At 64.7% G+C, this 57,259-nt stretch carries 48 protein-coding genes; 18 read left to right on the forward strand and 30 right to left on the reverse strand.

Features of this window, described 5'->3' with window-relative positions; translation table 11 throughout:
* Positions 1–135 precede the first annotated feature (135 nt).
* Positions 136–1,047, reverse strand: coding sequence for a LysR substrate-binding domain-containing protein (locus ACIP02_RS13165; protein WP_400617113.1), 912 nt, complete (start codon positions 1,045–1,047; stop codon positions 136–138).
* Between the two features lie 97 nt (positions 1,048–1,144).
* Between ACIP02_RS13165 and ACIP02_RS13170 the strand changes: the two genes are divergently transcribed.
* The 5 genes from ACIP02_RS13170 to ACIP02_RS13190 all read left to right on the forward strand — a co-directional run bounded on the left by ACIP02_RS13170 (position 1,145) and on the right by ACIP02_RS13190 (position 7,644).
* Positions 1,145–2,236: a tartrate dehydrogenase gene (locus tag ACIP02_RS13170; protein ID WP_069943397.1), complete on the forward strand. Its 1,092-nt coding sequence runs from the start codon at positions 1,145–1,147 to the stop codon at positions 2,234–2,236.
* Between the two features lie 195 nt (positions 2,237–2,431).
* Entirely contained in the window at positions 2,432–4,030 is a 1,599-nt protein-coding gene (locus ACIP02_RS13175) for a BCCT family transporter (protein ID WP_400617115.1), read from the forward strand.
* A 137-nt stretch (positions 4,031–4,167) separates the two neighbouring features.
* Entirely contained in the window at positions 4,168–5,289 is a 1,122-nt protein-coding gene (locus ACIP02_RS13180) for an aromatic ring-hydroxylating dioxygenase subunit alpha (RefSeq protein WP_400617117.1), read from the forward strand.
* Positions 5,290–5,367: 78 nt separating this feature from the next.
* A complete protein-coding gene (locus ACIP02_RS13185) occupies positions 5,368–6,339 on the forward strand; it encodes a PDR/VanB family oxidoreductase (protein ID WP_400617119.1) in 972 nt (323 codons plus the stop codon).
* Between the two features lie 225 nt (positions 6,340–6,564).
* On the forward strand, positions 6,565–7,644 hold the full coding sequence (locus ACIP02_RS13190; RefSeq protein ID WP_400617121.1) for a PAS domain S-box protein: 1,080 nt from the start codon (positions 6,565–6,567) through the stop codon (positions 7,642–7,644).
* 151 nt (positions 7,645–7,795) lie between these two features.
* Here ACIP02_RS13190 and ACIP02_RS13195 read toward each other — a convergent pair whose 3' ends face one another.
* The 16 genes from ACIP02_RS13195 to ACIP02_RS13270 all read right to left on the reverse strand — a co-directional run bounded on the left by ACIP02_RS13195 (position 7,796) and on the right by ACIP02_RS13270 (position 28,318).
* Positions 7,796–8,638: a LuxR C-terminal-related transcriptional regulator gene (locus ACIP02_RS13195; protein WP_400617124.1), complete on the reverse strand. Its 843-nt coding sequence runs from the start codon at positions 8,636–8,638 to the stop codon at positions 7,796–7,798.
* A 53-nt stretch (positions 8,639–8,691) separates the two neighbouring features.
* The gene (locus tag ACIP02_RS13200) at positions 8,692–10,104 is read right to left on the reverse strand and encodes an aminotransferase (protein ID WP_400617126.1); all 1,413 of its coding nucleotides are present in this window, start codon (positions 10,102–10,104) and stop codon (positions 8,692–8,694) included.
* 33 nt (positions 10,105–10,137) lie between these two features.
* Complete coding sequence (locus ACIP02_RS13205) at positions 10,138–11,241, reverse strand: polyamine ABC transporter substrate-binding protein (protein ID WP_400617128.1); 1,104 nt, start codon at positions 11,239–11,241, stop codon at positions 10,138–10,140.
* A gap of 285 nt (positions 11,242–11,526) precedes the next feature.
* Positions 11,527–12,228 carry an NAD(P)H-dependent oxidoreductase gene (locus tag ACIP02_RS13210; protein WP_400617130.1) on the reverse strand — a complete coding sequence of 234 codons (702 nt, stop codon included), beginning with the start codon at positions 12,226–12,228 and terminating at the stop codon, positions 11,527–11,529.
* A gap of 43 nt (positions 12,229–12,271) precedes the next feature.
* On the reverse strand, positions 12,272–13,684 hold the full coding sequence (locus ACIP02_RS13215; protein WP_400617133.1) for an aldehyde dehydrogenase family protein: 1,413 nt from the start codon (positions 13,682–13,684) through the stop codon (positions 12,272–12,274).
* On the reverse strand, positions 13,677–14,867 hold the full coding sequence (locus ACIP02_RS13220; RefSeq protein WP_400617135.1) for a pyridoxal phosphate-dependent aminotransferase: 1,191 nt from the start codon (positions 14,865–14,867) through the stop codon (positions 13,677–13,679). Before ACIP02_RS13220 ends, ACIP02_RS13215 begins: the two co-directional genes overlap by 8 nt.
* Before the next feature lie 24 nt (positions 14,868–14,891).
* Positions 14,892–16,121, reverse strand: coding sequence for an alanine racemase (gene alr, locus ACIP02_RS13225; protein WP_400617137.1), 1,230 nt, complete (start codon positions 16,119–16,121; stop codon positions 14,892–14,894).
* 34 nt (positions 16,122–16,155) lie between these two features.
* Positions 16,156–17,763, reverse strand: coding sequence for a 5-guanidino-2-oxopentanoate decarboxylase (locus tag ACIP02_RS13230; RefSeq protein ID WP_400617139.1), 1,608 nt, complete (start codon positions 17,761–17,763; stop codon positions 16,156–16,158).
* On the reverse strand, positions 17,756–19,873 hold the full coding sequence (locus ACIP02_RS13235; protein WP_400617142.1) for an acetate--CoA ligase family protein: 2,118 nt from the start codon (positions 19,871–19,873) through the stop codon (positions 17,756–17,758). Before ACIP02_RS13235 ends, ACIP02_RS13230 begins: the two co-directional genes overlap by 8 nt.
* 17 nt (positions 19,874–19,890) lie before the next feature.
* Entirely contained in the window at positions 19,891–21,051 is a 1,161-nt protein-coding gene (locus tag ACIP02_RS13240) for an acyl-CoA dehydrogenase family protein (protein WP_400617144.1), read from the reverse strand.
* 33 nt (positions 21,052–21,084) lie between these two features.
* Positions 21,085–21,879, reverse strand: a complete 795-nt coding sequence (locus ACIP02_RS13245; protein ID WP_400617146.1) for an enoyl-CoA hydratase/isomerase family protein — start codon at positions 21,877–21,879, stop codon at positions 21,085–21,087.
* A gap of 357 nt (positions 21,880–22,236) precedes the next feature.
* Entirely contained in the window at positions 22,237–23,643 is a 1,407-nt protein-coding gene (locus tag ACIP02_RS13250; RefSeq protein WP_400617149.1) for an amino acid permease, read from the reverse strand.
* A gap of 217 nt (positions 23,644–23,860) precedes the next feature.
* The gene (locus tag ACIP02_RS13255) at positions 23,861–26,113 is read right to left on the reverse strand and encodes an ATP-binding protein (protein WP_400617152.1); all 2,253 of its coding nucleotides are present in this window, start codon (positions 26,111–26,113) and stop codon (positions 23,861–23,863) included.
* Positions 26,110–26,886 (reverse strand): substrate-binding periplasmic protein, encoded by a 777-nt coding sequence (locus ACIP02_RS13260; RefSeq protein WP_400617155.1) that lies wholly within the window; start codon positions 26,884–26,886, stop codon positions 26,110–26,112. The genes ACIP02_RS13255 and ACIP02_RS13260 overlap by 4 nt, the downstream gene beginning before the upstream one ends.
* On the reverse strand, positions 26,883–27,599 hold the full coding sequence (locus ACIP02_RS13265) for a response regulator (RefSeq protein ID WP_012271826.1): 717 nt from the start codon (positions 27,597–27,599) through the stop codon (positions 26,883–26,885). The genes ACIP02_RS13260 and ACIP02_RS13265 overlap by 4 nt, the downstream gene beginning before the upstream one ends.
* 74 nt (positions 27,600–27,673) lie before the next feature.
* Positions 27,674–28,318, reverse strand: a complete 645-nt coding sequence (locus ACIP02_RS13270; protein WP_400617159.1) for a TetR family transcriptional regulator C-terminal domain-containing protein — start codon at positions 28,316–28,318, stop codon at positions 27,674–27,676.
* Positions 28,319–28,447: 129 nt separating this feature from the next.
* On the opposite strand from ACIP02_RS13270, the gene ACIP02_RS13275 reads away from it, so the two are divergent.
* Entirely contained in the window at positions 28,448–29,194 is a 747-nt protein-coding gene (locus ACIP02_RS13275; protein ID WP_400617162.1) for an enoyl-CoA hydratase-related protein, read from the forward strand.
* Positions 29,195–29,361: 167 nt separating this feature from the next.
* Here the strand turns inward: ACIP02_RS13275 and ACIP02_RS13280 are convergent, their stop codons facing one another.
* From ACIP02_RS13280 to ACIP02_RS13310, 7 genes are all read right to left on the reverse strand, one after another.
* Positions 29,362–30,417, reverse strand: a complete 1,056-nt coding sequence (locus ACIP02_RS13280; RefSeq protein WP_400617164.1) for a lipocalin-like domain-containing protein — start codon at positions 30,415–30,417, stop codon at positions 29,362–29,364.
* Positions 30,407–32,869 carry an FtsX-like permease family protein gene (locus ACIP02_RS13285; RefSeq protein ID WP_400617167.1) on the reverse strand — a complete coding sequence of 821 codons (2,463 nt, stop codon included), beginning with the start codon at positions 32,867–32,869 and terminating at the stop codon, positions 30,407–30,409. Before ACIP02_RS13285 ends, ACIP02_RS13280 begins: the two co-directional genes overlap by 11 nt.
* Positions 32,869–33,534 (reverse strand): ABC transporter ATP-binding protein, encoded by a 666-nt coding sequence (locus ACIP02_RS13290; RefSeq protein WP_400617170.1) that lies wholly within the window; start codon positions 33,532–33,534, stop codon positions 32,869–32,871. The genes ACIP02_RS13285 and ACIP02_RS13290 overlap by 1 nt, the downstream gene beginning before the upstream one ends.
* 330 nt (positions 33,535–33,864) lie before the next feature.
* Entirely contained in the window at positions 33,865–34,395 is a 531-nt protein-coding gene (locus ACIP02_RS13295; RefSeq protein ID WP_400617172.1) for a membrane integrity-associated transporter subunit PqiC, read from the reverse strand.
* Between the two features lie 11 nt (positions 34,396–34,406).
* On the reverse strand, positions 34,407–36,047 hold the full coding sequence (locus ACIP02_RS13300; protein WP_400617175.1) for an intermembrane transport protein PqiB: 1,641 nt from the start codon (positions 36,045–36,047) through the stop codon (positions 34,407–34,409).
* Complete coding sequence (locus ACIP02_RS13305; RefSeq protein ID WP_400617177.1) at positions 36,047–36,676, reverse strand: paraquat-inducible protein A; 630 nt, start codon at positions 36,674–36,676, stop codon at positions 36,047–36,049. Before ACIP02_RS13305 ends, ACIP02_RS13300 begins: the two co-directional genes overlap by 1 nt.
* On the reverse strand, positions 36,673–37,269 hold the full coding sequence (locus ACIP02_RS13310; RefSeq protein ID WP_400617180.1) for a paraquat-inducible protein A: 597 nt from the start codon (positions 37,267–37,269) through the stop codon (positions 36,673–36,675). Before ACIP02_RS13310 ends, ACIP02_RS13305 begins: the two co-directional genes overlap by 4 nt.
* 149 nt (positions 37,270–37,418) lie before the next feature.
* Here ACIP02_RS13310 and ACIP02_RS13315 point away from each other — a divergent pair, with 149 nt between their 5' ends.
* The 3 genes from ACIP02_RS13315 (at position 37,419) to ACIP02_RS13325 (ending at position 40,191) form a co-directional block, all read left to right on the forward strand.
* The gene (locus ACIP02_RS13315; RefSeq protein ID WP_400617183.1) at positions 37,419–37,892 is read left to right on the forward strand and encodes a hypothetical protein; all 474 of its coding nucleotides are present in this window, start codon (positions 37,419–37,421) and stop codon (positions 37,890–37,892) included.
* Positions 37,893–38,160: 268 nt separating this feature from the next.
* Positions 38,161–39,228 (forward strand): Rieske 2Fe-2S domain-containing protein, encoded by a 1,068-nt coding sequence (locus ACIP02_RS13320; RefSeq protein WP_400617186.1) that lies wholly within the window; start codon positions 38,161–38,163, stop codon positions 39,226–39,228.
* Positions 39,229–39,240: 12 nt separating this feature from the next.
* Entirely contained in the window at positions 39,241–40,191 is a 951-nt protein-coding gene (locus tag ACIP02_RS13325) for a PDR/VanB family oxidoreductase (protein ID WP_400617189.1), read from the forward strand.
* 6 nt (positions 40,192–40,197) lie between these two features.
* Here the strand turns inward: ACIP02_RS13325 and ACIP02_RS13330 are convergent, their stop codons facing one another.
* The 3 genes from ACIP02_RS13330 to ACIP02_RS13340 all read right to left on the reverse strand — a co-directional run bounded on the left by ACIP02_RS13330 (position 40,198) and on the right by ACIP02_RS13340 (position 43,950).
* The gene (locus ACIP02_RS13330) at positions 40,198–40,911 is read right to left on the reverse strand and encodes a GntR family transcriptional regulator (RefSeq protein ID WP_400617192.1); all 714 of its coding nucleotides are present in this window, start codon (positions 40,909–40,911) and stop codon (positions 40,198–40,200) included.
* Between the two features lie 341 nt (positions 40,912–41,252).
* Positions 41,253–42,506, reverse strand: coding sequence for an OprD family porin (locus ACIP02_RS13335; RefSeq protein ID WP_400617195.1), 1,254 nt, complete (start codon positions 42,504–42,506; stop codon positions 41,253–41,255).
* Between the two features lie 103 nt (positions 42,507–42,609).
* Positions 42,610–43,950, reverse strand: coding sequence for an MFS transporter (locus tag ACIP02_RS13340; protein ID WP_400617198.1), 1,341 nt, complete (start codon positions 43,948–43,950; stop codon positions 42,610–42,612).
* A gap of 562 nt (positions 43,951–44,512) precedes the next feature.
* Here ACIP02_RS13340 and mrdA point away from each other — a divergent pair.
* Both mrdA and ACIP02_RS13350 read left to right on the forward strand, forming a co-directional pair.
* Complete coding sequence (gene mrdA / locus ACIP02_RS13345; protein ID WP_400617201.1) at positions 44,513–46,411, forward strand: penicillin-binding protein 2; 1,899 nt, start codon at positions 44,513–44,515, stop codon at positions 46,409–46,411.
* Positions 46,412–46,620: 209 nt separating this feature from the next.
* Positions 46,621–46,938, forward strand: a complete 318-nt coding sequence (locus tag ACIP02_RS13350; protein ID WP_400617204.1) for a DUF2388 domain-containing protein — start codon at positions 46,621–46,623, stop codon at positions 46,936–46,938.
* 104 nt (positions 46,939–47,042) lie between these two features.
* On the opposite strand, the gene glcC is transcribed toward ACIP02_RS13350, so the two are convergent.
* Entirely contained in the window at positions 47,043–47,807 is a 765-nt protein-coding gene (glcC, locus tag ACIP02_RS13355; RefSeq protein WP_400617206.1) for a transcriptional regulator GlcC, read from the reverse strand.
* 196 nt (positions 47,808–48,003) lie between these two features.
* Between glcC and glcD the strand changes: the two genes are divergently transcribed.
* The 6 genes from glcD (at position 48,004) to ACIP02_RS13385 (ending at position 54,246) form a co-directional block, all read left to right on the forward strand.
* A complete protein-coding gene (glcD, locus tag ACIP02_RS13360) occupies positions 48,004–49,503 on the forward strand; it encodes a glycolate oxidase subunit GlcD (protein ID WP_400617209.1) in 1,500 nt (499 codons plus the stop codon).
* Entirely contained in the window at positions 49,503–50,555 is a 1,053-nt protein-coding gene (glcE, locus tag ACIP02_RS13365; protein ID WP_400617212.1) for a glycolate oxidase subunit GlcE, read from the forward strand. Before glcD ends, glcE begins: the two co-directional genes overlap by 1 nt.
* A gap of 9 nt (positions 50,556–50,564) precedes the next feature.
* A complete protein-coding gene (glcF, locus tag ACIP02_RS13370; RefSeq protein WP_400617215.1) occupies positions 50,565–51,800 on the forward strand; it encodes a glycolate oxidase subunit GlcF in 1,236 nt (411 codons plus the stop codon).
* The gene (locus ACIP02_RS13375; protein WP_400617217.1) at positions 51,793–52,191 is read left to right on the forward strand and encodes a heme-binding protein; all 399 of its coding nucleotides are present in this window, start codon (positions 51,793–51,795) and stop codon (positions 52,189–52,191) included. Before glcF ends, ACIP02_RS13375 begins: the two co-directional genes overlap by 8 nt.
* A 165-nt stretch (positions 52,192–52,356) precedes the next feature.
* Positions 52,357–52,695 (forward strand): hypothetical protein, encoded by a 339-nt coding sequence (locus ACIP02_RS13380; protein WP_400617219.1) that lies wholly within the window; start codon positions 52,357–52,359, stop codon positions 52,693–52,695.
* 117 nt (positions 52,696–52,812) lie between these two features.
* A complete protein-coding gene (locus tag ACIP02_RS13385) occupies positions 52,813–54,246 on the forward strand; it encodes a PLP-dependent aminotransferase family protein (RefSeq protein ID WP_400617221.1) in 1,434 nt (477 codons plus the stop codon).
* Here the strand turns inward: ACIP02_RS13385 and ACIP02_RS13390 are convergent.
* Complete coding sequence (locus tag ACIP02_RS13390; RefSeq protein ID WP_400617223.1) at positions 54,239–55,435, reverse strand: cyanate transporter; 1,197 nt, start codon at positions 55,433–55,435, stop codon at positions 54,239–54,241. The two genes, ACIP02_RS13385 and ACIP02_RS13390, sit on opposite strands and share 8 nt — an antisense overlap.
* A 201-nt stretch (positions 55,436–55,636) precedes the next feature.
* On the opposite strand from ACIP02_RS13390, the gene ACIP02_RS13395 reads away from it, so the two are divergent.
* A complete protein-coding gene (locus tag ACIP02_RS13395; protein ID WP_400617225.1) occupies positions 55,637–56,074 on the forward strand; it encodes a carboxymuconolactone decarboxylase family protein in 438 nt (145 codons plus the stop codon).
* 126 nt (positions 56,075–56,200) lie between these two features.
* On the opposite strand, the gene ACIP02_RS13400 is transcribed toward ACIP02_RS13395, so the two are convergent.
* The gene (locus ACIP02_RS13400; RefSeq protein WP_400617227.1) at positions 56,201–57,211 is read right to left on the reverse strand and encodes an AraC family transcriptional regulator ligand-binding domain-containing protein; all 1,011 of its coding nucleotides are present in this window, start codon (positions 57,209–57,211) and stop codon (positions 56,201–56,203) included.
* Between the last annotated feature and the right edge of the window lie 48 nt (positions 57,212–57,259).

Consider the following 57,259-nt stretch of genomic DNA (forward strand, 5'->3'; position numbering starts at 1 on the left):
TGTAGGAGCGGCCTTGTGTCGCGATGGGCTGCGAAGCAGCCCCGGCAATTTGTGCGATAACGCTGAAACCCGGGGGCTGCTTCGCAGCCCATCGCGACACAAGGCCGCTCCTACACAAAGCACGCATCAGGTCCTCTACCCCGGCAGGCTGTAGCGCTCGGCAAAATACTGCCGGAAAAAATCCACCGCCACCCGCACCTTGGCCGAGCTGGCCAGCGGCGAGGTGTACACCGCCCAGATATCCGCCGGTTGGTGATAGTCCTCCAGCACCTGCACCAGCCGCCCGTCCTGCAGGCTGTCGTGCACGTCCCACCATGAACGCAGCAATATTCCGCGCCCGTCCAGGCACCACTGGTGCGCCACTTCACCATGGTTGGTCGACAAGCCGCCAGTCACGCGCACCCCCTCTTCACCGTCCGGCCCCATCAACTGCCACACACCAAACGGGTGGTCGCGTTCCTTGATCACCAGGCAATCGTGGCTGGCCAGGTCGCCCAGCACTTTGGGCGTGCCGCGCCGGGCCAGATACGTCGGCGCGGCGCACAATACACGGCGGTTGCGCGCCAGCGGCTTGGCGATCAGGTTGGGAGCAATGGCATTACCCACGCGGATATCCAGGTCGACACCTTCGGCAATCAGGTCCACCAGGCGGTCGTGCACGTCCAGGCGAATGTCCAGCCGCGGGTAGCGCTCGGCGAGCTCCGACAGGGCCGGCGCCACGAAGCGTCGGCCCAGGCCCAGGCTGCTGGCAATGCGCAACTGCCCGGCCGGCTCACGGTGCTGGGCGCTGATGTCATCGCCCATGCGCTGCACCGCATCAAAAATCTGCAGCGCCCACTGGTACACCCGCTCGCCCTCCTCGCTCACCGTCACCCGCCGGGTGGTGCGGTGCAGCAGGCGTACCTCAAGGGTTTGCTCCAGCATGCGAATGCGCTTGCTGATGTAGGCCGCCGACATGCCCAGCTCGTCGGCCACGGCCGCAAAGCTGGCGCGTTTGGCCACCTGCAGGAAGATGTTGAGGTCTTCAAGGTTGGGCAGATTGTTCACGTAACGTGTTCCAAGAATCCATGATCGGCCGGATTATCTCCGGAGCAAGCCCTTATAGCATGGCCAGCACCTGTTCCCTAGACAACGAGTGCACCCCATGAGCAAGACGTTCAGAATCGCGGCAATCCCAGGCGATGGCATCGGCAACGAAGTACTGCCAGAAGGCATTCGCGTGGTCGAGGCTGCGGCACGCAAGCACGGCCTGGACATCAGCTTCGAGTTCTTCGAGTGGGCCAGCTGCGATTACTACCTGGCCCACGGCAAGATGATGCCGGACGACTGGTTCGAACAGCTCAAAGGCTTCGACGCCCTGTACTTCGGTGCCGTCGGCTGGCCAGACAAGGTACCGGACCACATCTCGCTGTGGGGCTCGCTGCTCAAGTTCCGCCGCGACTTCGACCAGTACGTGAACATCCGCCCGGTGCGCCTGTTCCCAGGTGTACCGTGCCCGCTGGCCGGCCGTGAGCCAGGCGACATCGACTTCGTGGTCATCCGCGAAAACACCGAAGGCGAATACTCGTCGTTGGGTGGACGCATGTTCGAAGGCACCGAGAACGAGTTCGTACTGCAGGAATCGGTGTTCACCCGCCGCGGCGTCGACCGCATCCTCAAGTACGCCTTCGACGTGGCCCAGACCCGCGAACGCAAGCACGTTACCTCGGCGACCAAGTCCAACGGCATGGCCGTGAGCATGCCGTACTGGGACGAACGCACCGCGGCCATGGCGGCCAATTACCCGGAAATCAGCTGGGACAAGCAGCACATCGATATCCTCTGCGCGCGCTTCGTGCTGCAACCGGACCGTTTCGACGTGGTGGTGGCCTCCAACCTGTTCGGCGACATCCTCTCCGACCTCGGCCCGGCCTGCGCCGGCACCATCGGCATCGCGCCGTCGGCCAACCTCAACCCCGAGCGCAAGTTCCCGTCGCTGTTCGAACCGGTACACGGTTCGGCGCCAGACATCTACGGCAAGAACATCGCCAACCCGATCGCGATGATCTGGTCGGGTGCGCTGATGCTCGACTTCCTCGGCAACGACGGCGCCGACCCACGCTACCGCGCCGCCCACGACGACATCCTCAAGGCCATCGAGCAGGTCATCGCCGCCGGTGACGTAACCCGCGACATGGGTGGCCAGCAGTCCACCCAGCAAGTGGGCCAGGCCATCACCGCGCTGGTCGAAGCCTGATGCTCAAGGGGCCGATTGTCAGGACTGTCTGACAATCGGCCCCTTGCCTCTTGCGAGCGGCGTGGATTGTATGCAAAATCTGTTAACCATTAGATATTTGTTAATTAACAGTTAACAACCAAGGAAGGAGTGGTACTGCAACACCCCGGATGCCTGCCGGGTATAACAAGTACGCCAACGTCCCAGGAGACGATGATGTCGCACAAGAATAAAAAGATTGATGTGTTCCTGATTACCGTGAGCCTGATTGCCGTGCTGCTCACCGTGATCGGCCTTGCAGCCTTCCCCGCCCAGGCTGAAAGCGCTGCAAACCAGCTGTTCGAACTGTCCACCCGCACCTTTGGCACCAGCGTGCAGATCCTGGTGTTCGGCAGCACCCTGGCCGTGCTGTACTTGGCATTCAGCAAGTACGGCAATATCCGCCTGGGCAGTGGCAAGCCTGAATACGCCACCGCCACCTGGGTGTTCATGTTCATCTGCGCCGGCATGGGTTCGTCGACCCTGTACTGGGGCGTGATGGAATGGGCCTACTACTACCAGACCCCAGGCCTGAACATTGCCGCCGCTACCCCCAAGGCGCTGGAGTACAGCATTGGCTACTCGTTCTTCCACTGGGGTATCAGCGCCTGGTCGATCTACGCCCTGGCTTCGCTGGCCATGGCGTATCACTTTCATGTGCGCAAGAAGAGCGGCCTGAACCTGGCCTCGATCGTCGAAGCGGTGACCGGCTTCAAGGCTACCGGCCCGGTAGGCCGCAGCGTCGACCTGATCTTCCTGCTGACCATGATGGGTGCATTGACTGTTTCGCTGGCCCTTACGGCTTCGACCCTGACCCGTGGCCTGCATGACCTGACCGGCACCCCGGACACCTTCACCGTGCAACTGATGGTGATCGGTGGCGTGGCCGTGATGTTCTCGCTCAGTTCGTACATCGGTATCGATGGCGGCCTGCAGCGCCTGAGCAAAATGGTGTGCATCGGCGCGCTGGTATTTGCCGCCGTGGTCCTGCTGGTCGGGCCTACCCAGTTCACCATCAACAACACCGCCAACTCGATTGGCCTGATGATGCAGAACTACGTGCACATGAGCCTGTTCACCGACCCGGCCGGGGACGGTGCCTTCACCCGCAACTGGACGGTGTTCTACTGGCTGTGGTGGGTGTCGTACGCACCGGGCGTGGCCATGTTCGTGACCCGCGTGTCGCGTGGTCGGCAGATCAAGGAAGTGGTCCTTGCGCTGCTGCTGGGCGGTAGCTTCGGTTGCTGGTTCTTCTTCGGCGCACTGGAAAGCTACAGCATGCACCAGTTCATCACTGGCGCAGTGGATGTACCGAAGATGCTCGCCGAACAAGGCGGTGAATCGGCGGTGACCCACCTGCTGCTGGCGTTGCCATGGGGCCAGCTGTTCCTGGGCGTGTACCTGTTCATCATGGCCATCTTCTGTGCCTCGCACATGGATGCCGCAGCCTACGCGGTAGCTGCCACCAGCACCCGCAACCTGCGCGAAGGCGACGATCCGACGCCCACCCACCGCCTGTTCTGGTGCGTGGTGCTGACCCTGGTACCGCTGGCCATGCTGTTCGCCAAAGCGTCGCTGTCGACCATGAAGACGGCCGTGGTACTGACTGCGATCCCGTTCATGGTGATTCTGCTGGTGAAGATCTACGGCTTCTTCAAGTGGATGTTCGCCGACTACGGCCAGGTTTCTGCCCATGTCATCGAGGAAGAAGCGGCACGCTTGGCTGGCGAGGAGCCCGCCGAGCGCGCACCCCGCAGCGCCGCTGCGGTGCACTGATCAACCTGCACTGACCGACACTGTAGAAGGGGCTGCCCGGCAGCCCCGTTGGATGGCTGCAAATTTTTTTGCCTGATCTGTTAACCAACAGATACGCGTTAACCAACAACTATAAACCGAGCTTGTGAGACCCTGTCATGAATGACTTCAAACGCCTGCCCGCCGATTTCTGTGCGAACGCCGAAGAGGCCTTCACCCTACCCGCCAACTTTTACACCCAGGCTTCGGTGTTCGAGCATGAGAAGGAAGCCATCTTCGCCCGTAGCTGGATCTGCGTAGGCCACCGCAGCGAAGTGGCAGATAACAACGCCTACATCACCCGCGAAGTGATTGGCGAAAGCATCATCGTCGTGCGTGGCCGTGACAGCGTGCTGCGCGCGTTCTACAACGTCTGCCCGCACCGTGGCCACCAGCTGCTCAGCGGCAGCGGCAAGGCCAAGAACGTGATCACCTGCCCGTACCACGCCTGGACCTTCAAGCTCGACGGCGAACTGGCCCACGCCCGCAACTGCGACAACGTGGTCAACTTCGACAAGGAAAACTCCACCCTGGTGCAGCTGCGCGTAGAGGAATACGCCGGCTTCATCTTCATCAACATGGACATGGACGCCGGCTCTGTCGAAGACCAGCTGCCAGGCATGCAAGCGCGCATGCGTGAAGCCTGCGCGGTCATCGACGACCTGCACCTGGCGGCGCGCTTCGTCAGCGACACCCCGGCCAACTGGAAGTCGATCGTCGACAACTACCTCGAGTGTTACCACTGCGCCCCTGCCCACCCGGGCTTCTCCGACTCGGTCGACGTTGGCCAGTACAGCCACAGCATGCATGGCAACTGGACCCTGCAATACGGCCTGGCCAAGCCGTCGGAGCAGTCGTTCAAGTTCGATGAAAGCGTGAAGGACCCGTCGTTCGCCGGTTTCTGGGCCTGGCCATGCACCATGTTCAACGTACCACCAGGGGCTAACTTCATGACCGTGATCTACGAGTTCCCGGTCGATGCCGAAACCACCCTGCAGCACTACGACATCTACTTTCTCAACAAGGACATTACCGAAGAACAGCAGAAGCTGATCGACTGGTACCGCGAAGTGTTCCGCCCAGAAGACCTGCGCCTGGTCGAGAGCGTGCAGAAGGGCCTGAAGTCGCGCGGCTACCGTGGCCAGGGCCGGATCATGGCCGACCGCGAGCGCAGCGGCATGAGCGAACACGGCATTGCCCACTTCCATAACCTGATCGCCGTGGCCCACCTCGACGATTGATGGCAACCGCTCCACGTTTATTGGCACGTAAAGGTGCGCGGCAGGGCCTGCCGCGCACCCAGGCAGTCGAGGTGAACCATGGCCAACCCATATGAAATGTTCAGCGTCCGCGTCACCGACGTGGAACAAGCCACGCCGCTGATCAAGCGCTTTACCCTGGCCCGCGAAGACGGCGCGGCGATGCCCGCCTTCACCGGTGGTAGCCACGTCATCGTGCAGATGCAGGGCGCCGACGGCAGCCAGTTCAGCAACGCCTACTCGCTGATGAGCGACCCGCGTGACACCCGCAGCTACCAGATTGGCGTGCGCCTCGAAGAGCAGTCCAAGGGCGGCTCGGCGTTCATGCACCAGCAGGTGGAAGTCGGCACCCGCCTGACCATCTCCTCGCCCAACAATCTGTTCGCCCTGGACCCTGCGGCCGGCCGCCACGTGCTGATTGCCGGCGGTATCGGCATTACCCCGTTCCTGGCGCAACTGCATGAGCTGGAAGACGGCAGCGCCGACTATGAACTGCACTACGCCTTCCGCGCGCCGGAGCACGGTGCGTTCCAGGACCAGTTGGCCAGCGGCCCGCACGCTGAAAATACCCGTTTCTACATCGACAGCCTCGACCGCAAGCTCGACCTCGCCGCGCTGTGCGCGGGGCTGGATGAGCAAGCGCACCTGTACGTGTGCGGCCCCAAGCCGCTGATCGACGCCGTGATCACCTGCGCCGCCCAAGCCGGCATTGCCGAACACCGCGTGCACTGGGAACAGTTTGCCGCCACCCCAGTCACCGGCAGTGCCTTTACCGTGGTACTGGCGCAGTCGGGTATTGAACTGCAGGTGGAAGAAGGCATGACCATCCTGCAGGCCATCGAGAAGTCCAAGGCCGCGAAGGTCGAGTGCCTGTGCCGCGAAGGCGTGTGCGGTACCTGCGAGACGGCCATCCTTGAAGGTGAAGCCGAGCATTACGACCAGTACCTGAGTGATGACGAAAAGGCGGCGCAGCAGAGCATCATGCTGTGCGTTTCGCGTGCTCGGACTGCTCGCCTGGTGCTCGACCTCTGACTGACGCGGCCCCCTGTAGGAGCGGCCTTGTGTCGCGATGGGCCGCGCAGCGGCCCCTGCTGTGCCAAAGCAAAGATTCTGGGGCCGCTGCGCGCCCCTTCCGACCGGTCCGGCGCCCCGGCAAGGCCGCTCCTACAGGGATTTGCATATAGCTCAGGGTCGTCAACCAAAAGTTGACAGCTTGGGTATACTGGCAGGCTCTTGCCCAGATCAGGACACCTGCCGATGTTGGAAAACAACTTCGCCTTCCGCCTCAAGGAACTGCTCGAGCACCACAAGCTGACGCTGCAAGCCGTGGGCACGGCGCTGGGTATTTCGCGCACCGCGGTGCACAAGTGGACCCGCGGCGGCGAGATCGACTACGACAACCTGCGCAAGCTGGCCGACTTTCTCAAGGTCAACTGGATCTGGCTGCGCTACGGCGACGAGGCCCTGCAGAACATCCAGCAACCGCAGGTGGTCGAGCTGCCGATGACCGACCTGCGCCGGCGCCTGACCGCCGAAATCATGGAAAGCGAAACGCGCATGAAGCTGGCCCAGGAAGGCGCGCGCATCGTCACCTGGGAGTGGAACCTGATCAGCGACGAAGTCACCTACTCGCCCAACGTCGAGCAGGTGTATGGCTGGCCGGTGCACCACAACGAAGACTTCTGGAAACACCTGCCGAACGAAGACGTGCAGCACATGCAGGCGATGTACGCCGAGGCGGTGGCCAACGGCAGTGGTTGCGAGTGCGACTTCAGCATTACCCGCCCCGACGGTGAAGTACGCTGGATTTCTTCGCGCGCCACGGTGGTGCGCGACAGCGCCGGGCGCTCGGTGAAGATGGTCGGTATCAGCATGGACAACACCGAACGCCAGGTGGCCCAACAGGCGTTGAGCCAAAGCGAAGAACGCTTCCGGGCGATCTTCGAACTGGCCTGGGGCGCCCTCGCCTACATCGCCCCCGACGGCACCTGGCAAAGGGTCAACAACAGCCTGTGCGAACTGCTGGGTTATCGGCCCGATGAGCTGTACGGCATGACCTTCCAGCAGATCACCCACGCTGACGACCTGGCGCAGAACCTGCAATTACTGCAGCGCATGCTGGCTGGCGAAACCGAGCGTTACGAGGTGGAAAAACGCGTGCGCCACAAGAGCGGCGAGTACATCTGGGTACGCGCGCGCACCTCGCTGCAGCGTCGTGACAATGGCGAGCCGGAGCACCTGATCAGCGTGTTCGAAGACATCAGTGCCGAGCGCCAGGAGCATGAGCGGCTGCAGGCGCATATCGCCGCCCTGGAGGCCCGCCTGGCGACTTCGTAGCCTGCCGGCTGCGCACGCCCCTGTAGGAGCGGCCTTGTGTCGCGATGGGCCGCGCAGCGGCCCCAGGATTTTTGCCATGTCACAGATTGCCGGGGCCGCTGCGCGCCCCATCCGACCGGTCCGGCGCCCCGGCAAGGCCGCTCCTACAGGTTCACCGCAAGCCTGAATCCAGGTGATCGCCGCGCAACCAATCGATAAACCGCGCAAACAACTCCGACTGCGAGTTGATCGCCAGCTTCAAATACAGATTCTTCCGGTGCATGCGCACCGTCTCCGGCGAAATACCCAGCTCCAGCGCAGTGGACTTCACCGAATGCCCACGCAGAATCATGTGCGCCACCTCCCGCTCACGGTCGGTCAGCACCTGGCAGCCGAAGCTGTCGAACGCCGCCTGCAAGCTGCCCCTCTCAGCCGAAACAATTCCCGGCTCCAGGTTATGCCGGGCATAGCGCCCCAGCAGCTCGCGCACCATCGGCTCCAGCGCACGCAGCAGGTCCACCTGCCCGGCGCTCAGGGGCGTGCCGCTACAACCCTGGAACAGGCTCAGTGACAGCTTGCGGCCAGCGCTGAGGTCGACGATGTAGTAGCTGTCTTCACTGCAACCGGTGCCCAGGTAATAGGCCTTGTAATACTCACTGTCGAAGAAGTCGTCGGGGGCGATTTCCTGCAGGTGGTAGAAACCCTCGGCCAGGCCGCTTTGCACCGCCAGGCAAAACGGGTCAAGCAGGTAGCCGGCGCTGAAGTAGCGCTCCAACACCGCAGCGCGGTGCAATTCGGGGATGCCTTGCTGGTACAACAGCTGCGGCGCCTGCCCTTGGCACTCCAGGCTGATCATCATCGATTCAACCTGCACCAGCTGGCCAATGGCGGCAGCCACATGCACCAGCGCCTCGGGTGTTTCGCTATGCCCCAGCGCGCGCTGCAGCGCCGCGTGCCATTGCTGCAGCGCGCCCACGGTCAGGGTAAGCGGGGTGTCGGGAGAGGCCTGGGTCATGCCCGGCAGTCTAGCCTGCCAGGCACGCCCGCGCACAGCCCTTTGCGCCAGGCTCATCGGCCCTGATACAGGCCAAGCGCGGTCAGTTCCCGCGCGGTTTCGATGATGCACTGGCGCAGGGTATCGACGATCTCGTCCACCTGCGCATGGGTGATGATCAGCGGCGGCGACATCACGTTCAGGTGCATGATCGGCCGCACCAGCAGCCCTTTGGCCTGGGCCTTGCTGTGGATACGCTCGCCGATGTTCACCTCATCGGCAAACAGCGCCTTGCTGGCCTTGTCGGCAACGAACTCGACGCAGGCCATCAGCTTCATGCAACGCACATCGCCCACCAGCGGCAGCTCGCGCAGACTGTGCAAGCGTTGCTCCAGGTAGCCGCCAACGTCCTTGACGTGGTCGAGCAAGCGTTCGCGTTCGATGATCTCGATGTTCTTAAGCGCCGCCGTGCAGCACACCGGGTGCCCGCTGTAGGTAAAACCGTGGGTGAAGCAGCGGCCCTTGCCCGGCTCGGCAATCACCTGCCAGATACGTTCGGAGAAAATACATGCCCCCAACGGCAGGTAGGCCGAAGTCAGGCCCTTGGCGGTGGTGATGATGTCCGGGGTAACGCCAAACAGCTCCTCGCTGGCGAAGAAGGTGCCCAAACGCCCGAACGAGGTCACTACTTCGTCGGCGACGAACAGAATGTCGTAGGTCTGGCACAGCTGCCACATGCGCAGGAAGTAGCCCTTGGGCGGAATGATCACCCCGCCCGAGCCCATGATCGGCTCGGCAAAAAACGCCGCCACGTTGTCGGCGCCCAATGAGAGGATCTTGTCTTCGAACTCGGCCACCAGGAAGTCAAGGAACTCGGCCTCGTCCATGTCGTCCGGCGCGCGGTACGGGTTGGGGTTGGAGATATGGTGGATGAGGTCGTGGTGATAATCGAACTCCGGCACCCGGTCGGCGGCCTTGTTGCCGATCAACATGGTCAGGGTGGTGGAACCGTGGTAGGCATTGTAGCGGGCGATGATGTGCTTCTTGTGCGGCTTGCCGCGGCAGTTCTGGTAGTACTGGATCAGCCGGTAGGCGGTATCGACTGCGGTCGAGCCCCCGGTGGTGAGGAACACATGGTCGAGGTCGCCCGGCGCCAGTTGCGCCAGCTTCTGGCACAGCGCGATGGCAACGTCGTTGGCCATGTCCGAGAACGGGTTGGAATAGGCCAGCTGGCGTACCTGGTCGGCGATGGCCTGGGCCATTTCCTCACGACCCAGGCCAATGTTGGTGCACCACATGCCGCCAACTGCATCGAGGAAGCGGTTACCGTGGGTATCGCGGATGTAGGCGCCCTCGCCGGCAACGATGTTCAGCGCACCTTGCTCGCGGTGCTCGTCGAATACGTGGTAGCCGTGCATGTAGTGGGCCTTGTCGGCTTCCACCAGCGGGTCGTGGGCAATCGCGAATGCTTTGCTTGGGGTGGCCATGGGCAGCTCCTTGGGGAAATCGTTGGGCAGTGTTCAGAAACCGGTTTTGACCGTGCTCCAGACCCGGGTGATCGCACGCATGTCCTTCGGGCTCTGGGTTTTCTGCGCGAACAGGCGTTCGCGTGTGGAGGCGTCGGGGTAGATGGCCGGGTCCTGGCGGATCTCGTCACGCACCAGCGCAGTGGCGGCAGCGTTGCTGTTGGCGTAGTGGATGTAATCGGTGACCTTGGCCATGGTCTGCGGTTGCAGCAGGAATTCGATGAAACGGTGGGCGTTGGCCGCGTGCGGCGCATCTTTGGGGATGTACAGGTTGTCGAACCAGATCAGCGAACCTTCCTGGGGGATGAAGAACGACAGCTTGATGTCCTTCTTCGCTTCCACCGCACGGGCCTGGGCAGTGGCGTAGTCACCGGACCAGGTCAGCGCCAGGCAGACATCGCCGTTGGGCAGGCTGGTCAGGTAGTTGACCGAATCGAACTTGCGAATGTACGGGCGGATGCCCAGCAGCAGTTGTACGGCGGCCTTGAGGTCGGCTGGCGAGGCGCTGCGCGGGTCCTTGCCCAGGTACTGCAGGGCCAGCGGGATGACTTCGGTGGGTGCGTCCATCAGCGTGACGCCGCAGTCGGCGAAGCGCGAGACGATTTTCGGGTCGAACAGCATGGCCAGCGAACCGATTGGCGCATCGGGCATGCGCGCGGTGATCTTGTCGACGTTGTAGGTTACCCCCGAGCTGCCCCAGGTGTAGGGCGCCGAGTATTTCAGGCCGGGGTCGTAGCCTTGCAGGTTGTTCACCACCTGCTGGTCGAGGTTGTGCCAGCTGGGCAGTTGCTGCTTGTCCAGCGGCTGAAACACCCCGGCGCTGATCAGCGGTGGCACCAGGGACGCATTGAGCATGACCAGGTCGTAACCGGAGCGGCCGGTGAGCAGTTTGGTCTGCACCGTTTCGTAGCCGTCGAAGGTGTCGTAGATGACCTTGATGCCGGTGGCCTTCTCGAAGTCGGCCAGGGTGGTTTCACCGATGTAGTCGGTCCAGTTGTACAACCGCAACGTGTTACTGCTGTCCACCTCTGCTGCCTGGGCCAGGCTGACGCCTGACACCAGCAGCAGACCACCGATCACCTTCAGTACCTTGCGCATGGCAACTCCATCGTGTGAATGCTCCGGATCGAGCCGATGGGGTCACTATCGAGGGATTTGCCGAAGGCGGACATACCCCGAATGTGTGGGTGGTCGTTTTCAGTGCATGCTCTCAAGGCCGATACGGTCCCTGTGTAGGAGCGGCTTTAGCCGCGAACACCGGCACAGCCGGTGCCATCCACCGCGCTGGATTGTTCGCGGCGGTTCGACGCCTCGATAAACCCGCTCCTACAGGGACCGCGTACAGCCCGAGGCTGGCGGAGAGCCTGCAGGACCGCGCTCGGCTCAGGGGAGCGGGTAAAGCGCCTCATCGAACTGCGCCAGCTGCGGGAACACCAGCGGCTGGTCATCGGAGAGCTGCTCCAGGCGCTGCCGATACTGCTGCAGGAAACCCTGCCGCGCTTCATCACTGATATACGGCACATGCCAGGCCACAAACGGCGCCAGCACGTCAAAGCCAACATAGGCCAGCGTGCCACGCAAAATCGGCCGCAGCATGTCCTCCAGCGGCCCGTGAATGGCCCCCTCGCCAAACATGTGCTCGCGCCCGCCCAGGGTCACGGTCACCAGCGCCTTCTTGCCGGCCAACCCGCCCTGGTCGTAGAAGCGCTTGCCGCCATAACACACCCCCGACACCAGCACCCGGTCGATCCAGCCCTTGAGCATCGCCGGCGCCGAGAACCAGAAGATCGGGAAGTTCAGCACCAGCAAATCTGCCCACAACAGCTTGTCCAGCTCCTGCTGGATATCCGCGGCAATGGCACCACGCTTGACCCCCTGGCGCTGCTCCAGGGCATACACCAGGTAATCGGGGTTTTCGCGCTGGGTAAAATCATCGGCACTGGCCACCGGGTTCCAGCCCATGGCGTACAGGTCGCTGACCTGCACCTGGTGGCCCTGGGCGCGGAAGGTTTCCACCGCCTGGTCACGCAGGGCAGCGGTGAACGATTGCGGCTCGGGGTGAGCGTGGACGATCAGTACATTCACAAACATTCTCCTCACACAAAACAGGTTGTCTTGTCGCTGTCACTCAGCACTGCACAGCCTTGATCTCGACGAACTCCGCCAGGCCCTCTTCGCCCCACTCACGGCCGTTGCCCGACTGCTTGTAGCCGCCGAACGGCGCCTGGTAATTGAAGCCGCCACCGTTGATGAAGCACTGCCCGGCACGTATCTGCCGCGCCAGGGCCAGGCCCTGCTCGCGGCTGCCGGCCCACACTGCGCTGGACAGGCCAAATGGCGAGTCATTGGCCAGCGCCAGGGCCTGCGCTTGGTCGGTATAAGGAATCAGGCACAGCACCGGGCCGAAAATTTCCTCCTGGGCAATGCGCATGCGGTTGTCGACATCGGCAAACAACGTCGGCGCCACGTAGAAGCCACGCTCGAAACCACCGCTGTCACCCCCGCACAACAAGCGCGCGCCCTCCTCCTGGCCCAGGCGAATGTAGTCGAGCACCGTGCGCCGCTGCCCGGCGGAACACATCGGCCCGAGGAAGCTGCCTGGGTCGCGCGGGTCGCCCATGACCAGCGCACGGGTTTCGGCCTCGGCCATTTCCAGCGCCTCGGCATAACGGCTGGCCGGCAGCAGCATGCGGGTCAGCGCCGTGCAGGTTTGCCCCGAGTTGATCATTACGTCCTGCACGCCGTGGCGCACCGCTGCGTGCAGGTCGGCGTCGGCGGTAATCAGCAGCGGCGACTTGCCGCCCAGCTCCAGGCACACACGCTTCACCGTTGGCGCTGCCGCCTGCGACACCCGTACCCCGGCGCCGGTCGAGCCGGTGAACGAGACCATGTCCACCTGTGGGTGCCGGGCCAACGCCTCGCCGACCTTGGCCCCCGGGCCGCTGACCAGGTTGAACACCCCTGCCGGCAGCCCGATGGCTTCGATCATCTCGGCCAGCAAGAACGCGTGCAACGGTGTTTCCTGGCTGGGCTTGACCACCACCGTGCAACCGGCGGCCAACGCTGGCGCCAGCTTGCCGATCAGCTGGTGCAGCGGGTAGTTCCACGGGTTGATGAACGCGCACACGCCAATGGCCTCGCGGTACACCAGCGAGTTGCCGACTTCGCGTACCTCATCCATCAGCCCGGCCAGTTCGGCATATTGCGCCAGCCCGGCAATCGGGCCCTCGACCTGCACCGCCTGGCACCACTGCACCGGCATGCCCAGTTCGTCGGTGATCAGCGAGGCCATGTCGGCCACGCGGTGTTTCAGCTGCGTGGCCAGTGCCCGAATGTACCCCGCACGCACGCTGGACGACGTACGCGACCAACCATCAAAGGCCCGACGCGCCGCCAGCACCGCCCGGTCGACATCGGTTTCATCACCCAATGGCACGCGGCCGACGACCAGCTCGCTGGCCGGGTCGATCACCTCGGCCATGCCCTGCCCACTCGGCACCTGCCAGGCGCCGTCGATGTACAGCCGCGCATACTCACGCATTGGCCTGCTCCTGCATCAATTCAGCGGCACAGCGGGCGATGCGCTGGCAGGCGTCGGCCAAGGCCTCAGTGCCCAGCACCAGGCCCAGGCGAATGTGCCCGGCGGCACTGGGGCCGAACGCCTCACCGGCCAGTACCGACACGCCCTGGCTGTCCAGCAGGCGGTCGGCGAAGGCCTGGGCGCTAAGGCCGGTCTCGCGGATATCGACCATCACGAACATGCCGCCATCAGGCTTCAACGCCTTCAACCCCGGGCAACCCGCCAACTGTTCGCACACCCGGTCGCGGCGCTGGCGATAGGCCTCGCGCATGGCCTCCAGCTCGGGCAGTTGCTGCTCCAGCGCAACCACGGCAGCGTCCTGGATAAAGTCCGGCAAGCCGTACAGCATGCACAGGGCGAGGTTTTCCAGGTGCGCGGCCAGCTCGGCCGAGCCAACCACCCAGCCCACCCGCCAACCGGTCATGGCATGCGATTTCGACAGGCTGTTCAGCGTGGCGGTACGCTCGGCCATGCCCGGCAGGCTGGCGGGGCTGACATGCTCACCGTCGTACAGCAGCTCGCTGTACACCTCGTCAGAGATCAGCCACAGGTCATGCGCGACGCACAGCTCGGCCAGCGCCTCCCAGGTGGCGCGCGGCAGGCTTGCCCCCGAGGGGTTGTGCGGGCTGTTCAGGGCCAGCGCGCGGGTGCGCGGGGTAATACGGTCGGCAACGTCACGCGGGCATACCCGGAAACCGTTCTCGGGCTTGACCGGCACCGGCACCACCTTGGCGCCACAGGCACCGAACACGGCCTCGTAGGTTACGTACATCGGTTCGGCAACGATCACTTCATCGCCCGGGTCAAGCACGCACTGGGCCACGCAGAACAGCGCGCACTGCGCACCTGCCAGTACCGTCACCTGCTCGGCGTTCACCGTTTGGCCGCTGCGTAGTCGGTGGCGGTTGGCGATGGCCTGGCGCAGCGCCTGCTTGCCGCGCACATCGGCGTAATGGGTGTGGCCGGCGCGCAGGCTGTCGATGGCCGCCTCGACGATTGGCGTGGGGGTATCGAAGTCCGGGTCACCCACCGACAACAACAGGATGTCCTTGCCTTCGGCCTGCAGCGCCAGGGCGCGGTAGTGGATGTCCCAGGCAGCAGCCCCGTCGCCGGCGATGCGTTGGGTGAGCTTGGCGTAGCGCATGGCTATCTCCCTTCAATGGCGGTTTCAGTCGACGAGCATCTTCGGGTTGGCGCTGCCCCACACGGTGTACAGGTCGGCGAGCAGCGCGTCGTTGATTTCTTCCATCTCGGCCTGGGTTATTTCAGCCCCGGCCTGCTTGCCGAACAGCACCACTTCGTTGCCACCCTTCACGTCCGGAAAATCGGTGACATCCACCATCAGCGTGTTCATCGAGACCTTGCCCACCACCGGCACGCGGTGGCCGTTGATCAGCACATGGCCCTTGTTGGTAAAGACCCGGCGGTAGCCGTCGGAGTAGCCGACGGTGATGTTGGCCAGCCGCGAGTCCCGGGCCAGGGTGAAGGTGCGGTCGTAGCCAACGGTGTTGCCGGCCGGGTAACTGTGTACCGCTGCCACGTGCGACTTGAACTGCATGGCACGTTTGTATTCGGTGCGCGCCGGCACGGTGTCACCGAACAGCGCGCCACCGGTACGTACCATGTCCAGGCGCGCTTCCTGCACCTCCAGGGTAGCGAACGAGTTGGCCGCGTGCAGGGTGAGCTTGCTGCGGTCGAGCCTGGCGTGCTTGATCAGCCAGTCGGTCTGTTCGTTGAACGCCGCCAGGCCCTTGCGCACATCGTCCTTGTCCTCCACGGCGAAGTGAGTCATCAACGCGACCAGCTTGAGGTGTTTCTGGTCGGTGATCTGCAGCGCTTCGCCACGGCCGGACCAGGTGGTCATCTCCACCCCGTTACGGCTCATGCCGCTGGAGTTGAGCGCCATGTGAATGCGCAGGGTCTTGCCATGGCGTGCGGCAATGGCATCGACCTGGCGGGCGAATTCGGCGCTGCCGACCAGCTCTTCCATGTCGTACTGCAAGCCGTCCTCCAGCTCGCTGAGGCTGGCCAGGCGAACCCGCACCAGTTGCCCGGTAAAGCCGCTGGCGCGGACCACACGGGCCTCTTCGTTACTGGCCACCGCCACGCAGGGCACGCCCTGGGCGATGATCGACGGCATCACCAGGCCGATGCCATGGCCATAGGCGTCAGCCTTGAGCACGGCGCACAGCCTGGACTTGCCGCCCAGCTCGGCTTGCAAGGTGCGGATGTTGTGTTGCAGGGCGCTGGCACTGACTTCGACCCAGGCGTTGCTGTTCTGCACGGTCAGGGCGTTGGTGCCGTTGTCCATCGACAGCGGTGGTGCAGCGTACAGCGGGGCCTGGCCGGTGATCAGCAGGGCCAGGGATGCAGCCAGCAGGGTGCGGCGAAATGGCATGGTGGTTTCTCTTGTTATTTTGGTTATGCGCGACTTAGCAGACGCAAGTGTGTTTGAGTTCGATGAAGGTCACGCCGGGTGTGGCGAAACCGCTGGCCAGGTCGGCCTGCAGCCCGTCCAGGTCACGCGGCTGGCGCACCGCGCAGCCAAAGGCGCGGGCCAGGCCGATGAAGTCCGGGTTGCGCGGCAGCACGCCGACCGGCTCGATATCCAGGCCGAGCATGTCGTCGCGGATCTGGCCGAGGGCGTCGTTGTTCCACAACAGTACCACCAGCGGCCGGTCCAGTTCCTCGACTGCCGTGGCCAGTTCCTGGGCGGTGTAGAGGAAGCCGCCGTCGCCGACCAGCACCAGGCCGGGGCGATGGTCAGTGGCGAGCATGCCACCGATGCCGGCCGGCAGGCCGTAGCCGAGTGTGCCGTAGCCGGTCGGGTGCAGCCAGCTGCGCGGCGCCTGGCTGGCAAAGGCGTAGTTGCCGGTGTAGGCCAGTTGGGTCATGTCGCTGCTGATGAAGGCGTCGCTGGGCAGTACCGCGGCAATGCGGTCCAGAATCGCCTGGTGCGTGGCCTGCAACGATGCATGGCCGTTGCGGATGGCCTGGCGCAGGTTGGCCACCGCCTCACTGGCCTGGGCCGGGTCGCGCTTGAGTTCCGGCAAGTGTTCGAGCAGACCGGCCAGGGTTTGCCGGGCGTCACCGTGCAGGGCCATGGCACAGGGGTAGAAGTCGTTGAACTTGCGCGGGTCGATATCCACGCGCAGCAGTTCGCCATTGAGCGGCAAACGCTCACGCCAGTAGTCGGTATCGGCCATTTCGGTGCCCACCGCCAGCACCACGTCAGCCTGGCTGATCAACTGCCAGCCGGGCTCCACGCACAGGCTGGACCCGGCATTCAGGGGGGCGTCCGGCGGCAAAAGGCCTTTGCCGGCCACGCTGGTGAACAGCGGCGCAGCCAACCGGGTGCTCAGTTGCTGCAATTGTTCGGCCGCGTGCAATGCACCGCCACCGGCAATGATCATCGGCCGCTTAGCAGCGGCCAGCTTCAGGGCCGCCTGGTCAAGGATTTCGCGGCACGGCTGGCCACGACCGGGGCGGCGTACCACGTCATGGCTCCAGTCACGGCTGACCGGCGCAGCCAGCACGTCCAGCGGCACCGAGATATGCACCGGGCGCGGCCGTTCGCTGTCGAACACCGCCCAGGCCCGGGCGATCAGCTCGGGCAGGTCTTCGCCACGCAACGCCACGGCAGAGAACGCGGTGATCGGCGCGGTCATGGCGCGCTGGTCCTGGGTTTCATGCAGGCAGCCCCAGCCCTTGCCCAGGCTGGCGGTGTGGTTGACGCTGGAAATCACCAGCATCGGCACCGAGTCGGCGTAGGCCTGGCCGATGGCGGTGGCGGCGTTGGTCACGCCCGGGCCGGTAATGACGAAGCACACGCCCGGCTTGCCACTTACCCGGGCATAGCCGTCGGCCATGAAGCCGGCGCCTTGCTCGTGGCGGGTCAGCACATGGCGTATGCCGCTGCCCGGCAGGCCACGGTACAGCTCCAGGGTGTGCACCCCGGGGATGCCGAACACTGTTTCCACGCCGTAGTTGGCCAGCAGGCGCACCAGCGCCTGGCCGGCGGTCAGGGTCAGGTCATTCATGTCGTTCTCCTTGCGCCTGGCCGAGGCGGATCAGCGCGTCGACCGCGGTGGTGCCGTGGGCACCGACCATCAATGGGTTCACATCCAGCTCCAGAAGCTGCCCAGCGTTTTCGCAGGCATAGTCGGCCACCGCACGGATGGCCGCGACCAAGGCGTCGAGGTCGGCAGCCGGGCGGCCCCGGAAGCCTTGCAGCAGGCTGGCACTGCGCAGGTTCAGCAGCGCCGCTCGAATGGCGCGGTCGGTGGTGGGCAGCAGCAGGCTGACGCTGTCTTTCAACAGCTCGACCAGCACACCGCCGGCGCCGATCACCAGGGCCAGGGCGAAGTCGTTCTCGCGCTTGATGCCGACGATCAGTTCGGCCAATGGCGGCTCGGCCATCGGCTCCAGCAGTACCTGGTCGAACGGCACCTGCGGGGCATAGGCGGCGATGCGTTGGCGCATCTGTACCAGCGCGGCTTCAAGGGCGGCGGCATCGCGCAGGTTCAGCGCCACCGCGCCAGCTTCGGTCTTGTGTGGCAGCTGCGCACTGACGGCCTTGAGCACCAGCGGGTAGCCCACCTGGGCGGCGTCCGTAACGGCGCGCTCGGGCGTGCTCAGCACGCCGGCCGGCACCGGCAGGCCGAAAGCACGCAAGGCTTGCTTGGATTGCCACTCGTCCAGCAGGCGGGTTTCACCGGCCAGGGCCTGCGGGCACAGCGGTACCCGTGCAGCCTCGCCCTGTTCCAGTAGCTGCGAGCGATTGCGCTGGTAGGCGACAATGCGGCCCCAGGCTGCCATGCCGTCTTCCACGCCCTGCAGGGCAGCGATGCCGCGCGCATGCAGGCGCTCGCGCGCGCTGGCAGGCAACAACTCGGGGAAGGCCGAGGTGACGAAGCCGATTTTGCCGTGGCGCTCGAGCGCATCGCAGTACAGCGCCAGCAGCAGGTCACACTCCTTGCGCTCGCCAGTGAACTCCGCCGGGTAGTCCAGCACCAGCATGGCCGCGTCGGCAGCACCGCCAAGGGTGCTGTCGAGCATGCGTTGCAGGGCTGCTTCATCCCCCCAGATGGCGGTGGTGAAGTCCAGTGGGTTGACCAGGTTGGCATAGGCCGGCAGCACTTTGGCCAGCGTTGCCACCTGCGTTTGGGCAAGCTTCGGCAAGCTCAACTGGTTACGCTCGGCATAGTCGGCAATCAGGCCGGCATCGCCACCCGAACAGGCCAGCGCGATCAGCTCGCCGTCTGCCGGCAAGCGCCCACAGGCGGCAGCTTTGAGGGTTTCGACGAAGCTCACCGGGCCGCTGACGCGGATCACCCCCAGCCGCTGGAACAAGCTGTCGTACAGGGCATCGGAGCCGGACAGCGAACTGGTGTGGCTGAGCGCCAGTTCGGCACCGATCTGCGACACACCGGTCTTCAGCGCAATGATCGGTGTACCCTGCTGCAAGGCTTTGCTGGCAGCACGGGCGAAGCCCGGCACGTTCTTCAGGCCTTCCAGGTGCAGGCCGATGGCGGTCACCCGTGGGTCGTCGAGCAGCACGTCCATCAGTTCGGCCACGCCCAGTTGCGCCTGGTTGCCGACCGAAGCCATATAGGCCACCGGCAGCGAGCGGTCGCACATCGACAGGTTGTAGGCGAAGTTGCCGCTCTGGGTGAGGATCGCCACGCCCTGTTCCACCTGCTGGCCGCCGTGCGCCACCGGCCACAGCGCGGCGCCGTGCAGGTAGTCGAGCAGGCCGTAGCAGTTGGGGCCGAGCAAGGCCATGGTGCCGGCGGCATCGAGCAGGCGCTGCTGCAGCTGGCGGCCTTCCTCGCCGCTTTCGGCAAAGCCCGAGGCGTAGCAGATGGCGCCACCGGCGCCGCGTGCGGCAAACTCGGCAACGCACTGCAAGGTCAGCTCACGGTTGGTGGCAATGAACACCGCGTCCGGGGCGTAGGGCAAGTCGGCCACCCGTGCCACGCAGGGGATACCCTCGAGGCTTTGGTGCTGCGGGTTGACCAGCCACAGCTCGCCGCCAAAGCCACCTTCGGCGCAGCGCTTGAGCGCCCGCACCATGCTGCGCCCGCCCACGAAGGCCAGGTGCCGGGGCGCCAACAGGCGCTTGAGGTTGTCACGTATCGATTGCGACATGGGGGTTCTCCTGGCAGTCAGCGCAGCAGCGGGCGCAGCAGTTCGCGGGCGATGATGTGTCGCTGGATCTCCGAAGTACCTTCCCAGATGCGTTCGATACGTGCGTTACGCCAGATGCGCTCGACCGGCCCTTCATCCATCAGGCCCATGCCGCCGAAGATCTGCACGGCTTCATCGGCCACCTTGCCCAGCGTCTCGCTGGCGAACAGCTTGGCCATACCGGCCTCGCCGTCGGTCATGCTGCCTTGGTCCATCTTCCAGGCGGTGTGCAGGGTGAGCATTTCTGCGGCACGAATCTGCGTGGCCATGTCGGCCAGCTTGAACGACACGCCCTGGTAGCTGCCGATGGCCTGGCCGAACTGTTTACGGTCGGCGGCCCACTGCAGCGACAGGTCAAGCGCACGCTGGGCCTGGCCCACGCAGTTGGCCGCAACCATCACGCGGCCGGCCGTGAGCCAGGCATTCGCCACTTCCCAGCCCTTGCCGACTTCGCCCAGGACCTTGCTGGCCGGCACCCGGCAATCGTCGAAGAACAGTTCGTAGGTGTGGTAGCCACGGTTGCTCACGCACTTGGGGCCACGGCGAATGGTCATGCCCGGGGTGCCCCGGTCGACCAGCAACGCGGTGACCGCATTGCGCTTGCGGCCGTTGTGCTCGTAGGTGTCGGTCACGGCGAAGACAATGGCGAAGTCGGCATGGCCGGCGTGGCTGATGAAATGCTTGCTGCCGTTGATGACAAAGTCATCGCCCTGGCGCACGGCACGGGTCTTGATGGCATTGGCATCCGAGCCGGCACCGGGTTCGGTGAGAGCAAAGCAGTCGGTTTTCTCGCCCTGCACGCACGGCAGCAGGTAATCGTTGACCTGCTCGTCCTTGCAGGCCATGAGGATTTTCGACGGCCGCGCGACGAACACATGCAGCGCCCAGGACACCTTGGACAGCTCGCGCTCGATCAGCGCCTGGGACAGGTAGTCCAGGCCACCGCCGCCGACTTCCTCAGGCATGTTAAAGGCATAGAACCCGGCAGCTATAGCCTTGCCGCGGATCTGCGCGGCCAGCTCTGGCGACACCGCGTCGGCGCGGTCCACCGCTTCCTCGTGGGGCAGCAGCTCCTTGGCGACAAAGCTGCGTACCGCTTCCACCAACATTTCTTGTTCTTGGGTCAGTTGGAAATTCATCTGCGAAGGTCCTGATGAGGGTCGGGTATTGGCTTACTGGCCGGTGAAACGGGGTGCGCGGCGTTCCATCGAAGCTTGCAAGGCTTCGGCGCCATCCTGGCTACGGCCGCACAGCAGGCCGGCCAGGCGTTCAGCCTCCAGCTGTTCGGCCAGGGTGCGCCGGGCGCCGTCGCGGATCAGTTGCTTGGTCTGCGCGTAGGCAAAGGTCGGGCCGTTGGCCAGGCGCCCGGCCAGTTCGGCGGCAACGGCGGGCAGTTGCTCGTCGGCGCAGACTTCGCTGACCAGCCCGGCGGCCAGGGCACGTTCGGCGCCCCACAGTTCGTCGAGGAACAGCAGGCGCTTGGCCTGCTCGCTGCCGATCAGCCGAGGCAGGTGCCAGCTGGCGCCGGCATCGGGGCTGTAGCCCATGCTGGTGTAGCCGGCCTTGAAGCGTGCCGACGCGGCCGCGATGCGCAGGTCGCAGCAGAGGCTGAGGTCCATGCCACCGCCCACGGCGGTGCCGTTGATGGCGGCAATGGTCGGCTTGTCGAGGCTGTGCAGTCGCAACATCAGGGCGTGGGCGGTTTCGGTCCAGCCGTAGCTTTCCAGGGTGCCCTGGGCTTCGGCTGCGGCCCACTCGGCCAGGTCGGCGCCGGCGCAGAAACTGCGGCCGCTGCCAGTCAACACCACCACGCGCACGGCCGGGTCACCGTTGCAGGTTTCCAGCAGCGCGTGCAGTTGCTTGAGGGTGGGGATATCCAGCGCATTGCGCTGCTCGGGGCGGTTGAGGGTGATCCAGGCAACGCCGGCTTCGACCTTGCTCAACAGTGACGACGACGGGGTGGTCATGGGGGGCCTCGGGTTGTTGTGGTGGTTATGGGGAGGGCTTGATGAGGGAGATACTAAACGAGTGTTCAACAAGGCGGCAATTGGGGGGAAATGGGCCTGTAACAGCGTTTAAAATCTATTTAACTTATTGTTTTTAAAGGTTTTATTTTATTTATTAAGCGCTAGGTGGGAGGTGGTTGTTACAACTTTGTACAACTGTGGGATTGCCGGGGGCGCGTTGCGCCCCTTTCGCGACACAAGGCCGCTCCTACAGGGGGAACGCATTCAGATTCAGCCGGACACGGTCTCCTGTAGGAGCGGCCTTGCGTCGCGATGGGCCGCAAAGCGGCCCCGGCAATCCAACGCCCTACACCTGGATTACACCCCAGGCGCACTCGGCGCAAACGCCCCCTGCCGACGCCGGTTGACCAGGTAATACGCCGCATAGCACAGCGCAATAAAACCAAAGCCCCAGTACAACGACGGCCGCTGGGTCTCATCCAGCGCCAGGAACACGAACAGCGAACTGCACAGGGTGATGCACAGCAGCGGCACCAGCGGGTACAGCGGCGCGCGGTACTTCAAGTCCTGCAGCTGCCCGCCGTCACGCAGGTAGGCCTTGCGAAAGCGATACTGCGCCAGCGCAATGACGATCCAGGTCACCGTGCCAGACATGCCGCTGATCGCCATCAACACCATGAACAGCGTGTCCGCGGCGACAAAGCTGGTCATCAGCGAGATCAGCGCAAAGCACAAGGTAATGCTCAGCGCGCGCAGCGGTACGCCACGTTTGCTCAGCGGCGACAGGCTTTTCGGCGCCATGCCACTCTTGGACATGGCCCAGAGAATGCGCGTGGAGGCATACAACCCGGAGTTGCCCACCGAGAGGATGGCGGTAAGGATGACGAAGTTCATCAGGTCGGCGGCGTACGGGATGCCGACCATGTCGAACACTTGCACGAACGGGCTTTCCATCAACCCGGCCTGCTCGTACGGCACGATGGCCGACAGCACGGCAATCGCCAGCACGTAGAAGATCAGTACACGGAACACCACGTTGCGCACGGCCCGCGGAATGCTCTTTTCCGGGTGCTCGGTCTCGCCGGCCGCCACGCCCATGATCTCGCAGCCCTGGAAGGCATAGACCACGGTCATCATCACCGCGAACACTGCCGACAGCCCGTGCGGGAACAACGATTCGCCCACCAGGTTGTTCAGCATCGGTGCCGGTGCGCCGCTGCTTAGCGGAATGGCGCCGAAAATCACCAGCAGGCCGATGACGATAAAGCCAAGGATGGTCGCCACCTTGATCCCCGAGAACCAGTACTCGGCCTCGCCAAAGGCGCGGGTGGCCAGGGCATTGAGGCCGAACAGCACCACCACGAACAGCGCCGACCAGTACCAGATCGGCACCTCCGGGAACCAGCGGGTCATCAGCATGCCGGCAGCAGTGAACTCCAGGCCCACGGTGGTAGCCCAGCTCATCCAGTACACCCAGCCGATCATGAAGCCGGTGGCCGGGCCGATGAACTTGGTGGCATGGGCCTGGAACGAGCCGGACACCGGCATCTGCACCGACAGCTCGCCCAGGCAGACCATTACCAGGTACATCAACAGGCCAGCCACGAGGTATGCCAGGATCGCACCCACCGGCCCACCCTGGTTGATGGTCACGCCCGAGCCCATGAACAAGCCGGTGCCGATCACCCCACCCAACGACAGCATGAAGATGTGCCGGCTTTTCAGGGCACGGGTAAGCTGGATTTTCTCGTGGTTGTCAGTCATGGCACACCTCGCCCTTGCGGCCGGTGCAGGGCCACGCGGCGAGCCCGCGCGGTGTGATGTAGAAGAGGGGCTGAGTGCTACGGCATGTCATTATTGTTGTCTCCAATAAGCCTCATGGACCGCGTACGACGCGGTTGCCATGGATTATTGGAAACGGATGTAAGGTGCCGTTGTACGAACGGATCGAAGATGTAAAAAGTCGTAAGTTTTTTGTACGTCAGCTCTGGATCAACTGTTCCAGGATGGTACGGGCCTGCGCCAGCTGGCTGGCCAGCGGCTCGTCGAGCGCTTGCAATGCCTGTGCGTCGTGTTGCCGGGCCGCGTCTTCGAGGCGACGTAACACTGCAGCGAGCCCGGAAAAGCCCAGCGAATCACAACTGCCGGCCAGGCGATGGGCCAGGTGCTGTACTTCGGTAAAGTCCTGGGCCGGCAGTGCCTCGGCCAGCGCCGTGGCGTGCTGCTTCAGCGACTGGCGCAGCACCGTCAGCAGGCCCTGCAGCTTCTGCTCACCCAGCAGCGAGCGGTGGGTGTCCAGCAGTGGCCAGTCCATGTGTGCGTCAGTGCCAGCCACTTCACGGGGGGCGACTTCAGCCAACGCCTCGCGCAGGTTGGCCAACCGCAAGGGTTTGGCGAGCACCCCCTGCATGCCGGCGTCCAGATAACCCGGCACTTGCCCCGGCTGCACGCCGGCCGTCAGCGCCAGCATGCGGCTGTGGCGGTTCGGCCCCGGCGTGGCGCGCAACTGCTGGCACAACTCCACCCCGCTCATGCCCGGCAGGTGCACGTCGAGCAGGATCAGGTCGAAGCGCTGCAGGGCACAGGCTTGCAGGGCCTGCCCGGCATCTTCGGCAAAGCTGACCCGGTGGCCCTCGCGCAGCAGCAGGCCCCCTGCCACCTCGCGGTTCAGCGCCACGTCTTCGACCACCAGGATATCCAGGCTGGGCAACGGCAGCGGGGCGACTGAACTGGCTGGTGCGGGTTGCCCACACGCCATGTCGAGTTCGAACCAGAAACAGCTGCCCTGCCCTTGCACGCTCTGCAGGCCGATGCTGCCCCCCAGCTTTTCCACCAGGTGCTTGCAGATCGCCAGGCCCAGGCCAGTGCCGCCATAGCGCCGCGCTACCGCCTCGCTGGCCTGGACGAAACGGTCGAAGATCCGCGCCTGCACATCGGGTTCGATGCCAATGCCGTTGTCACTGACCGACAGCCGCAAACGCTGTGCGGTTTCGCCGCTGGCCAGCACCTGCACTTTGAGCTGCACCTGGCCGTGCTCGGTAAACTTGATGGCATTGGCCAGCAGGTTGCTCAGCACCTGGCGCAGGTACTGCTCGGCACCCTGTTGGTAATCGGCCAATGTTTCATCGATCACCAGTTGCAAGGTGTCGCCGTTATCCATAGCCATGGGTTCAAGCAGCGTCAGCACCTCCTGGCACAACTGGCGCAGCGAAAACCCGACCCGTTCGGCGCGGCTCTCGCCCTCTTCAAGGCGGGCGAAATACAGCACTTCGTTGAGGATCGCCAGTAGCCCCTCGCCAGCCTTGTACAAGGCTTCGACACGCTGGCGGTCGGCCGCCTGCAGCCGGGCGCCACGCAGCAACTCGGCCATGCCGAGGATACCATTGAGCGGCGTGCGCAGCTCATGGCTCATGGTTGCCAGAAAGCGCGACTTGGCCAGGTTGGCAGCCTCGGCGTCGTCCTTGGCCCGGGCCAGGCTGGCGGTACGCCGCTCGACCATGGCCTGCAGTTCATCACGTTTGTCCTGCAACGCCAGGCGGTCGCGCTCGCGCCGTTCGATATCACTGAGGATGGCCCGGCGCATGTCGTCCAGCGCGTTGGCCACCGTGTCGATTTCATCTGCGCGCGCCGACGGGCGACGGCCCAGGCGCAAAGGCTCCTGCCATTGGCCGGCGCCAATACGGCGGGCGAACTCGGCCATCACCTGCAGGTGGCGGGTGACCAGGCGGTAGAACAGCCCCGACAATGCCACCGCCAGGCCACACAGGAACACCCCCATCCACAGCAGGCTGGCCAAGCCGGTGGCGTACAGCCGACGGTGCACCGCACCCAGGTCGATGCTGACCTCCAGCTCGCCCAGGTGCCTGGCCGGCCCTGACGGAGGCTGGTAATCAAGCGGAAAACGCTCGATGCGCAACGGCCCCTTGGGCTCGGCCACGCCGCGCAACAGCTGGAAATCATCGCTGACCAGGCGCACCCGCGCCACGTCGGAAAAGTCCACCAAGCCACGCAGTTGCACGTCCAGCTGTGCCTCGTCCAGGTCCCACAGGCTGCGCTCCAGGCTGGCCAGGTAGCCGGCGCGGATCAACGCCATGCGCGCCTCGATATCACGCATCTCGCGGCGGTATTCAAAGTACAGTTGCACCGAACTGGCCAGCACGGTGAAACACAGGCTGAACAGCAGAATGAACAGCAACAGCCGGCGTAACAGGCCATCGGTGCGCAGGCGGATCATCGGGCATCCGCCGGCAGGTTGATCATGTCACGGTAGGTGACTTCGCTCTGCTCCAGCCAGCGCTGAATCTCGCCGGCCTGGTTCATGCGCTGCAGCTGTGCGTCGATTTCAGCCATGTGCCGGCTCAAGGGCGATTGCCGCGACACGGCCACGCGCAGGTAGTCCACGCTGAGCGCGGTGGGCAAGGCGCGAATGTCCTGCGCGCCGGGCAGGTGCTCGATGAACAGCAGGCCGGTGCGCCGCTCCTGGATCACGTAATCGATGCGCCCGCGGATCAACTTGCCAAAGTTCTGCTGGCTGGAAGACACCCGCTCGATGTTCTGGTGACGGGCGACAAAACGGTCGAACTCGGCGCCGTAGCTTTCGCCATACAGCAGGCCACCGCGGTAGCCGGCCAGGTCTTCCAGCTGCTGGAACTGCACCGGCCGCTGGCGGTTGTAGAACACCGCCACTTCCTCGCGCAGCACCGGCACCGAAGAAAAACGCATGCGCTGGTCGCGCTGGTCGCTGTTATAGGCCAGCACCACGTCCACCCGCCCGGCGGCGGCGTCCATCAGGCAGCGCTTCCAGTTGCCCAGCACCACGGTCTGCACCGGGTAGCCCATACGGGCAAACAACTCGCGCACCACGGTCGGCGCCACGCCACGCACCTGGTGGCCGTCGCTCCAGGAAATCGGCGGGTACACCGGGTAGTCGCAGTAGCGCACCGGCTCTGTGGCACTGGCCTGCGCAGCGAGCAACGCCAGGGCCAGCAGCCAGGCGCGGCAGGTCATGCCGCCACGCTGGCGGTGAACAGGTAGCCGGTGCCATGGATGGTGATGATCAGTTGCGGCTCGGCCGGGTCGTCATGCAGCTTGCGCCGCAGGCGGCCGACCAGCACGTCGATGGAGCGGTCGTTGGGCACCCATTCGCGGTTGCGGATCTGGTCCATCAACTGGTCACGGCTAAGGGTGTGGCCGCTGTTGCGCAAGAACACGCTGAGCAACTGGAACTCGCCGTGGGTGAGCAGGGTTTGCCCGCCCCTGGCATCAATCAGCCGCCGGCGGTCGGTGTCCAGCGCCCAGTCGGCGAACTGCTTCAGCGATTGTGCGCAGGCCGGCGCCGGGTGTACTTCGCGGGCATGACGCACGCGGCGGATCAGGTTCTTGGCGCGGGACACCAGCTCGCGGGGGTTGAGCGGTTTGATCACGTAGTCATCGGCGCCGCATTCCAGGCCGACAATGCGGTCGATGTCGTCGTTGCGCCCGGTGATGAGGATGATGCCGACCTCCGAACGCACGCGCAGTTCGCGGGTCAGGGTGAGGCCATCCTTGCCGGGCAGGCGGATGTCCAGCAGCACCAGGTCAACGTCCTGGCTGCCCAGCAGGGCTTCGGCCTTTTCTGCGGTGTCGGCGCAGTGTACGTCGTAGCCTTCCTGGGACAGGTAGGCCTGCAGCAAGTCACGAATAAGCGGATCGTCATCGACGATCAATACCCGAGGCGTCATTGCGTGTTGTCTCTTTTTTATTGGTGTTGTTCTACACACTCGCGACAGCAGCGTACTCGTTACTGAACGGGTGATCAACAGCCCTCGGGCAGGCTGAAGCGCCGCCGGCCACCGGCCTGCAGGCCGTCGACCCAGGCTTCGCAGATGACCACGCCCTGCTCAGGGGTGAAGGTGCCGGGGTTGAGCCCCGACTCCAGCCACAGGCCATCGAGCAAGGCGCTGAGGCTGATGGCCGCCAGGTCGGCATTGAAGCCCTCCCAGCCTTCCTCTTCAGCCAGGCTGGCCAGCAGCCGGCAGAGTTCGTTGCGGTACTCGCCGTAAGAGTGGTCGTGCACCTGGTTGATTGCCTCGGCGGTTTTCACCGCGCCCCAGAACGCCAGCCAGGCGTCGAGCAATTGCGGGTCGAGCAACTCGCTGCAAAACGACGCACGGAAGAACGCCGACAGCCGCTCGCGCGCATTGGGCGCAGCCTGGGCCATGGCCTCGCGCAGCAGGCCCATCACCCGGCCGGTGACGGCCATGTAGGCTTCGGCCACCAGTTCGTCCTTGCCGGCATAGTGATGGCTGATCAGCCCGACCGAAACCCCGGCCTCGGCCGAGATCTTGCGGATCGAAGCACCCTGGAAGCCATGGCGCTTGAGGCACACCAGAGTCGCCTCGACCAGGTTGGCTTTGCGCAGTTCCGGCAGCATGCGGTGGTAGCGGGCTTCCTGATTCATCGGCGGGTCTCTTCGCAGGGGCTGGCGGTAACAGGCTGGACTGAACGACTGTACAACAAGCCGGACCGCATGATAAACCCTGAGCACCCATGCCCGACCGGGCCAACCACAACAACAAAAGCGGCTGCCATGAACGACCTGATCACACGCGACCTGGACCAGGGCCTGCTGACCCTGGCCTTCAACCGCCCCGACAAGCTCAATGCGCTGAACAACGCCATGTACCAGCAGTTGGGTGACCTGCTGCTGGCAGCAAGTGAAGACCCCGCTGTCGAGGTCATCCTCATCACCGGCAACCCGCAGTGCTTTACTGCGGGCAACGACCTTCGCGACTTCCTCGACAACCCGCCCAGCGACCTGGACAGCCCGGTGTTCCGCCTGATGCGCGTGGTCATGAGCCTGGACAAGCCGTTGCTTGCTGCGGTCAGTGGTGCGGCGATCGGCATCGGTGCCACCTTGCTGTTGCACTGCGACCAGGTGCTGGTCAGCCGCTCGGCCAAGCTGCGCATGCCGTTTGCGCCCTTGGGGGTGTGCCCGGAGTTCGGCTCCAGCCTGTTGCTGCCACGCTTGCTGGGCCAGGCCCGTGCTGCCAGCTTGCTGCTGGGCAACACCTTGCTTGATGGCGAGCAGGCGGTGGCCTGGGGGCTTGCCAATGCGCTGCACGAAGATGGCGAACAGTGCCTGGCTGCGGCGCGCACGCTGGCGCGGCAGTTGCAAGGGTATCCCCAGGCGGCGTTGCGGATCAGCAAGCGCTTGCTCAAGGAAAGCCAGCGGGCAGAGCTGGAGGCGACGGTAGCGCGGGAGAGCCGGTTGTTTATCGAGTGCTTGCGTAGCGAAGAGGCGCGTGCCGTTTTGCGCGGGCTAATCAAGGATTGATCAGGCTGCCGCGGCCCCCTGTAGGAGCGGCCTTGTGTCGCGAGAGGGGTGCGAAGCGCCCCCAAGATTTTTGCATTGCCGCAAAAATCGCCGGGGCCGCTTCGCGGCCCTATCGCGACGCAAGGCCGCTCCTACAAGGGACCGCGTAACGACCGAAATGTAAGTTCCTAATACCCGGTCATCTCCAGATACCCACGCCCACCCGCCCCCCCGCTCAAGCGCACCGGCCCTTCCCAATACGGGAAGCGGGTCTGCATCCACGCCTGCGGCTCCACGGCCTCAACCTGCACATCCACCCCACGCCCAGGCACCTGCACCCGCCAGCGCGTCGGCACCTGCTTGCCGTTTTGCAGCCTCGTCCAAGCCAGTGCCTGCAGCTGGATCTGCGCCCCTTGCAACGCCACCACCTCTCCCTGCGGCCCGACCCAGGTCCCGGCACGGTACGGCTCCCCTTGCGCCTCACGCACCTGGAACAGCATCAGCCTGGCGCCACTGTCCAGGTGCAGCGAGAACCAGTCCCAGCCCGTCTGCCCGGCGGCCAATGGCTGGCTGCTCCACTCCCGATCCAGCCAGGCCTGGCCCGTCACCACAATGCACATGCCGCCACGCTCCACCTCCCCGCGCACATGGTAGAACGGCTGGCTGTAATAGTACGAAGCTTGCCCCTTGCCAGACTTTTCGCTGTAGCCCTGATCCCCATGCAGCACCAGCGGTCGTTCGCTACGCAGGTGCAAGTCGTAGCGGAAACCCTCACCACCCGCCGTCATGTGCAGGTCGTCGATGGCCTCCCTGCCCTGCAGCGACCAGTCATTGATCCACGCCCGAAACGGCTGGGCCTGCACGCCGGCCTGACCGATGCCACCACGCGCCAGGGTTTCAGCCGACTGATGGCCACCGGGGCCAGTCAACGCCGCGTGGCCCATCCACAGGTTCGGGCTGTTCCAGCCGCCGGTCTCCGGGCCGGGGCGCAAGGCCGAACGGAACAGTGTCCACTGCGCGCCCCAGTCACGCCCCTGGGCATCCTTGAGGTTGGCCGTGACGTACCACCACTCGATGCGAAAGCCATTGTGGGCGCCATGATCGCGTGGAAACACCAGCGGATGCTCGCGGGTCACCTGGCTGAACTCGCCCGCCTGCTGCCCGAGCCCGGCATAGCTTTGCGGTGCCGGCTGGTCACAGCCGCACAGCAACCCGCAGAGCAACAGCCAGGCATTACGCTTCATCGGCAAACGGCCTCAACAGTTCACGCGGCTGGCGACGCGCCAGCTGCCACACCGGCCAGGCGCTGGCCAACAGGCTGGTGAGCAAGCCCAACATGGCCAGTTGCAGCAGCTGCGCAGGGAACACGTAGAGCGGCAAGCGCCAGCCGAATGCTTGTACGTTCACTACCGCGACCAGGCACCACGCCAGCAGCACACCCAACGGCATCGCCAGCAACACGGTAAAGCTGCTGAGCATCAGCGTCTGGCCAAGGCTCAACCATGCCAGCCGTGCACGCCGTACACCCAATGCCCATAGCGGTGCCAGCTGGCTCAGCCGGGACTGGCCCAGCGTCAGCAAGTTGATGAACAGCGCCACGCCGGCCACGCCCAAGGTAAGGCTGTTGAGCGCGGCCGTGGCGGCGAACGTGCGGTTGAACACATCGGTCGACCAGCGTTTCAACCGTGCCTGCTCGACCACGCGGCTGTCGTCCAGGTGGTAGCGCTGTTGCAACTCGGCCTTGATGGACGGCCCCTGTTCGGCAAGCAGGTCGACGCTCAACCCTGTCAGTGCTGCGTCTGGCCAATGTTCACGCAGCCAGTGGGCATTGACCAGTACGTGCCCCTTGGGGTTGCCGTAATCAGCATAGATAGCCACAACCGTCAGGGCTGGCGAGGTACGTGCAGGCATTGCAAAGCTATCGCCCAATTGCAGTTTCAGTCGCCTGGCCAACTGCTCGCTGAGCATCACCGCGCGCCCGCTGGCCAACTGCTCCCAGGCGTGAGGCTGTTGTTGCAGCAACGGCCAGCGGGTTCGATAGACCGGGTGATCGACAATGCCCTGGATTTGCACAGGCCAACCTTGCAGCTGCATTTCGACACGCCAGCCAGGCAGGACCACACCGACAGCCGGTTGCTGACCAAGCCATTCGGCTATCTGTAAGCCCTGGTCTGTATCGCGTGGGGACACGTACAGGTCGGCGGACAAACGCTGGTCAAGCCAGCTGACAAAGGTCTTGCGAAAACCCTCGGTCATGCTGCCCACACCAACACTGGCAGCCAGCGCCAGCAGCAAGGCCATCAGCGCCAGGCTCAGGGCAGGCAGCTGCTGGCGGCTGTCAGCGACAAACCATTGCGCCAATGGCCGCTGGCAACGGCGCGCCAGCCAGGCCAGCACCCGGTCGAGCACGGCCGGCAACAACAGCGCCGCCGCCAGCAGCAGCGCGGCCAGCATGGCGAAAGCACTGGGCAGGCTATTGCCAAGCACACCACAACCCACGCCCAGCAAAAGCAACAAGCCTGCCACCACCGCCTGACGTTTCAACAACTGCCCCTGTGCCAATCGCCAAGCCTGGGGCTGCGCCAGCGCCAGCAGCGGTAGCCGTGCTGCCCGCAATACACTGCTCAGGCCTGCCAGCAATGCACCGAGCACACTCACCAACAGCCCGGCCAGCCACCACCACGCGGGCAGGCTCAGCGTGCCGGCGACCTGGGCGCCATAAAGGCCACGCAGGCTGGCGGCAACATCGGGCAGCAACCCTGCAGCCAAGGCATAACCACTGGCCACGCCGGCCAGCCCGCCCATGACTGCGAACAGGCCCAGTTCCAGCACCAGAGCCCACAGCAGGGTTTGCAAGCTGACGCCACAGGCGCGCAAGTTGCGAATCAGCCCCCGCCGCTGCTCCAGCGCCAGACCGATCGCGGCATGGGCAATGAACAAGCCGACAACGAACGCCAACAGGCCGAGGGCAGTCAGGTTAAGGTGGAAGCTGTCAGTCAGGCGCTGCAAACCACCGTCGTCATGCTGGGGTTGCAGTTCAAGGTATGGCGCAATGCCTGGTGGCAGAAGCCCCGGGCTACCGGCTACCAGCAATCGCGACAACTGCCCGGGAGCCTGCAACAACGCCTGCGCATGCCCGATATCGACCACCATCACCCCGGGCGCTAATTCAGGCCGCAGCATCACCGGCGGCAGCGCCTGCCCCTCGCTGTCGTATGCCACCTGCCCGGCGTTTACCTTCAACTGCCGCAAGGTGTCAGGCCCAACCCAGGCTTGCCCGGGCGCCCCGATGAACGCCTGCAGGTCGAAAGCTTGCGGCTGCACCCCGGCAATGCTGCTGGCCGGCGGCAGGCTTAACGGCTCGATGCCGATCAGGCGCACGCTGCGCGCCGGCTCGCCCGGCAGGCGCAAACGCCCTTCCAGCACCGGCGACACTGCCCAGCCCAGCCTGCGCAGCTGCACGTACAGCGCCTGGTCAAAGCGCTCGCCCTGGCGCGGCAGCAGTTGCGCCTGCAGCGGCCCGGCCAGTACTGCACTGGCCCGGGCATAGTCGCTGCGCGCCTGGCTGTTAAGCGCCTGCACACCCGTCCACAGCGCAGTCGCCAGCCACAGGCCGGTGAAGATGCTGACGCACTGCACACGATGGCGCCACCAGTGGCTGAGCAGCGCCAACAGGGCCAACGATAACAGCCTCATCAGCCCGGCTCGGCCCGCACGCGACCGGCGTGCAAGTAGCATCGCTGCTGCAAGCGCGCCGCCAGCCGCGGGCTGTGGGTCACCATCAGCACACCGCTGCCGGTTTCAGCGACCAGTTGCAGCAACAGGCTCAACACTTCATCGCTACTGGCTTCATCGAGGCTACCGGTGGGTTCGTCGGCCAACAACCAGGCCGGCCGCCCGGCCAGTGCACGGCCGATGGCGACGCGTTGCTGCTGGCCGCCGGATAGCTGTTCCGGGTAACGCGAAAGCAGGTCCGCCAGGCCCAGGCGTTGGGCCAGGTAGGCGACCCAATCGGGGTCGTGCCGGTCGGCCAGCCTGGCCTGGAATGCCAGGTTGCTCCCCACATCCAGGCTGCTGATGAGGTTGTACTGCTGAAACACCAGGCCAATCCCCTGCCGCCGCCACTGGGCCAGCGATGCCTCCGAACGGCCGTCGAGGGGAATTTCGTCGATCAGAATGCGGCCGCTGTCGGCACGGTCCAGGCCGGCCACCAGGTGCAGCAGGGTGCTCTTGCCGCTGCCCGACTCACCCATCAGCGCCAGGCTGCTGCTGCGCGGCAGGCGCAGGTCGACGCCCTGCAATACCGGGAGTGGGCCTTGGGGGGTGGGGAATGACTTGTAAAGGTTTTCGATGACCAGCATCGAGAGGCCTTGGTGCGGTGCGTGTCCTTTTAGGAATAGCAGATTCGCGCAGGGATACCCGGACATTCGCCCAGACGGCTCGTCGATCCACCTGAAAGGATCCAACACGATGCATGGCACCAGCCGGCCTGCATCACCTTCAAGGCATGCACAGAACCTGTAGGAGCGGCCTTGCGTCGCGATGGGCTGCGCAGCAGCCCCAGGGTTTGCGCACAGATGCATACATTTCCGGGGCTGCTTCGCAGCCCATCGCGACGCAAGGCCGCTCCTACAAGTGTCCCTGCTAATTCAGTGAATGTTGCCCGCGAAAAAAGCGACGCGGTGGCGGGCTCAGGCTGAACAGCTACCCCGGCTGGCACTTGCCCGTACCGCCTCGGCCAGCTTGCGCAGGTTGGCCTGGTGCGCATTCACCAGGCTGGCGATGCTGTTGTCCGCCGCGCTTTGCACCGAGGTGCGGCACGTCAGTTCGGCCTGCCCCGCCTGCTTCAGGCGCCACACTGCCTCGAGTGTGGCGTAGCGCCCCGGCACCGTGTCAAAGCGCTGCACGTCCACCCGTAGCGCCGCGTTGGCGCCCCCCGCAGGGCCGCCTAACTGGTCCTGCAAGGCGCTGCGAAACTCATCCACCAGGTTAGCCCCCCACCACTCCGTCTCAAGGATGGCCAAGCCGCTGGGCCCCTGCCGCACGACGAGTTGCGGGCGGTCGACCTGGGGCGGTACGACCACACGGGTCACCTGAATGCGCTGGCCACTGCCGCGCACCGGCTCGCTCGGCACCAGCGTATGGTAGTTGTTCGGCGTACTGCTGCAGCCCCCGAGCCACACCAGCAGGCTGGCCACACACACATTGCGCAGTCGTTGCATCGGCTGTTTCCTCAGGGTTCAAGGTCGGCGGCACCGGCCGCTTTCGGCCGGCCACGAATCAGCGACTCGGGGTGGCGGCCCAGGTAATCGGCAAGGTCACGCAGCGAACGCGACATGCGCTCCAGCTCGTCCAGGGTTTCGCCCATGCGCTCGCGCTGCGGCGAGTCTTCGGAGATCGCCGAATTGGCCGTACGCAGGGTCTTGTGCACTTCCTCCAGCGCCACCTTCACGTCTGGCAAGGTCTGGCCGTTGAACTGTTTGAGGCTGGCACGCAGCTCGCGCAGGCTGCCGTCGAGGTTGCCGGCGATGCTTTCCAGCGGCAGCTGGGCAATACGCTCCACCACCCGCTGCAGTTGTTCCTGCAACTGCTCCAGGCTGCCGGGCAGCGTGGGGATCATGATGGGGTTGGCGGCCATGTCGAACGTGACCTTGGGCACATCCGGGTAGAAATCAAGGGAGATGAACATTTGCCCGGTGATCAGGTTGCCGCTGCGCGCCTGGGCCCGCAACCCGTGTTCGACGAAGGTGCCGATCAACCGCCGCGCACCGTCCATGTCGCCTTCGGTGTGCTTGAATACCGCTAGCATCTTGCGGTGCACCGGCCCTAGCCGCTGTGGGTAGATCACTGCGTCAACCACTACCGGAAAGGTCTGCCGGTCGGCATCGTAATCCAGCTTGATCGACGTGACCCGGCCAAACTCCACCCCTTTGAACTCGACCGGCGCGCCCACCGACAGCCCGCGCATGGCCTGGTCGAAGCGCAATTGCAGGTACTGGGCCTGGCCATTAGGTGGTGCCAGCGCGGTGTCGCGATCGGCAAACAGCTGAAAGCGCGCCTGGTCGGCAGCCGGTTCGGCTTGCGGGGCAAAATCCGGTGAGCCGAAGGCCAGCCCGCCGACCAATATCGATGACAACGATTCGGTATCGACCTTGAGCCCGTTGGCGCCAATCTGCATGTCGACGCCACTGGCATTCCAGAAGCGGCTGTCGGCGGTGACGAAGGTGTCGTAGGGTGCCTGCACGAACACGCCAATCTCCACGCCCTTGCCATCGTCCTGCAGGGCGAAGGACACCACCTCACCCACCGGGATCTTGCGGTAGTAGATCGACGAGCCGACATCCAGCGAGCCCAGGTCGCTGGCAGTCAGGACGAAGCGCTTGCCCTTCTCGTCATAGGTAATCGGTGGCGGCAGTTCGAGGCCGACGAAGGTCTTTTCCGGGGCTTTCGACTCACCCGAGTCGGCGCCGATGAAACTGCCCGACAGCAGCGTATCCACGCCAGAAACTCCACCCACGCCGATGCGCGGGCGCACCACCCAGAAGCGCGCGCCCTCGGTGGCGAACGCGCGGGCGTCGTTGGACAGCTGCACTTTGGCCACCACGCTCTTCTTGTCGTCGGCCAGGTCCACCGTGGTTACTTCGCCTATCACCACGCTGCGGTACTTGACCTGGGTCTTATGCGCCACCAACCCTTCCCCGCTGTGGAAGGAGATGGCGATCACCGGCCCTTGCTGCATCCAGTTGCGCACCACCAGTGAGGCGCCGATCAGGATCGCCAGGATCGGCACGATCCACACCAGCGACACGCTCCAGCGCCGGGTGCGCACTTCAGCCTGCCCCGGCCCCTCGTGCTTGTCAGTCTGTTGCCCCATCAATGCGGCCTCCCCTCGTTGGCATGGCTATCCCAGATCAGGCGTGGATCGAAGCTCATCGCAGAAACCATGGTCAGCACCACCACCATGCCGAAAAACAGGATGCCTACCCGTGGCTCGATGGTGCCCAGCCCGCGCAGTTGCACCAACGCCGCCACCAGCGCCACCACCATCACATCGAGCATCGACCAGTAGCCGATCAGTTCGACGAAACGGTACAGCTGCGAGCGCTGCCGGCGCGCCCAGGTAGAGCGGCGCTGGGCGGTGTACAGCAGCAGGCCGAGGGAAAAGAACTTGATCGCCGGCACCCCGACACTGGCAATGAAGATGATCAGCGCGATGTCCCAGGCGCCGGCCTCCCAGAACTCCAGCACACCACCGCCGATGGTGCTTTCGCTGCCACTGCCGAGCATTTCGGTGCGCATGACCGGTAGCAGGTTGGCGGGGATGTAGAAAACCAGTGCGGCCAGCAGAAACGCCCAGCCGCGGCTGATGGCATTGGCCTTGCGCCGGTGAATGCCAGCACCGCAGCGGTTGCAGGTGTGCGCGCCGCTGCTCAGGTCGCAGGCCTGGCCACAGCCATGGCACAGGCACAGGCCCAGGTCGTCAGCGTTGGCCGGGGTGGTCATACCTGCTCCCACAAATCGCGGATGTCCTTGCCGGCGATATGAATGATCAACATGCTCAGCGCGGCCAGGGCCACCAGGCCGATGCCCGGGATCACATCGAGCAACCCCGCCAGCTTGATCACCGCCACCATGGCCCCCAGCAGGCAAACCTCCAGCATGCTCCAAGGCCGCAGACTCTCCAGGCCGCGCATGCACAGGGCAAAGCCAGGGGCACGGCGGCCAGCCAGGGCGAAACTCAGCACCCAGCACAGCACGGCAATCTGCAGCACTGGCGCAAAGATGATCGACAGTGCCATGACCAGGGCGATGAAGGTGATGCTGCCGTGGCTGAGGATCAGCACCGAGTCCCACAAGGTGGCGGAATGGGTGAGCCCCTGCATGCCGATGGTCATCACCGGGTAATAATTGGCGAACACCAGCAGGATGCCGCCGGTCACGCTCAGGGCCAGGCGTTGCTCGATCGTCAGCGACCGATGCCGGTACAGCACCCCGCCACAACGCTGGCACAGGGCGCGCTGGTGTTTATGCAGCGGCGCACGGTGGTACACCGTGTCGCAGTATTCGCAGATGATCAGATCGCGGGTCGGGCTCATGGCGGCTCCACCGGCGGCCCGGTTGCAGGCCATGATGCGAAGGAACAATGTTTGATATCCGGTTTAGACCATCTGGGCAAAACTGCCATCTGCAGCGCTAAAGCCGAACTATCCTGTGAGACGGGCTTTCCGCCCGGTGGAGGTGTGCCATGCGTACGTTCACGTGGAGTTACCTGCTGGTGCTGCTGTGTGCGGCAACCGCAGCCCAGGCGCAATCGGTGGTGCCGCTCAAGGGCCAGAGCAGCCAGCAGATGCAACTGGATATCAACGATTGCAATACCGTCGCCATCAACGCTGCGAACAGCACGGCGACGTCCAGCGACCCGCATGTCGGCGGTCGGGTACGCGGTGCGGCCGCGGGTGCCGCAGCCGGTGCAGTGGGCGCTCAAGTACGCGGCAACCGGCACGACGAGCTGTATGACCGTGTGGGTGACGATGCCAAGCAGGAGTACCGGCAGAACCGTGCCGGTGAAGTGGCCGCCGCCGGTGCAGCGGTCGGCGGCATGCGCCAGCGTCAGGATCGCCGCCAGGATCGCCGCGGCCAGGACCAGGCGAAAACCCAGGCCCATGCCAGTGCCTACAGCGGTTGCCTGCAGGGGCGCGGCTATCAGGTCAACCCCTGAGTAGTGGGGGCTGCTGCACAGCCTGTCGCTGGCAGCCAGCCCCACCTCACCCAAATAAATTTCAAGCCAAGGTAATCGGGCTACTGCTGCCACATCAGTGGGTGACGCCCTGGCTTAGGTAAAGCGCATACTCCGTACCAATGGATCCATAGCGGTCCGATAATCGCACGAAACCCATAAAAATAAAGGCATATTTATTGACCATGCTTGTGCGACAGGGCTCTAATGGATCCATTAAATAAAAACAATCATCCCGGAGAGCCTCCCTATGTACCCCAAAAACACCTGGTACGTCGCCTGCACCCCTGACGAGATCGCTGCCAAGCCCCTGGGCCGGCAGATCTGCGGGGAAAAGATCGTGTTCTACCGTGGCCACGAGAACCGTGTAGCGGCCGTCGAGGACTTCTGCCCGCACCGTGGTGCGCCACTGTCGCTGGGCTACGTTGAGGACGGCAACCTGGTGTGCGGCTATCACGGTCTGGTCATGGGCTGCGATGGCAAGACCGTGTCGATGCCAGGCCAGCGGGTACGGGGCTTTCCTTGCAACAAGACCTTTGCTGCGGTCGAGCGCTATGGCTTCATCTGGGTCTGGCCCGGCGACCAGGCGCAGGCCGACCCGGCGCTGATCCCGCACCTGGAATGGGCTGTGAACGATGAGTGGGCCTACGGCGGCGGGCTGTTCCACATCGGTTGCGACTACCGCCTGATGATCGACAACCTGATGGACCTGACCCACGAAACCTACGTGCATGCCTCCAGCATCGGCCAGAAGGAAATCGACGAAGCGCCTCCGGTCACCAGCGTCACCGGCGATGAGGTAGTAACCGCCCGCCACATGGCAAACATCATGGCCCCGCCCTTCTGGCGCATGGCCCTGCGCGGCAATGGCCTGGCCGACGATGTGCCGGTGGACCGCTGGCAAATCTGCCGCTTCACCCCGCCCAGCCATGTGCTGATCGAAGTGGGCGTGGCACACGCCGGCAAGGGCGGCTACCACGCCGACGCACAGCACAAGGCTTCGAGCATCGTCGTCGACTTCATCACGCCGGAAAGCGACACCTCGATCTGGTACTTCTGGGGTATGGCGCGCAACTTTGCGGCTCACGATCAAACGCTGACCGACAACATTCGCGAAGGCCAGGGCAAGATTTTCAGCGAAGACCTGGAGATGCTTGAGCGCCAGCAGCAAAACCTGCTGGCCAACCCCGAGCGCAACCTGCTGAAGCTGAACATCGATGCCGGCGGCGTGCAGTCGCGCAAGGTACTGGAGCGGATCATCGCCAAAGAGCGTGCGCCGCAGCCGCAACTGATCGCCACCAGCGCCACGCCTGCCTGAGGAACCGCCAACATGATCGATGCCGTAGTGGTATCCCGTAACAATGAAGCGCAGGGCATCTGCAGTTTCGAGCTGGCAGCAGCGGATGGCGGCCTGCTGCCGGCGTTCAGCGCTGGTGCGCACATCGATGTGCATTTGCCCGACGGGCTGGTGCGCCAGTATTCGCTGTGCAACCACCCTGAGGAACGCCACCGCTATGTGATCGGCGTGCTTCACGATCCGGCTTCGCGAGGCGGCTCACGCTGCCTGCACGAGCAGGTTCAAGCCGGTGCCCGGCTGCGTATCGGCGCGCCGCGCAACCTGTTCCCGCTGGCCAAGGGCGCGCAGCGCAGCCTGCTGTTTGCCGGGGGCATTGGCATTACCCCAATCCTGTGCATGGCCGAGCAGCTGTCCCACAGCGGCCATGACTTCGAGCTGCACTACTGCGCCCGCTCCAGCGAGCGTGCGGCGTTTGTCGAGCGGATTCGCAGCGCGCCGTTTGCTGATCGGCTGTTCGTGCATTTTGACGAACAGCCGGAAACGCGGTTGGATATCGCCCAGGTACTGGGCACACCGCAACAGGATCTGCACCTGTATGTGTGTGGCCCGGGCGGGTTCATGCAGCATGTACTGGACAGTGCCAAGGGGCTGGGCTGGCAAGAGGCCAACCTGCACCGCGAGTACTTTGCAGCGGCGCCAGTGGATGCCAGCAACGACGGTAGCTTCGCGGTGCAGGTTGCCAGCACAGGGCAGGTGTTCGAGGTGCCCGCCGACCAGACTGTGGTGCAGGTACTGGAGCAGAACGGCATCGAGATCGCCATGTCGTGCGAGCAAGGTATTTGTGGCACCTGCCTGACCCGCGTGCTGCAGGGCACGCCAGACCATCGCGATATGTTCCTTACCGAAGAGGAGCAAGCGCAGAACGATCAGTTCACGCCCTGCTGCTCGCGGTCAAAAACACCGATGCTGGTGCTGGATATCTGAGCGGGTTTACGCAGTCGGCAGGATGACCTGCATGCCCGCGTCTGCAGCGGCCCCGCCGAAGGTTTCGGCGTAACGCAGGGTGGCATTGGCGTGCTCGCGCATGATTGCTTCGGCGCGGGCACCCTGGCGGTTGACCAGGGCGTCGAACACCGCGTGGTGCTGCATGTGGGCGAAGTTGAAGCGCCGGTACTCGCGGGCCAGGTCATGGCGGTCCACCGCCAGCGCAGTGACTGAGGCGAATGGCAGGTGGTCGTTGCGCGCCAGGGCGACGGCAATGGCCGGGTTATGGCTGGCTTCGATGATCACATGGTGAAAGCGCATGTTAAGGTCGTGGTAGGCCTGCAGGTCGTCTTCGGTCACGAAGCCCTTGTCGAACAGTTGGTCGCCATCGACCAGGCATTGTTGCAGCGTTGCGCGAGCGTGCGCAGACAAGCCACGCTCGGCAGCCTGACGGGCAGCCAACCCCTCCAGCACGCCACGCACTTCGACCGCACCGGCAATGTCATCGGCGCTGACCGAGCGCACCTGAAACCCCCGGCCACCAAAGCGAACCAACAGGCCTTCCTGCTCAAGGGTGCGGAACGCCATGCGCACCGGCATGCGTGAAACGCCGAACAGCTCGGCGGTAGGGACTTCCATCAAGCGCTCGCCGGCCGCCAGCTCGCCCGAGGCGATCATCTTGCGCAACGCGACCAACACCATTTGACCGGGCTTGCTCATCCAGGCGACATCCAGAGACAGAAGCGGGCATCTTAGCGCAAGCCAGAAGCTGTTGCTGGCCTGTTGGGGCTAGCTGGATTGCAGGAGCGGATTTACCCGCGAAAGGGCCAGACCTACCGGCCCATTGCCACCGGCCATTCACCGTTGCAGCCACCACCGTATTCGCGGGTGAACCCGCTCCTACATTGATCGGTGGTGCACACATCGGTGGCGCGGCACCGCCCTTTGTAGGAGCGGGTTTACCCGCGAATGGGCCGGACCTGCCGGCCCATTTCCACCGCCATTCACCGTCGTCGCAGCCACCGCATTCGCGGCGGCTCGACGCTTCGATGAACCCGCTCCTACAACGTCAGCGGATAACTGACGATCAACCGTGTCTGGTCAAAGTCGCTGTTGAAGCTGCGTCGGTTGGTCGAGTTGTTGAGGCGGATGTTGAGGTTTTTCAACGCCCCGCTCTGGAAGGTGTAATTGACCTCGGTGTCGCGCTCCCACTCTTTGCCATTGCTGCCCGCCGCCGTGGTGGCGTTCTCGCCATGACCGTAACGCACCATGGCCAGCAGGCCCGGCACGCCCAGCGCAGCAAAGTTGTAATCGTAACGCGCTTGCCACGAGCGCTCGTCGGCGTTGCTGAAGTTGCCGTTGAACATGTCGTTACCCAAGGTGCGGCCGCTGCTGCCATACACCGACATCCACGGGCTGTCGCCACTGACCTTTTGCAAACCCAGGTACAGCGTGTGGCCACTGTATGCGGCCGACAGCAAGGCGTAGCCGGTGCGGCTCTGGATGTCACCAATGCGTGCCTGGCCGTCATCCCGGTCAATGAAGTAGCCAAGGTTGGCGCCCAGCGTCCACTCCCCTACCCGCTGGCTGTGCTGCAGGTTGAAGTAGCTTTGCTGATAGATGTCCTCCAGTTGCGAATGCCAGGCGCCAATCAGCGTGCGCTGCTGATTGAAACGGTACTCGGCACCGGCATAGTTGAAGCCGTCCGAGGTCACCCCCGGCGCAGCCCAGGCAGACAGGTCCTGCATGTCGGACGAGTTGCGCAGGCTCACCTCGCGGTACTGGCCAGCCTGCAGGCTCAAGCCTTCGATCTCCCGCGAATCCAGCATCGCGCCGCGGAAGGTTTGCGGCAGCAGGCGACCATCGTCGTAGCGCAGCAGCGGAATGTCCGGTAGCAGTTCACCCACCTTCAACTCCGTGGCCGAAATGCGCAGTTTCGCCGCAAGCCCGGCACGCCCGTAGTCGTCAGCCGCAAGGCCGTCATCATGCACCGGCAGCAGCTCGGAGCCGCTGGTACTGCGGCCACTGTCCAGCTTCACGCCGAACATGGCGATACCGTCCAGGCCGAAACCGATCAACCCCGGGGTGTAGCCTGAGCTGAACTTGAAGATAAAACCCTGAGCCCATTCCTCAACCTTGCTCTTGGCCGCCCCCGGGTCACGGAAATCGCGGTTGAAATAGTAGTTTCGCAGTGTCAGCCCGGCCTTGGCATCTTCAAAGAAGCCCCCCTCCTCGGCCCAGGCCGGCAGCCCCAGGCCCAGCATCAGCGAAACCGCCAGCGCCGAACGGGCCAGTGTGCAAGTGGTGTGCATCATTATTATTGTTCTCCGCTTTTCTTGGGCGCAGCCGATCGCCCCGCGCCGGCATGGGCCCGGGGCGACAAGCTGTATTCAGGTGCCCGGCCTGGCCGGGCAGTGCTCAATGGCTCAGTGCATCGGCAGCCAAGTCTTGGGTCGGCTTGGCTCCGGGCCGCAACAACAGCAGGCAACCTGCGGCCAGCACGAACACGCTGGCGAACACCCCGTACAGGTGCAGCGGTTGCCAGCCGCCATCGAGCAGCACGCCGGCCACGGTCGGCGACAGGATGGCGCCCATGCGGCCGATGCCGATGCCCCAACCCACCCCGGTGGCACGCACGGAGGCGTCATAGACCACCGGTGACAAAGCGTACAGCCCGGCCACGCATCCGTTGGAAAACAGCCCGATCAGCAACCCCAGTGCCAACGCCGCACTGACCGAAGCGCCATTGGCCACGAACAGCACCAGCAGTGCTGCGGTAATGAGCATGAACAGCGCCAGCACGCGGGTCAGTGGCCAGCGAGATGCCAGGCCGCCGATCAGCGCCGCGCCCAGGATGCCGCCAACGCTCAACAACACCCCGCCGGTAATGCCCTGCTGCGCTGACAGGCCGGCGGCCACCAACAGTTTTGGTGTCCAGCTCATGACGAAGTAGAAGCCGAACATGACCAGGAAGAACAGCAACCAGATCACCAGCGTGGTACGGCGCATGGCCGGTGTCAGCAGCTGTTTGAAGCCACTGGCCGTGCCCTGCGCCGCCACCGTCAATGCTGGGAGTTGGGCCAGTGCCGGCTGACCGAGGCGTACCGCCAGGCGGTTGATTCGGCCCAGGGCATTGGCAGGCCGACGTGCCAGCAGGAAGTCCAGCGACTCTGGTAGCCACAGCAGCACCAGCGGGATCACCAGTACGGTGACAATGCCGCCAAACAGGAACACCGAGCGCCAGCCCCAATGCCCCAGCAGCCACACCGCCAGCAAACCACCCAAGGTTGCGCCCAAGGCATAGCCGGTGGACTGCAGGCTGACTGCCAGGCCGCGCCAGCGCTTGCTGGCGTACTCACTGGCAATCACGTTGCTGCTGGCCAGAATGCCGCCGATGCCCAGCCCGGTAAGGCCGCGCAGCAGTGCCAGTTGCAGCGGGCTCTGGCTCAGCGCCGAAAGCAGCATGCCGAGGCCGGACAGCGCCAGGCACAGCAGGATCAAAGGGCGGCGGCCAAAGCGGTCGGCCCATGGGGCAATGAACAGCGACCCGGCCGCCATGCCGAACAGGCCAGCGCTGAGGAGCAAACCCACCTGCGCCCCGTTCAAGCCCCACTCGGCGGACACCGAGGCAGCGGTGAAGGCCATGACCAACACGTCGAAGCCGTCGATCATGTTGAGGATGATGCAGATACCAATGGCCAGGCACTGAAAGCGGCCCATCGGGTCGTTGTCCAGGCGTTGCTTGAGGTCGGTATTCATGGGGTCACCTGCCGGTTCACAGGTGAGAGAACAGATGCGCACACGCAGGCAAAGCGCAAGAAACCCTGACGGTTCCATACCCTTGGAAAGCCATTCATGACTGGACCCTTTTTGTAATTGTTGTCGCATACGGCCGGAGGGCTCCGGCCGTTGTCAGGCGTTAATCAACCAGATAATGGATCCACAAACAATCACCGCGATCTCAGCACCAATGGGTGTGACTCGGCAAAACGCCATTATCAACTTACAAACTTAGATAATTCTTTATATTTTTCAATATGTTATAAGTTTATGGAAAGCATCAATTCGTGTTCGATTATCGAACATGATTATTTATGGATCCACAAGAGATCAAAAACACACCCCTGCACCGTGCACGAGGATGTCAGCCATGAACAAATCTTCATGTTTCTCGCCAGCGCCCTGATCACGGGGCGCACAGCCCCTTACCCAGCCGCCGCCAGTCGGCTCTCGGCTTGAGGCTGCGGGAGGTGTTGCGTAGCATCCCCCGCCCGTTCGCGCGCCCGCACGGCCAACGCGAAAGCCGTAAAAAGAGCCCCTGATGCCGCAACCAATCCCCCTCAAGGACCACGAAAAGGAAAAACACCTGGTCAACCGCCGGCTTCTGGCCTGCGCCGCCCTGGTGTTCAGCCTGTGTGCCGTGCTGGTGGGCCGGCTCTACGTGCTGCAGGTGCTGCAGCATGACCAACAGACTGCCGTGTCGGAAAACAACCGCGTGCACGTGCTGCCCATCGCCCCTGAGCGCGGGCTGATCTATGACCGCAACGGCGTGGTGCTGGCCGACAACAAACCCAGCTTCGACCTGACCATGACCCGGGAGCGCGCTGGCGGCGACTCGGCCAAGGTACTCGACACCCTGACCCAGGTACTGAGCCTGAGCGAGGATGACCGTAAACAGTTCGACAAGGACCTGCGCCGCGGCCGCAAGCCGTTCGAGCCGGTGACCCTGATGGTCGGCCTGAGTGAAGAGCAGATTGCCCTGGTGGCGGTCAACCAGTTCCGCCTGCCAGGCTTGGAGGTGGAGCCGCAGTTCATCCGCGAGTACCCGATGGCCGAGCATTTCGCCCACTCGGTGGGCTATGTGGGGCGCATCAACGAGAAAGAAGCCAAGGTCCTCGACAGCACCGAATACCGGGGCACCCAGTCGATCGGCAAGACCGGCATCGAGCACTTCTACGAAAGCCAGTTGCATGGCCACGTGGGCTACGAAGAAGTCGAGACCAACGCCCAGGGCCGGGTGATGCGCGTGCTCAACCACAAGGCCCCGACGCCGGGGCAGGACATCGTGCTGACCCTGGACGCCCACTTGCAAGTGGCCGCTGAAAAGGCCTTGGGCGACCGCCGCGGCTCGGTGGTGGTGCTGGACCCGGCCAATGGCGACGTGCTGGCAATGGTCAGCAACCCCAGCTTCGACCCCAACCTGTTCGTCAAGGGCATCAGCTTCAAGCAGTACGCTGCGCTGCGCGACTCCATCGACCGCCCATTGTTCAACCGCGTGCTACGCGGCCTGTACGCACCCGGCTCGACAGTGAAACCGGAAGTGGCCATCGCCGGTCTCGACAGCGGCGTGATCACCCCTGGCAGCCGGGTATTCGACCCGGGTTACTATGAATTGCCCAACTACGACCACAAGTACCGCAACTGGAACCGCAACGGTGATGGCTGGGTGGACATGTACACCGCCATCATGCGCTCCAACGACACTTACTTCTACGACCTGGCGCACAAGCTGGGCATCGACCGCCTGCACGATTACATGGCCGAGTTCGGCCTGGGCCAGAAGGTGTCGCTGGACATGTTCGAGGAGGCTGCCGGGCTGATGCCGTCAGCCCAATGGAAACGCGCCACCCGGCGCCAGGCCTGGTTCCCGGGCGAGACGCTGATCCTAGGCATCGGCCAGGGCTACATGCAGGTCACCCCCCTGCAGCTGGCACAGGCCACCAGCCTGCTGGCCAGCAAGGGCGTGTGGCACCGCCCGCACCTGGCCATGACCGTGGGCGGCGATGCGCCGGTCGACCCCAACCCGATGCCCAACATCGTGCTGCATGACAAACGCGCCTGGGACCAGGTCAACCAGGGCATGCAAATGGTCATGCACGACCCGCGCGGCATTGCCCGCGCGGCGGCGGCCGGCGCGCAGTACCGGATTGCGGGCAAGAGCGGTACCGCACAGGTGGTGGCGATCAAGCAGGGCGAACGCTACAACCGCAACAAGACCCTGGAGCGCCACCGGGACAACGCCCTGTTCGTCGGCTTTGCCCCGGCTGACCACCCGAGCGTGGTGGTGGCGGTGATGATCGAGAACGGTGAGGCCGGCGGCCGGGTGGCCGGGCCGGTGGTGCGCGAAGTGATGGATGCTTACCTGCTGGATGAGCAGGGGCGTTTGAAGCCGGAGTATGCGGGTGGAGTAAACGCTGCCCGGAGCGTGCCACACACTTGAGACTTTGGGGCGCTGCTGCGCAGCCCATCGCGACACAAGGCCGCACACAGGAAATCGCATTCCCCTGTGGGAGCGGCCTTGTGTCGCGATTGGGCCGCGAAGCGGCCCCTGCAATCCCCAGATAGAAAAGGGAACTACCACCCCCTCCGCGCTCTCTTAAACACTGAGTGGTTTATTTCCCTGTGCTTCACGCTACTGGAGAACTCGACATGCGCCACCTACTCCTCGCCCCTGCGCTGCTGCTCCTGCTGCCTGCCGGTGCTGCCCTGGCCCGCGTCGATGCGGGCGACGTCGCCACCTCGGCCGGTGTTTCCGCTTCGCTTTATTCCACCTTCAAGGATGACAAACGGATTATCCCGGCACGTGACGAGCTTTCCGCCTTCGTCGCCAGTGGCGGTGCGATCCGCGGCGCCTATGTGGAAGCGGCGCTGGAACAGGCTCGCAAGGACCATCCAGGGCTGCAGGCCAATGATGAAGAGCTGGCCCAGGCCATTCTGTCGCAGGATGACCGCATAGCCGATCATTGAGGTAAACCTGGGCCGGCCTATTCGCGGGTGAACCCGCTCCTACAGGGTTTTACGCGACCGTTGTAGGAGCGGGTTCACCCGCGAATAGGCCGGCCCAGGCAACCTCACCCCCACCCATCCATCCGCATGGTCGCCCTGACCAGGCGCTGCTCTTCCTGCTCAATCTCCCGCAAACTGTCACGAATCCCGTTGATATGCTCGCGCGCCGCCCGTTGCGCCTGCTCCGGCAGCTGCTCCATCACCGCGTGATACAACCGCGCATGGTGCCGATCGATCTGGCGCTTCTGCGCCGGCCGGCAATACAGGTTGTTGACCGAGGCAAACACCGTGCTCAAGGTCAGGTCACTGAGCGATTGCAGGGTGTGCACCAGCACCGGGTTGTGGGAAGCCTCGCTGATCGCCCGGTGAAAAGCATGATCACGAAGGGCATGCCCGCGGGCATCGAGCGCCTCGGCGGCCTCGTGCGCCACCAACATTTCTTCATAGCGCCGGCGAATCAGCAAGCGGTCGACCTCGGTGGCGCGTAACGCCGCCAGCCGCGCCGCTTCAGCCTCCAGCAACGCGCGCACCTCCAGCAGGTCGAACAGCGTACGCGGCTGCGAGCTGAACAGGTGCATCAATGGCGTGACGCCCGCCTGCCCGGTCAGGTCGGCGACGAACGAACCTCGCCCCTGCTCGGTGTCGATGATGCCGCGCCCGCGCAAGATGCGCAGGCCTTCGCGCAGCGCGGAACGCGAACAACCCAGCTTTTCCACCAGGCGCCGTTCCGACGGCAGCGCCTGGCCTACCTTGAGCACGCCTTCAACAATCAGCCGTTCGACCCGCTCGGCCACCTGGTCGGCGACCTTCACCTTGCCTTCCGCACCCACTGTGCACCCTCCTGCTGGTAGGACCACTACGACCACTGCTTCCAATCTAGCCGGGCAAAGCCGTCTATAACCAGCACCCGCTGCAAAAACTGGTAGGACCAGTTACCCCTGTACTCGACCACGGCCACTTCCACGCGCAGGCTGCAATGGCGACCGCTTTGCCAACAACAACAAAAAACCGTTGCCGAGTGAGCCAATGAATATCCTCTACGACGAACGCGTCGATGGCGCGTTGCCCAGCGTGGACCGGGCGCAGGTATTGCAGACGCTGCGTGCGGCCCTGCCCGACCTCGAAATCCTGCACCGCGAAGAAGACCTCAAACCCTACGAATGCGATGGCCTGTCGGCCTACCGCACGGTGCCGCTGCTGGTGGTGCTGCCCGAGCGCCTGGCGCAGGTACAGGTCCTGCTGAAACTGTGCCACCAGCACGGTATACCGGTCGTCGCACGTGGCGCCGGCACCGGCCTGTCGGGCGGAGCCCTGCCACTGGCCAAGGGCATTTTGCTGGTGATGGCGCGTTTCAACCGCATCCTGGAAGTGAACCCACAGGGGCGCTTCGCCCGCGTGCAGCCCGGTGTGCGCAACCTGGCCATTTCCCAGGCCGCTGCGCCACATGGTATGTACTACGCCCCCGACCCCTCCTCGCAAATTGCCTGTTCCATTGGCGGCAATGTCGCTGAAAACGCCGGGGGCGTGCACTGCCTGAAGTACGGCCTGACCGTGCACAACCTGCTCAAGGTGGAAATCCTCACCGTTGAGGGCGAACACCTGACGCTGGGCAGTGATGCGCTGGACAGCCCCGGCTTTGACCTGCTGGCCTTGTTCACCGGTTCCGAAGGCATGCTTGGCATCGTCACCGAAGTCACCGTAAAGCTGCTGCCCAGGCCGCAGGTGGCGCGGGTGCTGCTGGCCAGTTTCGACAGCGTCGAGGATGCCGGCCGGGCCGTCGCCGAAATCATTGCCGCCGGCATCATCCCCGGCGGCCTGGAGATGATGGACAACCTGGCAATCCGCGCCGCCGAAGCGTTCATCCACGCCGGCTACCCGGTGGACGCTGCGGCGATCCTGCTGTGCGAGCTGGATGGCGTCGAGGCCGACGTGCACGACGATTGCGAACGGGTCGCCGCCGTGCTGACCCAGGCGGGCGCCCGCGAGGTACGGTTGGCCCTCGACGAGGCCGAACGCGCGCGCTTCTGGGCCGGTCGCAAGAATGCCTTCCCGGCCGTGGGGCGCATTTCCCCGGACTACTACTGCATGGACGGCACCATCCCGCGCCGCGAATTGCCGCGCGTGCTCAAAGGCATCAGCGACCTGTCCAGCGAATACGGCTTGCGCGTGGCCAACGTGTTCCATGCCGGCGACGGCAACATGCACCCGCTGATCCTGTTCGATGCCAACCTGCCGGGCGAACTGGAGCGCGCCGAAGCCATCGGCGGCAAGATCCTTGAACTGTGCGTGGCGGTAGGCGGCAGCATCACCGGCGAGCACGGCGTGGGCCGCGAGAAGATCAACCAGATGTGCGCGCAATTCAACAGCGACGAAATCACCCTGTTCCATGCGGTAAAGACCGCTTTCGACCCGCAGGGCCTGCTCAACCCGGGCAAGAACATCCCCACCCTGCACCGCTGCGCCGAATTCGGTGCCCTGCATGTGCACCATGGGCAACTGCCCTTCCCCGAGCTGGAGCGCTTCTGATGAGCATGGACCGCGATAACAGCCAGGCCCTGCTGGAGCAGGTCAACCAGGCCTTGAACCAAGGTACGCCGCTGCGTATTCAGGGCAGCAACAGCAAGGCCATACTCGGCAACCCGGTGGCCGGCGAGGTGCTCGACAGCCGCAGCCACCGGGGCATCGTCAGCTACGACCCGACCGAACTGGTGCTCACCGCCCGCGCTGGCACACCGCTGCGCGAAATCGAGGCGGCGCTGCACGAAGCCGGGCAGATGCTGCCCTGTGAGCCACCGCACCTGGGCCCCGAAGCAACCTTGGGCGGCATGGTCGCGGCGGGGTTGTCCGGCCCTCGCCGGCCGTGGGCCGGCTCGGTGCGCGACTATGTGCTCGGTACGCGGGTGATCACCGGCCACGGCAAGCTGCTGCGCTTTGGTGGCGAAGTCATGAAGAACGTCGCCGGCTACGACGTATCGCGGCTGATGGCGGGCAGCTTCGGTTGCCTTGGGCTGCTGACCGAAGTGTCGTTGAAAGTGCTGCCACGCCCGCGCCAGTGCCTGACCCTGCGCCTGCCGATGGGCCGCCACGAGGCGCTGGCCGAGTTGGCCGAATGGGGCCAGCAGCCGCTGCCGATCAGTGCCGCCTGCCATGACGGCGAAGCGCTGTACCTGCGCCTGGAAGGCGGCGAAGGCTCGGTGCAGTCGGGACGCCAACGGCTGGGCGGTGAAAGCCTCGATAGCCGCTTCTGGAGCGACTTGCGTGAACAACGCCTGGCCTTCTTCAGCGGCCCTTCCCCACTGTGGCGCCTGTCTGTGCCCATTGCCTGCGGCGAGCTGGAGCTACCCGGCCAGCAGTTGCTCGACTGGGGCGGCGCCCAGCGCTGGCTAAAATCCGGCGCAGAGGCGCAGGCCATTCGCGAGCTGGTCGCCAAGGTGGGCGGCCACGCCACGTGCTACGCGCAGGGCGCGACCAGCAGCCCACCGCTGCCGGCTGCACTGATGCGCTATCACCGTGCGCTGAAACAGCAGCTCGACCCCCAGGGCATCTTCAACCCTGGCCGCCTGTACCCGGACCTGTGAGGCCAGACCATGCAAACCAACCTCAGCGAAACCTCCCGCCGCCTGGCCCGCGCCGACGAAGCCGAAAGCATCCTGCGTTCCTGCGTGCACTGTGGCTTCTGCACCGCTACCTGCCCTACCTACCAGTTGCTGGGGGATGAACTGGACGGGCCACGCGGGCGCATCTACCTGGTCAAGCAGGTGCTCGAAGGCGAGCCGATCACCGCCAGCACCCAGCTCCACCTGGACCGCTGCCTGACCTGCCGCAACTGCGAAACCACCTGCCCATCCGGGGTGAAATACCACGACCTGCTGGACATCGGCCGCGCCGTGGTCGAGCAGCAGGTAGCGCGCCCGCTCGGCCAGCGCCTGCTGCGCCAGGGCCTGCGTGCAGTGGTGCCGCGCCCGGCACTGTTCAAGGCGCTGACCCGCAGCGGCCAGGCCCTGCGCCCGCTGCTGCCGGCCACGCTCAAGCGCAAGCTGCCGGCGCACGTCACCCCACCTGGCCAGCGCCCCGCTCTGCGCCATGCGCGGCGGGTGCTGATGCTCGAGGGCTGCGTGCAGCCGGCCCTGTCACCCAACACCAATGCTGCTGCCGCGCGCCTGCTTGACCGCCTGGGGATCAGCGTGCAAGCGATCCACCAGGCCGGTTGCTGTGGCGCCGTGGACTACCACCTGAACGCCCAGGCACAAGGCCTGCAACGCGCTCGACGCAATATCGACGCCTGGTGGCCGGCCATCGAAGCGGGCGCCGAGGCCATCGTGCAAACCGCCAGCGGCTGCGGCGCGTTTGTCCGTGACTACGGCCACCTGCTGGCGCAAGACCCGCATTACGCCGCCAAGGCTGCACGGGTCAGTGCGCTGTCCCGCGACCTGGTAGAAGTGCTGCGCGATGAACCGGTTGAGCAACTGGGCCTGTGCGCCGAGCAGCGCCTGGCCTTCCACTGCCCGTGCACCCTGCAGCATGCCCTGAAGCTGGGCGGCGCGGTGGAGGCATTGCTGACACGCCTGGGCTTTACGCTGACTGCGGTGCCCGATGGCCACCTGTGTTGCGGCTCGGCGGGCACCTATTCGCTGACCCAACCTGAACTGTCCCTGCAACTGCGCGATAATCGCCTGAATGCGCTGGAAAGCGGCAAACCGCAAGTCATCGCTACCGCCAACATCGGCTGCCAGACCCACCTCGACGGGGCTGGGCGCACGCCGGTACGGCACTGGATCGAAATCGTCGAAGCAGCCTTGAACCCGGAGACCTCCCATGCATAGCAAGTTCGTGATCGGCCAGGCCGATGTTGCCCGTGTACTGAACGCCGCCCGCCAGGAAGCGCTGAACCAGAACTGGAACGTGACCATCGCCGTGGTAGACGACGGCGGGCACCCCTTGGCTCTGGAGCGCCTGGACGGTTGTGCGCCGGCCAGTGCCTACATTGCCCTGGAGAAGGCCCGTACCTCGGCGCTAGGGCGCAAGGAAACCCGCGATTACGAGGAAATGGTCAATGGTGGCCGTACCGCCTTCGTTACGGCGCCGCTGCTGACCAGCCTGGAAGGCGGCGTGCCGCTGAAGGTGGAGGGCCAGGTGGTGGGTGCCATTGGCGTGTCCGGGGTCAAGTCCGAGCAGGATGCCCAGGTGGCCAAGGCTGGGGCTGGCGCTTTGTAAAGCCTGTGCCAGCCTCTTCGCGGCGGTTCGACGCCTCGATGAGCCCGCTCGCACATGAGAGGAGAATCAGAAATTTCCCACAGAGCCCTCGGAAGCGTCCTACTTGCCCGTTCAACCTGAAGAAAACAAGATCGGCATGCGATGACTGTCCAGGGGAAACTCCGCATGCACGTGTACGCCCGCTCCATTGCCGAACTGCGCAACAGCCTGCGCGAAATGCTTGCCCATGACATCAACAACCCCGATGAAGACCCGCACCTGTCGGGGGTGATGTTCTTCTGTGCGACGGATGAGCAGACCCGCTTGTTGATCGAACGCATCGAGCTACTGGCCAGCGCAGTGTTCTTCGACTTGAACGGGCGGGCAATTACCGAGCATATGCGGGCGGCCACAGTGGACGGCGTGTGCATCAAGCGCAACCGCAAGGCGCCAGCGGACGAAACCGTCATACGCATAGCAGTAGCGGACAAGGGCTATATCACCGTGAGCACCGCCCGACTCTGACCCGTCATTCCTGGGCCTGCTTTGCAGCCCATCGCCGGCGATTGGGCCGCAAAGCGGCCCCATGCTGTTCCCTGGCCAATCCGCTATCCTGAGCACTCCCTCGCTCCGGACCGCCCCATGGAACTGCACATCCGCCTGGAGGGCCGTAAAGGCCTGGCCGACCAGCTTTACCAGCAATTGCGCGCCGGTATCGACAGCGGCCACCTGGCTGCCGGCACCCAGCTGCCACCTACCCGCCTGCTGGCCGAACAACTGGGCGTTTCGCGCAAGACCGTGGCCGAGGCCTATTCACGCCTGACCTACGACAACCTGCTCAGCGGCGTGGTCGGCCGTGGCACCTTCATCACCCCACGCCAGCCGCTACGCAGCAGCGGAGCAGCCGGCATCCCCCTGGCCGGCGCCGCGGCTCTCGAGCGCTGGCAGCAGCGTGCCACGGTGCTCGCCCAACGCCAGCTGCAGACACCCTCGCGCTACGACTTCATCGGCGGCGCTTCAAGCAAGGCGCAATTCCCGTTCGACCAATGGCGCAGTTGCCTGAACTACGCCCTGCGCCGCAGCCAGCGCCACCCCGAACGGCAATTTCCGGCCCAGGGCCTGCCGGAGCTGCGCGAGGCCATTGCCTATCATGTCGCCTACGCCCGTGGCGTACATTGCAGCGCCGCCGACCTGCTGGTGTGCAACGGTGCCCAGCAGGCACTGGACCTGATCGCCCGGGTGCTGGTCGAACCGGGTTGCCCGGTGGCCATGGAAGACCCCGGCTATCCGCCGGCACGGCAACTGTTCCTGGCCCTGGGTGCACGCCTGCAATCGGTACCGGTGGATGCTGAAGGCCTGTGCGTAGAGCAGATCGCCGACGGTACCCGGCTGATCTACGTAACGCCTTCGCACCAGTTCCCGCTGGGCATGCCGATGAGCGAGCCCCGCCGCCACGCCCTGCTGGCGCGGGCTGCCGAGCTGGGGGCGCTGATCATCGAGGACGACTACGACTGCGAATTCCGCTACCACGGGCCGGCCTCGCACGCGCTGCAGCGCCTCGACCGGCATGGCCTGGTGGCTTATGTGGGGACGTTTTCCAAAACCTTGCTGTCCGAGCTGCGCCTGGGTTATGCCGTGCTGCCGCCGGCGGTGCTGCAGGCCGCTTGTGTGGCCAAGCACCTCAGCGACTGGCACAGCCCGACCCTGCTGCAATGGGCGCTGGCGCGTTTCCTTGGCGAGGGCCACCTGAACAGGCACATCCGCCGCTGTCACGACGTCTACAGTGCCCGCCGCGAGCGCATCCTGGCACGCCTGGGCGGCGACCTGGCGCCGTGGTTCGACGCCATTCCCGCCAGCGCCGGCTTCCACCTCAGCGCCCTGGCCAAACCCGAGGTCGATGTGGAACTACTGGCCAACCTCGCGCGCAAGGTGGAAGTCGGCCTGTATTCGCTGGCGCCGTTCTTCAGCGAAGCGCCAGTACGCCCGGGGCTGTTGCTGGGCTTCGGCGCCATCGAACTGCTGGACATCGACCCGGCGCTGGACCGGGTGCGCGATACCCTGCAACGCCTCAGCTGACCGGGGCCGCCTTACCCGCGGCTGGCGGGCGGGCGATCGCCGCCGCATAGCCGCGCGGGTTGAAGCAGGCGGTCACCAGCAACATCGCCAACACCGTCACGGTCAGCAGCGTCCATGAAGCCTGGAAATCGCCACTGACATCGCGCAGCCAGCCGGTGATATACGGCACGATGCCGGTGATGATAAAGCCGATACCCTGCACGAACGCTGCCAGGCTGCCGGCTTCGGCGGGCGTTTTCAGGTGCTCCAGGGTTAGCGTCAGGCTCTGGCTGAAGCAGGCGCCCAGGCCAAAACCGATCATCGCGACCCACAGCCCCGAAGCCACCGTCGGCGCCAGCAGCAGGCCGAGGAAGCCGGCCAGCTGGATCGCCAGCGCCAGCCACAGGCCCGGGCGGCGGTCCGCCCAGCGCCGCAGCAACAACGGTAGCCCCAGCGCGCCGGCCACCTGGAAGATGGTCATCAGGCCTACCAGGTCGGCGCCGCCCTGGGCACTGCCGCCGTGCTCCATGTGGTAGGCCGGCAACCAGGCCACCATGCTGGTGTAGCCGCCATTGATCAGGCCGAAGTACAGCGCCAGCAACCACGCCCGGCGGGTGCCGAACCAATGCCCGCCTGTGGCTCCCGCCAACTTCGGCGCATCGTGGCGTGGCCGCAGCACGGCCCAGGCCAGCACCGCCAGCACGGCCGGGATCGCCCACAGGCCCAGGCCGGCCTGCCAGTGGCCGAAGTGGCCGCTGATGTGTGGCCCGAGCACTGCCGCCATGCCGCCGCCAGTCATCAGTGCCGCCGAATACAGGCCCATGGCCCCGGCCAGGCGCCCGGGGAACCAGCGGTTGACCAGCCCCGGCATCATGCCCTGCACCACCGCCACGCCCAAACCGGCCACTACCGCACTGGCAATCAACGCCCAGGCGCTGTCCAGCTGCAGGCGCCACAGGCAGGCCAAGGCAATCGCTGCCAGGCCGCCGAGCATGCCGCCATGCTCGCTCATCCAGCGCCGTAGCCACGGCTGCAACAACGGCACCAGGCCCATGCACAGCACCGGCAGCGCCGTCAGCAGGGCCGCCTGCTGGTAACCCAGGCCGGTGCTGGCACGCATGGGTTCGAGTAACGGGCCGATACTGGTCAGGATCGGTCGCAGGTTCAGTGCCAGCAGGATCACCAGCAACAGGTTCAGTGCAGCTCTCATTGTGAATCGGTTCTCTTCTCGCAAGACCAAGCCATTATCCCGGCTTGGCCGGGCTGGCAGAAATGAAGAGATTGGATGCTTGTCAGTGGCCACCTGAATGCACGATTGGCCTCCCGCTTATGGGCGCAATTGGCTATCGGGGCGGCCCATGCACAGCGCTACAGTAGCGTCATTGCCACCCCACACCTTTTGGAGAATGCCATGCACAACCGTATCGAATGGGCCAAACACGCACCCGAAGCCTACAAAGCCATGGTCGGCCTGGAACAGGCCCTGGCCAAGAGCGGCCTGGAGAATTCGCTGCTGGAACTGGTACGCCTGCGCGCCTCGCAGATCAACGGCTGCGCCTACTGCGTCAACCTGCACGCCAACGATGCACGCAAGGCCGGTGAAACCGAAGCACGCCTGCAGACCTTGTGCGTGTGGCAGGAAACCGCCTTTTTCACCCCGCGTGAACGTGCGGCGCTGGCCTGGGTCGAGAGCCTGACCCGCCTGCCTGAACAGGGCGCGCCACAAGGGCAGTACGAAGCCCTGCAGGAACACTTCGAGCCGGCCGAAGTGGCCAACCTGACCTTGGCGATTGCCACCATCAATGCCTGGAACCGCTTCGGGGTCGGGTTTGCCATGGTGCCGGCCTGATCATTGCAGGTTGCCTGTGCCGGCCTCTTCGCGGCGGTTCGACGCCTCGATGAACCCGCTCCTACACGTACAGCGATACCTGTGTAGGAGCGGGTTCACCCGCGAAGAGGCCAGCACAGGCAATAGCTAACGCCCCGCCAACCGCGCCCGATAGCTACCAGGGCTTTGCCCGGTCCATTTCTTGAACGCCCGGTGAAACGCACTGGGCTCCTGAAACCCCGCCTGTTCGGCAATTTCGGCAATGCTCAGCTCGCCTTCGCGCAAGCGCTCGAAGGCCATCGCCCGGCGCACCTCATCCTTGATCTGCTGGTACGACCGCCCCTCGCGCTCCAGCTGCCGGCGGAACGTACTGGCACTCACCCCCTGCTGCTGTGCCAGCGCGGCCAAGGTCGGCCATTGCCCGTAACGGCGTGCCCGCAGGTGCCGGTACACCTCGGCCACCAGCCCGTTCTGGTTGCGAAAGCGGATCACCAGCCCTTGCGGCGCACTGCGCAAGAAGGTCTTCAAGGCCGCCACGTCCTGCACCACCGGCTGGCGCAGGCAGGCACTGTCGAACTCTACCTCGGTGCGCCCGCTGCCCAGGCGCAGGTCTGGCCCCCACAACAGCAGGTCGTCCTCCTGGGCCGGGCGCGACACTGCCAGCTCGGTGCGGTCGATGGCGATCCGCCGCCCGCCCAGCCAGCACAGCATGCCAACCATCAGCACCAGGTAGGTTTCCTCGGCGTACACCCGGGTCAGCGGGTCGGTGATACTTGACTGCACACTGATCAGCGCCCGCCCACCGCGTAATGTGAGGCTGCCGCGCAGGTCACGCAGGAACAAACCGAAGCCGCCCATGCACTGGCGCAGGGCCTTTTCCAGGTTGGGTTCGAGAATCAGCCCCCGGCAGATCAAGGCAAAACTGCCCAGCGGCATGCCGTGGCTGTCGAGGCGGAAGAACTCATCGTCCAGGCGCTGGATCAACGCCAGCCACAGTTGCGCGAACGCCTTGGCCGGCACCCGCGCCTGGGGCTGATCGAGCAGTTGCGGGTCGATGCCCACCGCGCGCAACTGTGCATCACGCTCGGCGGGGCTGTCGCGCAGGGCGTGGAGCATGGCATTGAGAAAGTACACGGCGACCGAATCGCTATCGCGCATGGCGGTTTTCGCTGTCTATGCTGAGTGGCAAAAAGTGCCAGGTTGTTT

This window comes from Pseudomonas sp. NPDC089408 (assembly GCF_044749445.1).
In the GTDB taxonomy this organism is placed as follows: domain Bacteria; phylum Pseudomonadota; class Gammaproteobacteria; order Pseudomonadales; family Pseudomonadaceae; genus Aquipseudomonas.

Excerpts from the sequence above, each read along its gene's own strand:
- ACIP02_RS13170 (WP_069943397.1), top strand. The coding sequence starts at position 1,145 with ATGAGCAAGACGTTCAGAATCGCGGCAATCCCAGGCGATGGCATCGGC.
- ACIP02_RS13175 (WP_400617115.1), top strand. The coding sequence starts at position 2,432 with ATGTCGCACAAGAATAAAAAGATTGATGTGTTCCTGATTACCGTGAGC.
- ACIP02_RS13180 (WP_400617117.1), top strand. The coding sequence starts at position 4,168 with ATGAATGACTTCAAACGCCTGCCCGCCGATTTCTGTGCGAACGCCGAA.
- ACIP02_RS13185 (WP_400617119.1), top strand. The coding sequence starts at position 5,368 with ATGGCCAACCCATATGAAATGTTCAGCGTCCGCGTCACCGACGTGGAA.
- ACIP02_RS13190 (WP_400617121.1), top strand. The coding sequence starts at position 6,565 with ATGTTGGAAAACAACTTCGCCTTCCGCCTCAAGGAACTGCTCGAGCAC.
- ACIP02_RS13195 (WP_400617124.1), bottom strand. The coding sequence starts at position 8,638 with ATGACCCAGGCCTCTCCCGACACCCCGCTTACCCTGACCGTGGGCGCG.
- ACIP02_RS13200 (WP_400617126.1), bottom strand. The coding sequence starts at position 10,104 with ATGGCCACCCCAAGCAAAGCATTCGCGATTGCCCACGACCCGCTGGTG.
- ACIP02_RS13205 (WP_400617128.1), bottom strand. The coding sequence starts at position 11,241 with ATGCGCAAGGTACTGAAGGTGATCGGTGGTCTGCTGCTGGTGTCAGGC.
- ACIP02_RS13215 (WP_400617133.1), bottom strand. The coding sequence starts at position 13,684 with ATGCGTGAGTATGCGCGGCTGTACATCGACGGCGCCTGGCAGGTGCCG.
- ACIP02_RS13220 (WP_400617135.1), bottom strand. The coding sequence starts at position 14,867 with ATGCGCTACGCCAAGCTCACCCAACGCATCGCCGGCGACGGGGCTGCT.
- alr (WP_400617137.1), bottom strand. The coding sequence starts at position 16,121 with ATGCCATTTCGCCGCACCCTGCTGGCTGCATCCCTGGCCCTGCTGATC.
- ACIP02_RS13230 (WP_400617139.1), bottom strand. The coding sequence starts at position 17,763 with ATGAATGACCTGACCCTGACCGCCGGCCAGGCGCTGGTGCGCCTGCTG.
- ACIP02_RS13235 (WP_400617142.1), bottom strand. The coding sequence starts at position 19,873 with ATGTCGCAATCGATACGTGACAACCTCAAGCGCCTGTTGGCGCCCCGG.
- ACIP02_RS13240 (WP_400617144.1), bottom strand. The coding sequence starts at position 21,051 with ATGAATTTCCAACTGACCCAAGAACAAGAAATGTTGGTGGAAGCGGTA.
- ACIP02_RS13245 (WP_400617146.1), bottom strand. The coding sequence starts at position 21,879 with ATGACCACCCCGTCGTCGTCACTGTTGAGCAAGGTCGAAGCCGGCGTT.
- ACIP02_RS13250 (WP_400617149.1), bottom strand. The coding sequence starts at position 23,643 with ATGACTGACAACCACGAGAAAATCCAGCTTACCCGTGCCCTGAAAAGC.
- ACIP02_RS13255 (WP_400617152.1), bottom strand. The coding sequence starts at position 26,113 with ATGATCCGCCTGCGCACCGATGGCCTGTTACGCCGGCTGTTGCTGTTC.
- ACIP02_RS13260 (WP_400617155.1), bottom strand. The coding sequence starts at position 26,886 with ATGACCTGCCGCGCCTGGCTGCTGGCCCTGGCGTTGCTCGCTGCGCAG.
- ACIP02_RS13265 (WP_012271826.1), bottom strand. The coding sequence starts at position 27,599 with ATGACGCCTCGGGTATTGATCGTCGATGACGATCCGCTTATTCGTGAC.
- ACIP02_RS13270 (WP_400617159.1), bottom strand. The coding sequence starts at position 28,318 with ATGAATCAGGAAGCCCGCTACCACCGCATGCTGCCGGAACTGCGCAAA.
- ACIP02_RS13275 (WP_400617162.1), top strand. The coding sequence starts at position 28,448 with ATGAACGACCTGATCACACGCGACCTGGACCAGGGCCTGCTGACCCTG.
- ACIP02_RS13280 (WP_400617164.1), bottom strand. The coding sequence starts at position 30,417 with ATGAAGCGTAATGCCTGGCTGTTGCTCTGCGGGTTGCTGTGCGGCTGT.
- ACIP02_RS13285 (WP_400617167.1), bottom strand. The coding sequence starts at position 32,869 with ATGAGGCTGTTATCGTTGGCCCTGTTGGCGCTGCTCAGCCACTGGTGG.
- ACIP02_RS13290 (WP_400617170.1), bottom strand. The coding sequence starts at position 33,534 with ATGCTGGTCATCGAAAACCTTTACAAGTCATTCCCCACCCCCCAAGGC.
- ACIP02_RS13295 (WP_400617172.1), bottom strand. The coding sequence starts at position 34,395 with ATGCAACGACTGCGCAATGTGTGTGTGGCCAGCCTGCTGGTGTGGCTC.
- ACIP02_RS13300 (WP_400617175.1), bottom strand. The coding sequence starts at position 36,047 with ATGGGGCAACAGACTGACAAGCACGAGGGGCCGGGGCAGGCTGAAGTG.
- ACIP02_RS13305 (WP_400617177.1), bottom strand. The coding sequence starts at position 36,676 with ATGACCACCCCGGCCAACGCTGACGACCTGGGCCTGTGCCTGTGCCAT.
- ACIP02_RS13310 (WP_400617180.1), bottom strand. The coding sequence starts at position 37,269 with ATGAGCCCGACCCGCGATCTGATCATCTGCGAATACTGCGACACGGTG.
- ACIP02_RS13315 (WP_400617183.1), top strand. The coding sequence starts at position 37,419 with ATGCGTACGTTCACGTGGAGTTACCTGCTGGTGCTGCTGTGTGCGGCA.
- ACIP02_RS13320 (WP_400617186.1), top strand. The coding sequence starts at position 38,161 with ATGTACCCCAAAAACACCTGGTACGTCGCCTGCACCCCTGACGAGATC.
- ACIP02_RS13325 (WP_400617189.1), top strand. The coding sequence starts at position 39,241 with ATGATCGATGCCGTAGTGGTATCCCGTAACAATGAAGCGCAGGGCATC.
- ACIP02_RS13330 (WP_400617192.1), bottom strand. The coding sequence starts at position 40,911 with ATGAGCAAGCCCGGTCAAATGGTGTTGGTCGCGTTGCGCAAGATGATC.
- ACIP02_RS13335 (WP_400617195.1), bottom strand. The coding sequence starts at position 42,506 with ATGATGCACACCACTTGCACACTGGCCCGTTCGGCGCTGGCGGTTTCG.
- ACIP02_RS13340 (WP_400617198.1), bottom strand. The coding sequence starts at position 43,950 with ATGAATACCGACCTCAAGCAACGCCTGGACAACGACCCGATGGGCCGC.
- mrdA (WP_400617201.1), top strand. The coding sequence starts at position 44,513 with ATGCCGCAACCAATCCCCCTCAAGGACCACGAAAAGGAAAAACACCTG.
- ACIP02_RS13350 (WP_400617204.1), top strand. The coding sequence starts at position 46,621 with ATGCGCCACCTACTCCTCGCCCCTGCGCTGCTGCTCCTGCTGCCTGCC.
- glcD (WP_400617209.1), top strand. The coding sequence starts at position 48,004 with ATGAATATCCTCTACGACGAACGCGTCGATGGCGCGTTGCCCAGCGTG.
- glcE (WP_400617212.1), top strand. The coding sequence starts at position 49,503 with ATGAGCATGGACCGCGATAACAGCCAGGCCCTGCTGGAGCAGGTCAAC.
- glcF (WP_400617215.1), top strand. The coding sequence starts at position 50,565 with ATGCAAACCAACCTCAGCGAAACCTCCCGCCGCCTGGCCCGCGCCGAC.
- ACIP02_RS13375 (WP_400617217.1), top strand. The coding sequence starts at position 51,793 with ATGCATAGCAAGTTCGTGATCGGCCAGGCCGATGTTGCCCGTGTACTG.
- ACIP02_RS13380 (WP_400617219.1), top strand. The coding sequence starts at position 52,357 with ATGCACGTGTACGCCCGCTCCATTGCCGAACTGCGCAACAGCCTGCGC.
- ACIP02_RS13385 (WP_400617221.1), top strand. The coding sequence starts at position 52,813 with ATGGAACTGCACATCCGCCTGGAGGGCCGTAAAGGCCTGGCCGACCAG.
- ACIP02_RS13390 (WP_400617223.1), bottom strand. The coding sequence starts at position 55,435 with ATGAGAGCTGCACTGAACCTGTTGCTGGTGATCCTGCTGGCACTGAAC.
- ACIP02_RS13395 (WP_400617225.1), top strand. The coding sequence starts at position 55,637 with ATGCACAACCGTATCGAATGGGCCAAACACGCACCCGAAGCCTACAAA.
- ACIP02_RS13400 (WP_400617227.1), bottom strand. The coding sequence starts at position 57,211 with ATGCGCGATAGCGATTCGGTCGCCGTGTACTTTCTCAATGCCATGCTC.